At 56.3% G+C, this 57671-nt stretch carries 50 protein-coding genes and 1 pseudogene (2 of these 51 running past the window's edge); 21 read left to right on the top strand and 30 right to left on the bottom strand.

Translation table 11 applies throughout. The features are described from left to right. Together GOX73_RS14070 and GOX73_RS14075 are read left to right on the top strand one after the other, a co-directional pair. Nucleotides 1–235, top strand: the 3' portion of a protein-coding gene (locus GOX73_RS14070; RefSeq protein WP_171123367.1) for a RidA family protein. It extends 110 nt beyond the left edge of the window; 235 of the gene's 345 nt are visible here — the last part of the coding sequence; its start codon lies off the left edge, out of view; it ends in the stop codon at nt 233–235. 13 nt (nt 236–248) lie between these two features. After that, on the top strand, nt 249–992 hold the full coding sequence (locus tag GOX73_RS14075; protein WP_171123365.1) for an amino acid ABC transporter ATP-binding protein: 744 nt from the start codon (nt 249–251) through the stop codon (nt 990–992). Between the two features lie 516 nt (nt 993–1508). Here GOX73_RS14075 and GOX73_RS14080 read toward each other — a convergent pair. The 4 genes from GOX73_RS14080 to GOX73_RS14095 form a co-directional block, all read right to left on the bottom strand. Beyond that, the gene (locus GOX73_RS14080) at nt 1509–2522 is read right to left on the bottom strand and encodes a DUF2955 domain-containing protein (protein ID WP_171123363.1); all 1014 of its coding nucleotides are present in this window, start codon (nt 2520–2522) and stop codon (nt 1509–1511) included. Next, on the bottom strand, nt 2512–3576 hold the full coding sequence (locus GOX73_RS14085) for an HlyD family secretion protein (RefSeq protein ID WP_171123361.1): 1065 nt from the start codon (nt 3574–3576) through the stop codon (nt 2512–2514). Before GOX73_RS14085 ends, GOX73_RS14080 begins: the two co-directional genes overlap by 11 nt. Continuing rightward, on the bottom strand, nt 3573–4652 hold the full coding sequence (locus GOX73_RS14090; RefSeq protein WP_171123359.1) for an AI-2E family transporter: 1080 nt from the start codon (nt 4650–4652) through the stop codon (nt 3573–3575). Before GOX73_RS14090 ends, GOX73_RS14085 begins: the two co-directional genes overlap by 4 nt. Before the next feature lie 173 nt (nt 4653–4825). Beyond that, nucleotides 4826–5095, bottom strand: a complete 270-nt coding sequence (locus tag GOX73_RS14095) for a potassium channel family protein (protein WP_371808189.1) — start codon at nt 5093–5095, stop codon at nt 4826–4828. Nucleotides 5096–5612: 517 nt separating this feature from the next. Here GOX73_RS14095 and GOX73_RS14100 point away from each other — a divergent pair. From GOX73_RS14100 to GOX73_RS14110, 3 genes are read left to right on the top strand one after another with little or no spacing between them, the layout of a single operon-like run. Then, nucleotides 5613–8036 carry a DUF3141 domain-containing protein gene (locus tag GOX73_RS14100; RefSeq protein ID WP_171123354.1) on the top strand — a complete coding sequence of 808 codons (2424 nt, stop codon included), beginning with the start codon at nt 5613–5615 and terminating at the stop codon, nt 8034–8036. Next, on the top strand, nt 8033–9427 hold the full coding sequence (locus tag GOX73_RS14105) for a bifunctional enoyl-CoA hydratase/phosphate acetyltransferase (protein ID WP_171123352.1): 1395 nt from the start codon (nt 8033–8035) through the stop codon (nt 9425–9427). The genes GOX73_RS14100 and GOX73_RS14105 overlap by 4 nt, the downstream gene beginning before the upstream one ends. Beyond that, nucleotides 9420–10592 (top strand): acetate/propionate family kinase, encoded by a 1173-nt coding sequence (locus GOX73_RS14110; protein ID WP_171123350.1) that lies wholly within the window; start codon nt 9420–9422, stop codon nt 10590–10592. The genes GOX73_RS14105 and GOX73_RS14110 overlap by 8 nt, the downstream gene beginning before the upstream one ends. A 2-nt stretch (nt 10593–10594) precedes the next feature. On the opposite strand, the gene GOX73_RS14115 is transcribed toward GOX73_RS14110, so the two are convergent. From GOX73_RS14115 to GOX73_RS14165, 12 genes and pseudogenes are all read right to left on the bottom strand, one after another. After that, the gene (locus GOX73_RS14115) at nt 10595–11065 is read right to left on the bottom strand and encodes a hypothetical protein (protein ID WP_171123348.1); all 471 of its coding nucleotides are present in this window, start codon (nt 11063–11065) and stop codon (nt 10595–10597) included. A gap of 10 nt (nt 11066–11075) precedes the next feature. After that, nucleotides 11076–11321 carry a hypothetical protein gene (locus GOX73_RS14120; protein ID WP_171123346.1) on the bottom strand — a complete coding sequence of 82 codons (246 nt, stop codon included), beginning with the start codon at nt 11319–11321 and terminating at the stop codon, nt 11076–11078. A gap of 105 nt (nt 11322–11426) precedes the next feature. After that, the gene (locus GOX73_RS14125; protein WP_371808611.1) at nt 11427–12425 is read right to left on the bottom strand and encodes an endonuclease/exonuclease/phosphatase family protein; all 999 of its coding nucleotides are present in this window, start codon (nt 12423–12425) and stop codon (nt 11427–11429) included. Next, a complete protein-coding gene (ugpC, locus tag GOX73_RS14130) occupies nt 12422–13468 on the bottom strand; it encodes a sn-glycerol-3-phosphate ABC transporter ATP-binding protein UgpC (RefSeq protein ID WP_171123343.1) in 1047 nt (348 codons plus the stop codon). Before ugpC ends, GOX73_RS14125 begins: the two co-directional genes overlap by 4 nt. Before the next feature lie 11 nt (nt 13469–13479). Beyond that, nucleotides 13480–14373, bottom strand: a complete 894-nt coding sequence (gene ugpE, locus GOX73_RS14135) for a sn-glycerol-3-phosphate ABC transporter permease UgpE (RefSeq protein WP_171123341.1) — start codon at nt 14371–14373, stop codon at nt 13480–13482. Between the two features lie 11 nt (nt 14374–14384). Then, nucleotides 14385–15266: an ABC transporter permease subunit gene (locus tag GOX73_RS14140; protein WP_171134979.1), complete on the bottom strand. Its 882-nt coding sequence runs from the start codon at nt 15264–15266 to the stop codon at nt 14385–14387. A 73-nt stretch (nt 15267–15339) separates the two neighbouring features. After that, nucleotides 15340–16644, bottom strand: a complete 1305-nt coding sequence (locus GOX73_RS14145) for an extracellular solute-binding protein (protein ID WP_171123336.1) — start codon at nt 16642–16644, stop codon at nt 15340–15342. Between the two features lie 406 nt (nt 16645–17050). Next, nucleotides 17051–17716: a D-lyxose/D-mannose family sugar isomerase gene (locus GOX73_RS14150; RefSeq protein WP_171123334.1), complete on the bottom strand. Its 666-nt coding sequence runs from the start codon at nt 17714–17716 to the stop codon at nt 17051–17053. Nucleotides 17717–17733: 17 nt separating this feature from the next. Then, entirely contained in the window at nt 17734–18660 is a 927-nt protein-coding gene (locus tag GOX73_RS14155; RefSeq protein ID WP_171123595.1) for a carbohydrate kinase, read from the bottom strand. A 38-nt stretch (nt 18661–18698) separates the two neighbouring features. Further along, nucleotides 18699–19679, bottom strand: coding sequence for an ROK family protein (locus GOX73_RS20775; protein ID WP_254429212.1), 981 nt, complete (start codon nt 19677–19679; stop codon nt 18699–18701). A gap of 42 nt (nt 19680–19721) precedes the next feature. Continuing rightward, a pseudogene (locus GOX73_RS20780) lies at nt 19722–21023 on the bottom strand (GH1 family beta-glucosidase); the annotation flags it as partial. Between the two features lie 2 nt (nt 21024–21025). After that, nucleotides 21026–22057: a LacI family DNA-binding transcriptional regulator gene (locus GOX73_RS14165; RefSeq protein ID WP_171123330.1), complete on the bottom strand. Its 1032-nt coding sequence runs from the start codon at nt 22055–22057 to the stop codon at nt 21026–21028. A gap of 219 nt (nt 22058–22276) precedes the next feature. Here GOX73_RS14165 and GOX73_RS14170 point away from each other — a divergent pair, with 219 nt between their 5' ends. The 9 genes from GOX73_RS14170 to GOX73_RS14210 all read left to right on the top strand — a co-directional run bounded on the left by GOX73_RS14170 (nt 22277) and on the right by GOX73_RS14210 (nt 33386). Further along, a complete protein-coding gene (locus GOX73_RS14170) occupies nt 22277–23545 on the top strand; it encodes an ABC transporter substrate-binding protein (RefSeq protein WP_171123328.1) in 1269 nt (422 codons plus the stop codon). A 63-nt stretch (nt 23546–23608) separates the two neighbouring features. Beyond that, nucleotides 23609–24616, top strand: a complete 1008-nt coding sequence (locus GOX73_RS14175; RefSeq protein ID WP_171123326.1) for a carbohydrate ABC transporter permease — start codon at nt 23609–23611, stop codon at nt 24614–24616. A 4-nt stretch (nt 24617–24620) separates the two neighbouring features. Next, nucleotides 24621–25769, top strand: a complete 1149-nt coding sequence (locus tag GOX73_RS14180) for a carbohydrate ABC transporter permease (RefSeq protein ID WP_171123324.1) — start codon at nt 24621–24623, stop codon at nt 25767–25769. Between the two features lie 9 nt (nt 25770–25778). Next, complete coding sequence (locus tag GOX73_RS14185; RefSeq protein WP_171123322.1) at nt 25779–27434, top strand: alpha-glucosidase; 1656 nt, start codon at nt 25779–25781, stop codon at nt 27432–27434. A gap of 3 nt (nt 27435–27437) precedes the next feature. After that, entirely contained in the window at nt 27438–28526 is a 1089-nt protein-coding gene (locus GOX73_RS14190) for an ABC transporter ATP-binding protein (RefSeq protein WP_171123320.1), read from the top strand. Nucleotides 28527–28841: 315 nt separating this feature from the next. Next, on the top strand, nt 28842–29966 hold the full coding sequence (locus tag GOX73_RS14195) for an extracellular solute-binding protein (protein ID WP_171123318.1): 1125 nt from the start codon (nt 28842–28844) through the stop codon (nt 29964–29966). Between the two features lie 118 nt (nt 29967–30084). Further along, a complete protein-coding gene (locus GOX73_RS14200; RefSeq protein ID WP_171123316.1) occupies nt 30085–31197 on the top strand; it encodes an ABC transporter ATP-binding protein in 1113 nt (370 codons plus the stop codon). Between the two features lie 12 nt (nt 31198–31209). Then, nucleotides 31210–32130 (top strand): ABC transporter permease, encoded by a 921-nt coding sequence (locus tag GOX73_RS14205; RefSeq protein WP_171123313.1) that lies wholly within the window; start codon nt 31210–31212, stop codon nt 32128–32130. Then, complete coding sequence (locus GOX73_RS14210; protein ID WP_171123311.1) at nt 32127–33386, top strand: ABC transporter permease; 1260 nt, start codon at nt 32127–32129, stop codon at nt 33384–33386. The genes GOX73_RS14205 and GOX73_RS14210 overlap by 4 nt, the downstream gene beginning before the upstream one ends. A gap of 38 nt (nt 33387–33424) precedes the next feature. On the opposite strand, the gene GOX73_RS14215 is transcribed toward GOX73_RS14210, so the two are convergent. From GOX73_RS14215 to GOX73_RS14260, 10 genes are all read right to left on the bottom strand, one after another. Continuing rightward, a complete protein-coding gene (locus GOX73_RS14215) occupies nt 33425–35344 on the bottom strand; it encodes a beta-galactosidase (protein ID WP_171123309.1) in 1920 nt (639 codons plus the stop codon). Beyond that, entirely contained in the window at nt 35341–36201 is an 861-nt protein-coding gene (locus GOX73_RS14220; protein WP_171123307.1) for an SMP-30/gluconolactonase/LRE family protein, read from the bottom strand. The genes GOX73_RS14215 and GOX73_RS14220 overlap by 4 nt, the downstream gene beginning before the upstream one ends. Next, nucleotides 36198–36803: a 2-dehydro-3-deoxy-6-phosphogalactonate aldolase gene (locus GOX73_RS14225; RefSeq protein ID WP_171123305.1), complete on the bottom strand. Its 606-nt coding sequence runs from the start codon at nt 36801–36803 to the stop codon at nt 36198–36200. The genes GOX73_RS14220 and GOX73_RS14225 overlap by 4 nt, the downstream gene beginning before the upstream one ends. Further along, nucleotides 36800–37693, bottom strand: coding sequence for a 2-dehydro-3-deoxygalactonokinase (locus GOX73_RS14230; protein WP_171123303.1), 894 nt, complete (start codon nt 37691–37693; stop codon nt 36800–36802). The genes GOX73_RS14225 and GOX73_RS14230 overlap by 4 nt, the downstream gene beginning before the upstream one ends. A 4-nt stretch (nt 37694–37697) precedes the next feature. Beyond that, a complete protein-coding gene (locus GOX73_RS14235; RefSeq protein WP_171123301.1) occupies nt 37698–38465 on the bottom strand; it encodes an SDR family NAD(P)-dependent oxidoreductase in 768 nt (255 codons plus the stop codon). After that, nucleotides 38465–40174 carry an IlvD/Edd family dehydratase gene (locus GOX73_RS14240; protein WP_171123299.1) on the bottom strand — a complete coding sequence of 570 codons (1710 nt, stop codon included), beginning with the start codon at nt 40172–40174 and terminating at the stop codon, nt 38465–38467. Before GOX73_RS14240 ends, GOX73_RS14235 begins: the two co-directional genes overlap by 1 nt. 13 nt (nt 40175–40187) lie before the next feature. Next, nucleotides 40188–41528 carry an alpha-glucosidase/alpha-galactosidase gene (locus tag GOX73_RS14245; RefSeq protein WP_171123297.1) on the bottom strand — a complete coding sequence of 447 codons (1341 nt, stop codon included), beginning with the start codon at nt 41526–41528 and terminating at the stop codon, nt 40188–40190. A 22-nt stretch (nt 41529–41550) separates the two neighbouring features. Then, on the bottom strand, nt 41551–42399 hold the full coding sequence (locus GOX73_RS14250; protein ID WP_171123295.1) for a carbohydrate ABC transporter permease: 849 nt from the start codon (nt 42397–42399) through the stop codon (nt 41551–41553). Between the two features lies 1 nt (nt 42400). Beyond that, nucleotides 42401–43324 carry a carbohydrate ABC transporter permease gene (locus GOX73_RS14255; RefSeq protein WP_171123294.1) on the bottom strand — a complete coding sequence of 308 codons (924 nt, stop codon included), beginning with the start codon at nt 43322–43324 and terminating at the stop codon, nt 42401–42403. A 94-nt stretch (nt 43325–43418) separates the two neighbouring features. Next, complete coding sequence (locus GOX73_RS14260; RefSeq protein ID WP_171123292.1) at nt 43419–44678, bottom strand: ABC transporter substrate-binding protein; 1260 nt, start codon at nt 44676–44678, stop codon at nt 43419–43421. Between the two features lie 139 nt (nt 44679–44817). Here GOX73_RS14260 and GOX73_RS14265 point away from each other — a divergent pair, with 139 nt between their 5' ends. The 7 genes from GOX73_RS14265 to GOX73_RS14295 all read left to right on the top strand — a co-directional run bounded on the left by GOX73_RS14265 (nt 44818) and on the right by GOX73_RS14295 (nt 53415). Next, nucleotides 44818–45624 (top strand): IclR family transcriptional regulator, encoded by an 807-nt coding sequence (locus GOX73_RS14265; RefSeq protein WP_171123594.1) that lies wholly within the window; start codon nt 44818–44820, stop codon nt 45622–45624. Then, the gene (locus GOX73_RS14270) at nt 45621–46679 is read left to right on the top strand and encodes an ABC transporter ATP-binding protein (protein ID WP_171123290.1); all 1059 of its coding nucleotides are present in this window, start codon (nt 45621–45623) and stop codon (nt 46677–46679) included. Before GOX73_RS14265 ends, GOX73_RS14270 begins: the two co-directional genes overlap by 4 nt. A gap of 162 nt (nt 46680–46841) precedes the next feature. Then, a complete protein-coding gene (locus GOX73_RS14275) occupies nt 46842–47801 on the top strand; it encodes a dihydrodipicolinate synthase family protein (protein WP_171123592.1) in 960 nt (319 codons plus the stop codon). Then, entirely contained in the window at nt 47792–48724 is a 933-nt protein-coding gene (locus tag GOX73_RS14280; protein ID WP_171123288.1) for a proline racemase family protein, read from the top strand. The genes GOX73_RS14275 and GOX73_RS14280 overlap by 10 nt, the downstream gene beginning before the upstream one ends. Next, entirely contained in the window at nt 48721–49959 is a 1239-nt protein-coding gene (locus tag GOX73_RS14285) for an FAD-dependent oxidoreductase (protein ID WP_171134980.1), read from the top strand. Before GOX73_RS14280 ends, GOX73_RS14285 begins: the two co-directional genes overlap by 4 nt. 9 nt (nt 49960–49968) lie before the next feature. Next, entirely contained in the window at nt 49969–50994 is a 1026-nt protein-coding gene (locus tag GOX73_RS14290) for a proline racemase family protein (protein ID WP_171134981.1), read from the top strand. Between the two features lie 207 nt (nt 50995–51201). After that, on the top strand, nt 51202–53415 hold the full coding sequence (locus tag GOX73_RS14295; protein WP_171123282.1) for an NADP-dependent isocitrate dehydrogenase: 2214 nt from the start codon (nt 51202–51204) through the stop codon (nt 53413–53415). Between the two features lie 163 nt (nt 53416–53578). Here GOX73_RS14295 and GOX73_RS14300 read toward each other — a convergent pair whose 3' ends face one another. The 4 genes in view from GOX73_RS14300 to GOX73_RS14315 are tightly spaced (at most 44 nt apart) and all read right to left on the bottom strand, a layout consistent with a single transcriptional unit that may run on beyond the window. Continuing rightward, entirely contained in the window at nt 53579–54685 is a 1107-nt protein-coding gene (locus tag GOX73_RS14300; RefSeq protein WP_171123279.1) for a transporter substrate-binding domain-containing protein, read from the bottom strand. Nucleotides 54686–54729: 44 nt separating this feature from the next. Next, nucleotides 54730–55959: a transporter substrate-binding domain-containing protein gene (locus GOX73_RS14305; RefSeq protein WP_171134982.1), complete on the bottom strand. Its 1230-nt coding sequence runs from the start codon at nt 55957–55959 to the stop codon at nt 54730–54732. Between the two features lie 19 nt (nt 55960–55978). Further along, nucleotides 55979–56767, bottom strand: a complete 789-nt coding sequence (locus GOX73_RS14310) for a PP2C family serine/threonine-protein phosphatase (protein WP_171123275.1) — start codon at nt 56765–56767, stop codon at nt 55979–55981. A 3-nt stretch (nt 56768–56770) separates the two neighbouring features. Continuing rightward, a protein-coding gene (locus tag GOX73_RS14315; RefSeq protein WP_171123273.1) for an FHA domain-containing protein crosses the window boundary here: on the bottom strand, nt 56771–57671 show its 3' portion. The gene runs 95 nt beyond the window's last position; only the last 901 of its 996 coding nucleotides appear in the window; the start codon falls outside the window, past its right edge — the gene reads right to left on this strand; its stop codon occupies nt 56771–56773.

Consider the following 57671-nt stretch of genomic DNA (forward strand, 5'->3'; position numbering starts at 1 on the left):
GCAGGACTGTCTGTCGCGCGTTGATGCCCTGCTGGCCGAGGCGGGCTCGGACCGCGAACAAATCCTGCAGGCCACCGTTTGGCTGCGCGATATGGCGGATTTTGCTGAAATGAACGCCGTCTGGGATGCCTGGGTGCCCGAGGGCCATGCGCCCGCCCGCGCCTGTGGCGAGGCCCGTCTGGCGCGGGATGTACTGAAAGTCGAGATCATCGTTACAGCCGCAATAAAAACCTGAAGGGGAGATTGCCATGTCCGAAACACCAGCCGTCAGACTAAGCAAAGTGGAAAAATACTACGGGTCTTTCCACGCCCTCAAAAATGTAAACCTGACCGTAAGCAAGGGCGAAAAAATTGTAGTCTGCGGGCCGTCTGGATCGGGCAAATCAACCATGATCCGCACGATCAACCAGCTTGAAGAACATCAGTCCGGTCTGATCGAGATTAACGGCCACGCAATCAGCGCGGAAGATCCAAATATCGACAAGCTGCGGCAGGATGTCGGCATGGTGTTTCAGCACTTCAATCTGTTCCCGCATATGACGATACTTGAGAACTGTACCTTGGCTCCGATGCTTGCGCGCAAAATCTCGCAGTCCGAGGCTGAAGAGACCGCGATGATGTATCTGGAAAAGGTCCAGATCGCCAATCAGGCCCCGAAGTATCCCGGTCAGTTGTCCGGCGGCCAGCAACAGCGCGTGGCTATCGCGCGGGCGCTATGCATGAAGCCAGATATCCTGTTGTTTGACGAGCCTACTTCTGCCCTAGACCCTGAAATGATCGGTGAGGTTCTGGACGTCATGGTGACACTGGCTCAGGAAGGGATGACCATGATTTGCGTCACGCACGAAATGGGGTTCGCACGCAAAGTGGCAGATCGGGTGATCTTCATGGACGCGGGTGAGATTATCGAAGAAGACGATCCCGAGAGTTTTTTCAATAATCCGAAGAGCGAACGGACGAAGAACTTTTTGGAGCAGGTTCTGGTTCACTAAAATAGGCTGATCTAAGGTTTCGCTGAGCACACATGAGAATGCTAAATCCACCGATAGGAGGTCTACTGGCGGTGCGGAATCTTGCCAGCATGCGTAAGAAATTTGTCATAGCTTACTCAGTTCTGGATAAGCATGGATTTGGCGCGTTTCTTTTTACCAACTAATAGCGAAGTAGTTTGTCTCCGATTGTTTCCTAGGTCATAGGACGTCAAGCGACGGTCCAGTTGGGTATTGTCGAAACCCTAGAAATCAAATTTCACCTTTAAGATGAAACTTGTGGGAGACCCAATGTCCAAAGTGAGAAACACTAGCGAATTCAATACAGTTTGATTTCACCAAATAGTTTCGGGTATTACCAGATCGAATGTCGACTACGAGACAGGCGTGGGTGTCATGATTGATGGCGGCGGTTTCGTTACGGATATGACATCTAACTTGCTTGGTAATCTGGAGCCTGTTTAAACCGTCGTAACGCTAAGGCACGTTAAAATGCTGCCCCGATATCGTGCAGCCGTTCTAACCAAGCGCGTTGCGCTGTTTTCGTTCGGGCCAGAATTCATCCACCACCACATACGCTGTGATAACAAAGAATGCGGCACTTGCGACCTGCAGCACGCGCGTGATGCTTTTGACATCCGCTTCATCCGAAAATGGGGCGACTGATCCACCGTAGACGATCAAGGCAGTTGTGATCGCCGATCCTGCTGCCGCAGCCAGCGGAGTTTGCGATTTTCCAAGAGCCCCGAGAACAATGCAAAAGAAAAAGCACAGCAGTACAGGTGTCAGAATGACGGGCGCGATAACGTTGATCTCATAGCAAATGATGGAAACTGCCGCGCCCAGCAGGTTCGCGGTCAGCATCGCCTTGGCAACGGTTTTCCCGGCCGCAGGCATCGCTGCTAGCTGTTGGCTGAGAAGCGCGACAAAGAACAGAACAAGCAGCGCCGACGCTCCGTAAAGGAAGAAAGCAATCGCAAACGGCACTGTCACCAGAGACATTCTAAAAATGCGCCGGTTTGGATCAAAATTCTGATCAGCAACAGCTTTCTTTTGCGCCTCGGCGGGTGGGGCGGCTGGGATAAGTACGAACATCAGGGTGGATACGAATCCCGCAAAGAACAGGTTCATGGGAATCCAAAACACCAATACCAGCGCCAGATCCTGCGACTGAAGAACAAGATTTGGGATCATCAACGCTCCCATTAGCGCGATGACACCCGGCAATACCCCGGCCCCGGAAACAGACCACGTAAAGGACAGTATGATTCCGATCGCCATTAAGACCAAGAAAACAACCGGATAAGGCGCAAAGACTGACGACAGCAAAAACGAGATGAACATCAGTCCAATGGAAAACACGAAGAGCTTCCCAAACGCGGCCAATGGCAAAGCTGCGGGTGCTTGCAGGAACAGAGCTGTGAACACCGCGCCGACAACCGCCAGCGGCCATCCAAGAAACAAACCTAGGGCGAAAACGCCCGTTACCCCAAGCGCCAAACGGAGTACTGCGTGTTTGTCTTCAATACGCATAAGACAGGATCGAAACCAAGCGGATATAAGTACGACCCACCAAGTTCAGAGGCGCATTGTCGCTGAGGTACATGATCACATCCGCTTGCCCGTTGAGCTGGAACCGAAGGTCATCTTCGGCGTTTCCGGCCTCATAGCCCGGCAACACGATCCGAACCGGGAACCGTTCGGGTTCGCGCAGGAATCCCTTGGTACTGGGTGGGCTAGCAAGCTGGCCGGGTTCATCAGCGCCGCTTAGGGAAACAGCCGCGCTAAAGCTTTCGACCTTGCCTGACACGATCTGACCGGGATGCATGTCCAGAACAACCTCGACAGGAGAACCGACAACGGCGCGGCCAAGGTTGTTTTCGGTGAAATAGGCTTCGATCCAGACATCGGTTGCATCAAGGAACGTCAAAAGATCCTGACCCGAGCGGGCATATGTCCCGGGGGCAATAAGCAAGTTCGAAATCACGCCCGTTGCAGGTGCGCGCAATTCTGTCCATTCCAGATTCAGCTCTGCATCGGCCAAAGCAGCAAGTGCACGTTGAATTTTAGGGTTCTCCAGCCCCTCATCCCCAAGGCGTTGCTTTGCTTTTTCCAGATCAGCCTTGGCATTTTCCAGATTGGCTTCGGATTCGGCCAATTGCCCGCGCGCATCGTCGGCGCGCGAGACAGCAATCAGCCCTTTCTTTTCCAAGGCAAAGACGCGCTCGGTCTGAATGCGCATCGTATCAAGGTCGCTCTGGGCCCGCGCCAATTTTGCCTGTGCCGCGCTGACTTCAGCCGACGATGCGCCCACTTCCTGAGTGGCGGCTTCCAGATCGGCTTCGGCCTTGGCCCGTTCGATTTCATACGGCCTGCGATCAATGCGTACCAGAACGTCCCCGGCTGAAACCACCTGACCGTTTTCCACCAGAACCTCGGTCACCGTTCCGGTGACTTGAGGAACAATCTGGGTTGCAACGGCCTTGACCCTGGCATTGCCGGTAAACGGAGTTTGGCGATCAGCGACCAGATACCAGACCAGAAACAGAAGAATAACCGCAAGCGTTGTCCAAATCGTTTTTCTCATTCCGCCGCACCTTCGGTCGAATCCGAGGTTTCTGGCGACGCATCGATCCAGACCTTGAACAGTTCATAGAAAACCGCAAACAGGACGGGCCCCATGAAAATTCCGATCAAGCCATAAGCCATCATGCCACCCAGAACGCCGATCAAAATAACCAGCATCGGGGTTTCCAATCCCTTCGAGATAAAGACCGGGCGAAGGAAACTGTCCATGATACTGACCGGAATGGCGAGAATCGTGAAGATCAATGCTGCGCCGCCTGACATGGAACTCCAAGCGTAAATGATCACGGGCAGTAGAACCAGGCCCGGGCCGATCTGAATGATCGACAGGATAAGGCTCACGAAGGCCAGAGTTGCCGCCGAAGAAATCCCGAAGACAGCCAAAAGTACCCACACAACAATCGCCTGAATCGCGGCGACTCCGATAACTCCTTTGGTGACATTTCGGATCGTTGCACCCGCCAGGGTGACAAACTCACCACCACGTGGGGCAAAGACACGGTTGGCGAACCGTTGAAGCCCCTCAACCATTTGCGGCCCCGGCTTGAATAGCGCCCCCATGATGATGACTGAAAGTGCAAGTCCCAGAAGGCCAATGCCGATACCCAGAACCCTTCCAAACAGGGACTTTGTGACTTCAAGGATTTGAGCACCGTATTTGGCAAGTGCGCCATCCAGGTTTCGCTCAAACATGGTCCAGACTTCGCCAAGCTTGTTTCCGATCAAGGGCAATTCCTTGATGCCTTCGGGAGCAGGTGGAATTTTAAGTTCTCCGCGGTCTGCTTGTTCAGCGAAGTCGGAGCCAAGTTCGGCCGCCCCTGAAACGGCGGTGGCGACAGGCCCCAGGGTCAACAACAGACCCAACAGAACCAAGATTGTAGCCGCTAGCGACTTTCTTCCGCCTAATTTGCCTTGGAGCCAGTCAAAAACAGGATAGAGCGCAACGCACAGAATTGCCGCCCAGATCACAACGCTTGCAAGCGGGGCTACCATTATCAGCGCGCTATATAGAAACAGTCCTAAGAACAGCAGGCGTATTGCCAGATCGACGATCTTGGCGTCTTGAGTCTTTTCCATTCCATCCCTCCCAAATATTTTTTTATCTGAATATTAGCCTTAAAAAATTGGATATGTACACTTTTTTAGTTCTGGAGGTGCTGTATCGGCTTGATTGAAAAATCAAAAATTCGGGTCGCGAGTGGCGCCCGGGCTGAGATTGCGTTGAATTCAATGAAGAGGATTCCGGCTGTCTACCCGTCTTTTTCGTCGTCGTCCTGTGAAAGAATTGTGTCTGCCACTGTGGTCGCTGCGGTAACGAAGACACCCAAGCCGACGATGATATACGCCATCGTGAATATTTTTCCTGCGGCTGTTTCCGGCGAAAAATCCCCAAACCCAACGGTCGAGATGGTCACGACCGAAAAGTAGATGGAATCAAGCCAGCTCCAGCCTTCGACGAAGTGATAAAAAACCGAAGCCCAAAGGATCATGCCAACCGTGAAGGCCAAAATACCCTTCACTCTGCCATCTTTGAATGCGACGCCAATTCCCCGAGTTATTCTGGTAAGTGAGTTCATTGTGCCCTCGTTATGTGTTTTGTGCCGGCATAGTAATCAGATTTTTGAATATTTCAAAAAGTCCTTATTTGCTGCTGTTTCGCGGGTTTCTTCATTGCCTAGGCACATTCTCCTTTCCCGATCACCCAACAAGGGCGCGCGATTTCGTCAAAGTTTCATATCGCCGTGGAAAGTTTGTGGTAAACATCAAAACAGGCTATGCTGCACCGCAGAAAGATGCGAGAGAATCGACCGTGTTCCGTTTTGAAGGAGCGAAATCGCTGGTTGCCGGTATTGTTAACGATCAGCCAACAATCTGGGGCAGTTGGAAACACTCGTCCTATCGTTGCTCTTGCCCCAAAGAAAGGTTTGCACCAGCGAGATGTCGTTACATCCGTCGAGGGGTTTCACCCGGCTATGGATGTCTTGGTTCATGCTCTGCCCTCGGCAGATTCAGCACCGTCTGAAAGAGGATATTCACATGATTACGAATGCTCATTCGAAATCCCTGCAGTTTGGCTCTGATCTGGCCAGGGACGCGGTTGCCGTGAATGAACGGACTGCCGGGGCCGTAGCTAACGCGTTGGAACAGTCCGGAGTTCAGTGGAACTTGCTGTCAAAATCAATGGCGCTGCAGTCCGGCAGGATCGTGCAGGACCACACGGACCGGACCCGTCAGTTGGTTCAGAACATGGCAGAATGTTCCGAACGGATTGTGGCATCCCGATCAATTGTCAAAGACTGGGGGGAATACCTGAAAGACGCAGGCCAACGGGTTGCCCTGACCATGGATGCCTTGCGCGAACGCGGAGATGTCTTCCTCGAGCACGAAGCTACAGGCTGCCCGCCCGTTCTTATCTATGATTACGAGGTAATCACCGACGGTAGGCACCTGAATCGGCCCTGCAACTATCAGTTGTTGCGCATCCTTCCGCCCGAGGGTGTGACCGTTGAAGATAGCAAGCGCCCATATATCATCATCGACCCACGCGCGGGCCATGGCGGCGGCATCGGCGGCTTCAAGCATGACAGTCAGGTTGGTGTTGCTCTGGCCAAGGGCCACCAGGTCTATTTCGTCAGCTTTGGGCGCGATCCTGTTCCCGGTCAGACTCTGGCGGATGTCATGCATGCCGAGGCAGGGTTTGTTCGAACCGTGCGTGCACGCCATCCAAACAGCCCGCACCCTGTTGTCACCGGAAATTGTCAGGGCGGGTGGGCGACGTTGCTAATGGCTGCGTGCAATCCCGATTTAAACGGTCCGTTGGTTCTGAACGGCGCGCCTGTTGCGCCTTGGGCTGGGGCGGTTGGGGAAAACCCGATGCGCTATAATGCCGGGGTTCTGGGTGGGACGTGGCAGCCGATGTTCTGGTCGGACTTGGGGGCAGGTCAATTTGACGGCGCGAATCTGGTTATGAACTTTGAGCAGCTAAATCCCAGCCGAAACTACTTTGGCAAATACTTCGATCTCTACCGAGACCCTGACGGGGGTCGACAGCGCTTTATAGATTTCGAACGCTGGTGGGGCGGATATTTCATCCTGAATGAGGCCGAGATCCATTGGATCGTCGAACAGCTTTTCGTCGGTAACCGTTTGGTCAATAACACGGCTCAGCTCGAACCCGGTGTCCCGGTCGATATCAAGGCCATCAAAGGGCCGATCTTTGTGTTTGCTAGTCAGGGTGACAACATCACTCCACCGCAGCAAGCCCTGAACTGGATTTCTGGGACTTATTCCGACGAGGAGGAAATCCGCGTCCGTGGGCAGCGCATCGTCTATATGCTGCACGACGAGGTGGGTCATCTGGGCATCTTTGTTTCGTCAAAAGTGGCACGGAAAGAGCATCGAGAGCTTACCTCTACGCTGGAAACCGTCGAGTCAATGGCACCCGGCCTGTACGAAATGCAGATCGAAAAAATCGAGGGTGAAGGCACCGACAAGGAATTCGAAGTTCGTTTTCACGAGCGTACATTGGCAGATCTCGCCGTTCTGGATGATGGTCAGCAGGATGAAATGAGCTTTGCCGCCGTTGCCCATATGTCAGAAACTCAGGCCAATTTATACGAGACATTTGGCCGTCCGATCGTACGATCCTTGTCGACGCCCGCTTCGGCAAAGGCGCTTCGTGACTTACACCCCCTGCGCGTGCAACGCGCTGCATTGTCTTCGGCCCAACCTGCCACATTGGGAATAAAATTCTGGGCGGACATGGCGCGGGAACACCGCAAACCCGCCGCGCCGGAAAATCCATTTTTGGAACTCGAGAAGATTACGGCGGACTGGATAGAGCAGGTGATGGATTATGGCCGCGACGTTCGCGATGCGTGGTACGAGCTGACATTCTTTTCGCTTTGGAGCGGGCCTTTGGCAGCGTGGTTCGGTCGGAAGAACGCCGCGCACAGAACACTGGTGGATCCGGAAAGTCTGAAGTCATTGCCCGAGGTCGAAGCGGCACTGGCGCACATAAAACAGGGGTCACTGGCTGAAGCTGTCGTTCGGATGCTGATCCTTCTGGTCGACAGCAATCAAAGCTTTCGGGCTGAAATTCTGGACCGGTGGGCCCAAGTCTTCAAACATGATGAACCATTCAAAGGGCTTACGGTTGATCAACGTCATCGCCTGCTGCATGAACAGTCGCTTATAGTGACCTTTGATAAGCAAGAAGCGATAAACACATTGCCTGATTTGCTTCCCCTAAAGAAAGACCGTATGCAGTCGGTCGACCTCATCCGGCGGATCGCCGGAGAAGTGCAGCGGCCCACTCCTGAACTGTTCGAGATGGTTGATGAATTGTATGACATTCTTGACCTGCCAAAGCTTCAGGATGAAGTAGCACTGGCGCCTGCGAACAACTCTAAGACGCTGCCTGCGCCGTCCCCAGCCAATAGAAAAGCCCGCTCAAAATGAAAATCTACGAGAACCGAACATTTGCCCAATTGAATGTAGGTGACGAAGCCCAACTGACGCGTCTTTGCACAGTTGATGACCTCTATGCGTTTGCCTCCGCATCGGGGGACCACAATCCCCTGCACTTGGCGGCCTATGACGGTGACGGCGATGGGCAGCCCGAGGCGGTGGCACCGGCTTTGTGGCCCGCTGGTCTGGTTGCCGCTGTGCTGGGTAACGTGTTGCCGGGGGCGGGGACTCAAACCCGTCGGGCGGACCTGTCCTTCCACATTCCCGTTCTTGCCGGTGACGAATTAACGGCGTTTGTTTCGGTTGCCGAAAAGCGCGATGATGGCGATCTGATCTGCAGCGCCGAAGTGCGCCGCGTCGGAGATAACGCCTTGGTCCTGAGCGGTACAGTTCAGGTCACGCCCCCGGCCCAGCACATGGAGTTCGACTCGATCGAAGTTCCGGGCCTTGTCGTCCAGCGCCATCGTCATTTCGACGCGTTGCTTGAAAAGGCAAGACCTTTAGACCCTATGCCAACGGCAGTGGTTGCGCCCGAGGATGGCAATTCGCTGAGTGGTGCGCTGCTGGGTCATGCCAACAGCATCATCACGCCGATCCTTGTTGGGGATCCTGACAAGATCAAGGCCGCAGCAGCAGAGATAGGTGCGGATATCTCCGGTTTCGAGATCGTCGAGGCTCGGGGTCACGGGCTTGCCGCACATCGCGCGGTAGATTTGGTGGTTGAAGGGAAAGCACAGACCCTGATGAAGGGGTATCTGCATACGGATGAGCTGTTGCATGCCGTCTTGCGCCGGGAAAACGGATTGCGAACTGGTCGGCGTTTGTCTCATGTCTTTGTGATGGACGTCCCGGGGATGCCAAGACCTATCATGGTGACGGACGCGGCGGTGAATATCGCGCCGGACCTCGAAACCAAAGCCGACATCGTTCAGAACGCAATTCATCTGGCACAATCCATTGGGATCGAAACGCCGAAGGTCGGTGTTTTATCAGCCGTTGAAACCGTAAACCCGCATATGCCCTCATCTGTGGATGCGGCGCTGCTTTCTAAAATGGCTGAACGCGGACAGATTGCCGGCGGGTTGGTCGATGGCCCACTTGCGATGGACAACGCGGTTGATCTGAAGGCTGCCCGCACCAAGGGCATCACGTCCGAGGTCGCCGGATCAGCAGATATTCTGGTCGCCCCGAATATCGAGGCGGGCAATATGGTTGCGAAACAGCTAACCTTTATTTCTCATGCCGAGGCTGCGGGCATCGTGGTGGGGGCGGGCGCCCCGATCATCTTGACTTCGCGGTCTGATGATGATGCCTCGCGCTTGGCGTCCTGTGCGGTTGCGGCGCTGCATGCTTATGCAAACAAAGGTAAGCTCTATGGCTGATCATGTATTGGCGCTGAACGCCGGGTCTTCGTCACTGAAATTCGCGTTGTACGAAGTCATCGAGGAAAACCGCCCCAGCATGCGATGGCGAGGTCAGATCGAGCGTTTGGGGGATGCCCCTAGATTGCTGGCTCAGTCTGCCGGAGGTCGGTCGATCAACCGCCCGCTGTCGAATACCCAGAGCCACGATGAAGCTATCCACGCTTTTCTGGAAATGGCGCGGGAATATCTTCCGGATATCCATGTGAAATCAATCGGCCATCGTGTTGTCCACGGTGGCACCGTCTATTCTGAACCGGTTCTTATTGATGAAACGGTCATAGATACATTGACGGGGTTTGTTCCTTTCGCCCCTTTGCATCAACCTTATTCTCTGGCTGGGATCCGGGCCGCCAGCGCTGCATTCCCGGGTACCATTCAGGTGGCGTGTTTTGATACGGCCTTTCACCGAACGCACCCTTGGGTCAACGATACTTTTGCCTTACCGCAAAGTTACTATGAAAAAGGGGTCCGTCGGTACGGATTTCACGGGCTGAGCTACGACTACATCTCTGGGAAACTGAAAGAGATCGCACCGGGTCTGTACGATGGCCGCGTGGTGATTGCGCATCTGGGGAATGGTGCATCCATGTGTGCGGTCTCGGGTGGGCGCGCGGTTGCCTCGACGATGGGATTCTCGGCGTTGGACGGTCTGCCGATGGGGACGCGCAGCGGCCAACTCGATCCTGGTGTGGTGTTGTACATGATGCAGCAGGATGGAATGTCGGCAGATGAAATCGCCGAAGTTCTTTATCGCAAGTCCGGTCTTCTCGGCCTGTCTGGTGTTTCGTCTGATATGCGTACGCTTTTGGCTGCTGATACGCCGGATGCCCGCAAGGCCATCGACTATTACGTGTTCCGCATCCGCCGGGAACTGGGAGCGCTGTCCGCCGCGTTGGAAGGTATTGACGCCCTGATCTTTACGGGTGGCGTTGGCGAGAATTCGGCCCCGATCCGGCAGATGGTGTGCGACGGAATGCGCTGGATCGGAATCGAATTGGACCACGCGCGAAACGCGGATGGCGGCACAGTCTTGTCGACGGATTTTAGCCGCGTCCGCATCCTGTCGATACCAACCAACGAAGAAATGGTAATTGCGCGCGCCGCGGTCAAACTGATGCAATAAGGTTAATCGCCAGACTTTTTTCGAGATTTGGAGAGTTTGATCAAAGCGCCCAGCAGGGCGCTGACAATCTCGGGGGTCACGGCCCCAAGCGGGTCGCGCCGGAAACCTGTAACGGCGTCGCGTGCCTCGGCCAAGTTGTCCTTGATCTCGGTCTCAATGTCTTGCAGCGCCAGGTCCCGAAGCTCAACCACAGCAGAGATGTCGGTTTGTGATGACATGGAGTTGGCGAACAGTGCCAATAACAGAGCCACCACCAGATCGACGCCGGCCATGATCAGTGCCGCGACCGCGTTTGACACAGACTCAGACAGCCAGAAAAAGCCTGCGACGTTCAGCATTACGACCGCTAGGCCAATAGCCAGCCCCGCAGCGCCATAAAAACCGGTGCGTTTGGCCGCTACTGCGACTTGTCTTTGAGCAATCAGCCTTTCGGCACGCAGGATGATTGAAAGATTGCGGGATATGCGGCTCATGTGCGGGCTCCTACCGGGAACGGCCGACCAGATAGCCAAGCGCGAAAACGCCTAGCGCAAACAGGATCGGCTTTTTGTGCGGCAACTCCCCAAGTTCGGTCAGAACGTCGTCCATCTGGTCTGACCAGTTTTCGATCGTGTCGATCAGATTGTCGGAATGGTCTTCCTTTGGATCGGCCTTCTCGGCCTTGGTTTGTTGGGCAAGTTGGCGGCGAAGTTCGGCAACTTCGGCTTCCAGCTCTGCTTTTGTTACCATCGTTCAGGTTCCTCTACCGCGTTGTACCGCATGTTAGTCGGTTTTTTCGTTTTGGCAAAAGGGGCTTATCGGACGGTAAGACAGATCGCTGCAGGAAAAGCGGGATCAGCCAGCCCGGCACCAAACGCAGTCGTGGTCGGACAGGGGCGTTCCGTCGTCAGCAATCGAAGGCAGAATACCAGTGCCATGGCATTCGAGACCCCGGCCCGCCAACCAGTCCAGCTTCATAACCCGGTCGGGGTGGGGCGTGATCAGGCTGGGGCGGGTCGTATTGCCTTGCGCCGTGAAAGACCAAGAATAACCGTGGGCCTCGGCCAGTTCGAATAAGGTTTCTCGCCGCCAGTCAAAGTCCGGGGGCAGGTGATTGCCGGTGTTCAGGTCCCCGCCAACTATGACCGGTAGATTCGGCGCGAAATCGTCAATCACCTGTAGCAGCCGTTCGAATTGTTGATGTCGGTGAATGGCGTTTGCGTTGCTTTCCAGATGAGTGGAGACGACGCAGACCGGTCCGCTGGCCCCCGGTACAATAGCGGCTATGGCGTTGCGGCCCCCGATGCGTGGCTGGTCGGGATCGCTCGCCCCGGCATCTGCCGCAAACCAATGGCCGTGATCGTCCAGCCGGACCAGGACAGTGCGTTCAAACGGAACCGAAGACAGGATCGCATTCCCGTGCCAGCCCAAACAGTTGAAGTCATCCGTGCAGAACTTGCGCTCGGTCGGGCCGCCCAAATCAAGTTCGTGAAACTCAACGCCAAAAGCGTAAGCCATTCCAAGGGCGTCGGCCATCGCTTCGGTTGTGTGTCGCTGTGCAGTTCGGGCCATTCCGTGATCAACTTCGGACAGCAGAACGATATCTGGGGCGACTTTCCCGAGATGCGCAGCCGTCTCTTCAGGGAAAAGACATCGTTCTACATTCCAGGCGGCCACGGTGAATTCACTGGGCAGGTGAGCGGATTGAGCCTTTCCTCCGACCTGAACGGCATTCATCGCTTCTATATTGGCCAATATCCTGCGATGCGCGTCGGCAGTGCGTGGGGCCGACAGGATTGCGCTCCGCTGGGTTTCCGATACAGCCGGAAGGGTCACTAGCGTTTGAGTGATCACAGCCTCAGCCCCGTTTTCCTGTCGAACAGGCGCAGGGCCTCGGGCTTTAGGTTGATCTTGGTTTCACCAATCTGCGCCGCGTCATCCTTGCCTAGCATGACCGAGAAGGGCTGATTTGCGAGCCGCCCATGTAGCAGCCGATGCGCGCCCAATTCTTCAAGGATATCGACATGGAATACGACCTGACCCTGTTCATCCATTTCAACGTCTTCAGGGCGAATGCCCAGTGTCACAGGTCCGTCAAAGGACTGGGGTGCTTGTATCTGGTTGCCGAAGCCATTGATCCGAACACTTTGCTGGTCAACTTCAGCTTCGATCAGGTTCATTGGCGGTGCCCCCATGAACGAGGCCACAAAGGTCGAGGCCGGGTTGTGATAAATTTCCGACGGGGTGCCAATCTGCTCGATCCGACCTTGGATCAGGACGATGATACGATCGGCCATCGTCATCGCCTCGACCTGATCATGGGTCACGTAGACGGCGGTGGTTCTAAGGCGGCGTTGCAAAGCTTTGATTTCGATCCGCATCTGGTTGCGCAGCTTGGCATCCAAGTTCGACAGCGGCTCATCAAACAGAAACAGCGCCGGATCGCGCACCACAGCGCGGCCCATGGCAACGCGCTGGCGCTGACCACCCGAAAGCTGCGCTGGCTTGCGGTCCAGATACTCGGACAGGTTCAGCATCTTTGCCGCGTCTTCGACCTTGGCGTCGATTTCGGCCGTCGGGGCGCCCCGGTTCTTGAGGCCGTAGCCGATATTCTTGCGCACCGTCATATGCGGGTAGAGCGCATAGTTCTGGAACACCATCGCGATGTCCCGATCCGCTGGGTCCACGTCATTGACCACGCGGTCGCCGATTTTCAGCACCCCTTCGGTGATGTCCTCCAACCCCGCGATCATCCGCAGCAGTGTGGACTTGCCGCAACCCGACGGGCCGACCAGCACAACAAATTCGCCGTCCTGAATGGTGAAACTGGTGGTCTGAACGGCCTGGAAGCCATTGGGATAGACTTTGCGGATGCCCTCTAATGTAACCTGAGCCATGCGCGTATTCCTTATTTATCGGATTCTGTGAGGCCCTTGACGAACCAGTTCTGGAAAAAGACCACCACCAACACCGGAGGGATCATCGCCACGATGGCCAGCGCCAATGCCTGCCCGTGTTCGGGGATTTGACTGTCGGTGTACGACAACACGATCTGCTTGATGCCGCGGACTAGCGTGAAAAAGCTTTCGTCTGTGGTGATCAGCGTCGGCCACAGGTACTGGTTCCAACCAAAGACAAACATGATGATGAAGATCGCCGCGATCATCGTTTTGCTCAGTGGGATGAGGATATCGACGAAGAATTTCCACGGACCTGCGCCGTCGATCCGGGCGGCTTCGGCCAATTCCTCGGGCACGGACATGAAGAACTGCCGGAAAAAGAACGTGCCTGTGGCCGAGGCGATCAGCGGCACGATCAGACCGGTATAGGTGTTGGTCAGGCCCAGTTTCTGGATTGCTTCGTAAGAGGGCAGGATGCGCACCTCAAGCGGCAGCAGCAGGGTGGTGAAGATTACCCAGAAGGCCAGCGTGGCAAAGCGCAGGCGGAAATAGACGATGGCGTACGCCGCCATCATCGAAATCACGATCTTACCCACGGCAAAGCCGATGCCAAGGATGAACGAGTTCATCAGCATCAGCATCCCGTCGACCGTTTGGGTAAAGCCGCCCCTTTCGAACATGGCGGCGCGAAAGTTCTTACCCAGATCGTCGCCCAGTGTCAGTTGCAGCCCTTCGCGGTGGATTGTCACTGCGTCATGGCTGGCCGTAGTCAACGCAAGCAGCGGCGGCAGCATCATCAGCAGCGCGCCCAGGATCAGAATGATGTGGTCTCCAATCGCTTCCCATTTGATGCGACGGGGGCGATGGGTCTCAGCGGGGGTGTCGAGTGTTGTTTCAGCCATGTCCAAAGCCCTCAAGTGTAGTGAATACGGCGTTCCACCAGCCGGAACTGAAACACGGTCAGCAACAGGACCAGCGCCATAAGGATGACTGATTGCGCCGATGATCCGCCTAAGTCGTTGCCTCGAAAGCCGTCCAGGTAGACCTTGTAGACCAACGTCATCGGATTGTTGCCTGGCTCGCCCTTCATCAGTGCGTCAATGATGCCGAACGTGTCAAACAGCGCATAGGTGATGTTGATGATCAGCAGGAAAAACGCGGTTGGGGCCAGCAGCGGGAAGGTGACCTGCCAGAACCGTCCGGTGGCGGATCGGTTGTCGATCATCGCTGCCTCGCGCACGGACCTTGGGATGGATTGCAGGCCGGACAGGAAAAAGATGGAATTGACGGGGACCTGCTTCCACACGGCCACGATAACCATGGCTGTTGCGGTCGCGTTGTAATCCACACCCAGTTTGAAATCCCAGCCGAACACCTGGAAGAACTTGGTCAGCGGTCCGGTGCTTTGGTCAAAGAACAGAATGCCCAGAAACCCGGCCACGGGCGGCGCGATGGCATAGACCCACATCAACAGCGTGCGATAGGTCTTGGCCCCCTTGATCACCTTGTCGGCCTTGACCGCCAGCAGCAGCGCGATAGCCAGCGAGAAAAAAGTCACCAGCACCGAGTAAAGGATCGTGAACCCGGCAACGCGTTTGTACTGATCATTGCCCAGCAGCGACGTATAGTTCTCAGCCATCACGAAGGTCGAACCGAACCCAAACGGGTCTTGCAAAAAGAATGAGGATTGCAGCGCCCAGCCCGCAGGCCAGTAGAAAAAGATGGCGATGATCATCAACTGCGGCAACAGCAGCGCCACAGGAAGCCAGATCGTGTCAAAGCCCGCGCGTTTCATAGAAGGATTCCGTCTTGAACTGGGGATGGCCGCGCCTTGACAGCGCGGCCATCCTTGGGGGTGATCCAGGGCGTTAACCTTGGGTCTTGGCGAAGCGGGCCAGCAGCGCGTTGGCTTCGGCTTCGATAGTCTTGAACGCGGCTTCGACGTCGGTTTCACCGGTCAGGACGCGGCCATATTCGCGGTTCATGATGTCGCGGATCTGGACGTAAAAGCCCATGCGGTAGCCCTTGGTGTTGTCGCCCGCTTTGGCCTGCAACTGGTTCACACCAACTTCGGCAGCCGGAAAACGGTCATAGTGGCCGTCTTTCTTGGCGACGTCATAAGCGGCTTCGGTGATTGGCACATAGCCGGTTTCCTGATGCCAGAAATACTGGGTCTCGGGCGCGGTCAGAAAGCGGAAGAATTCAGCCGTGGCCTTGTTTTCCGCGTCGGATTTACCCGACATGGCGAACAGGGCGGCACCACCGATAAAGGTTTGGGTGGGCTCAGTGGTGACGGCTTCCCAATAGGGCAGCTCGGTTGCGCTGAATTCGAACGGCAGGTCTTTTTGCAGCAGGCCGCCGAACGAGCCGGACGAACCCAGCCACATGGCAACTTTGCCTTCTTCGAACGGTTTGGCATTGTCGCCCCAGCCGGTACCGTACCATTCGAACAGTCCGTCGTCTTTCCATTCGGTCACGGCGGTGAAATGCGCTTTGATCGCGTCGTTGTTCACCAGAATCTGCGTGTCAGTGCCGTCATAGCCGTTGTTGTTGGTGGCAAACGGCAGGTTGTGGCGCGACATGAAGTTTTCGGTGAAGATCCAGGGCAGGTGCGACTGACTGAGCGCGATATAGCCTGCGTCTTTCAGTGCGGGTGCGGTGGTCGACTGGAACTCTTCCCAGGTTTTTGGCGGGGTGACGCCTGCGGCCTCCAACGCGTCCATGTTGTAATACAGGATCGGCGTGGACGAGTTGAAGGGCATCCCGATCATTTTGCCGTCGCTGTCGGCATAGAAGTACCGCACTCCGGCGATGTAATCGTTAATGTCGAATTCAACGCCATTGTCTGCCAGTAGATCCTGAACCGGAATGGTCGCGCCCTTGGCCCCGATCACGGTGGCGGCGCCTGCGTCGAACACCTGCATGACGTTGGGTTGTTCGCCCGCGCGGAAGGCGGCAATACCTGCGGTCAGGGTTTCTTCGTAGCTGCCTTTATAGACCGGAGTGATCTTGTAGCTGTCTTGCGAGGCATTGAAATCTTCGGCGATCTTGTTGACTGTTTCACCAAGCTGACCACCCATGGCGTGCCACCAGGTGATCTCGGTTTCTGCAAAAGCCGCAGTCGCGCTAAAGGCTATGGCAGCGGCGGTTGCGCAGAGCTTCAGATTGGTCATGTATTAACTCCGGTTCAGCAGCGGCCTTTGACAAAAAGGCTCGCCAAATTCAGAGGCATTTGCCCCTTGGGGTAATAGAATAGCAGCGCTATCAGGGAAGGCCCCGAACGCTGTACACGGTATGCGTACTCAGCGTTAGGTACGTGGGTCGTGTGACAGTCAGGTGAATGTTTTTTAAAGCAATTTTGACATATTTCCCCAAAGGGAATGCCGACTTCAAAGTGTCAGTTGCACGCGCATCGCGGCCGAAAACCAACGCTAAGCCGTTGTTTCAACGAAGGTCGGGACGTCGGCGCCAATCAATAAGCGAACGCGACTTGTCTGCATGGCAATCCAGCAGATCGTTGGGAACGCACGGCACTATTTCATTTGCTTGATGCGTCCAGATTGCGAGCGGATTATTGGTTCAATAATCCGCAACCAAAAGGAATTCCTGTGCCGCGTCTTCTTCGATTGTGGCGAAACGCGGAATTGGGTCCTCGAATACGTTGTCGGTACGATCATCGTTTACAGTTGACACTTCACCAATCAGGCAATCGCCCTTTTCGGCCCAGAAAGCGTGCCAGATGCCCGGCATTAAGGTTACGCTTTGACCCGGTCCGAGCCGCAAAAGCTCGCCGGGTTGGATCGACACCGGGCACCCGTCGCTGGGCACTGTCACAGCGTTTTCCCGGTCGATCCCGCCCACGGAATCCGAAGCGTAGATTTCCATCACCAGATCGCCACCACCTCGGTTGATAATGTCTTCGGCCTTTATGATATGACGATGCATTGGCGAAAGCTGTTTGTCCCGCGAGACAAGCAGTTTCTCTGCGTACAGCATGCCGCGCCCTTGGTTCAGATCGGCGACATCGCCATTGCGCAACGTGAACAGGAACAGCCCTAGTTCATCGAACCGTCCCTGTCCGTAGTCGGTGATATCCCACCCCAATCCACGTTCGCGAATAACTGTTGCCTGATCGCTTCTCATCTGATCTGGCGTCCAGTTGGCAAAAGGGGGCAAAACCACTCCGAAAGACCGAATGAAAGCTTCGGCTTCGGTTTTGATTGCGTTGATATCTGATCGTTTCATCGGTGTCCCTTTCGGGGTCAGAGTTCGTTTGCCCAAGGTGGGTTTGCCCCTGCGCGAGAAACCGTCACGGCAGCGACTTGTGCACCCTTGGCAAGAGCATCTTTCAGTTGGTCTGGGTTGAGGGAACGAAGCCCTTGTTTGTTCAGGTGGCCTGCACGTTCCAACTCGGCCAATACGCCAGCGTTGAACGTGTCTCCGGCGCCGACGGTGTCCACAACTACGACCCTTTTGACAGGCACCGAGGTTGACCTGCCATCCGGCAAATATCCGGATGCCCCCTCGCTGCCTTTGGTGACGATGACAATGGCGGGGCCTTCTTTCAGCAACAGCGAAACTTTGTCAGTCAGGCTTTCTGGCCCGGGAATGATCCAATCCAGATCTTCATCGGAAACCTTTACGATATCGGCCTGAGCGATCATAGCGTTGAGCCGGGTGCGATAACGGGTTTGATCATTGATAAAACCGGGACGGATGTTTGGATCCAGCATAACGGCCTTTTCCGAGCCGTGTTGATCCAACAAGGATGCATAGGCGTCGGCACAGGGTTCGCAGGCAAGGCTGATACCGCCGAAATACAAAGCCGATACCGCTGGCAACTGGTTGGGCATGTCCTCGGGCGTCAACATGCGACCTGCTGAGTTTTCGTCCAGAAAACTATAGGTAGCGTGCCCGTCCTTTAGCTGCACAAACGCCAAAGTTGTCGGGCGGTCGGTTTCAATGACATGACTGGTGTCCACATGGCTGGCCTGTAAAGACCTGCCGAGTTGCTGCCCAAACATGTCTGAGGAAAGGCCCGTCAGCATTCCGGATGGAACGCCAAGTCGACCAAGCGCAATCGCCGTGTTGAAAATCGCGCCTCCGGAATGGGGCACAAATCCCTGTTCGCCCGTAACGGTGGGCGAGGCGATCATGTCGATCAGGGCTTCACCGCAGCACAGGATCATGCCGGGTCCTTTCTGTATCATTGGGTCAGGCGGTCAGTTTATCGCGCAAGCGCACTTTTACAGAAGTTGTTAGCGCCAACAATGCCAAATTCGTCCTGTTCTGAAACGTACAGGTTCATTGACCGCCGCAATTCTCTGAAACGCCCACCAGCGTTGAAGGCATCCTTGAAAGCGTCGGCGAAAAGCCAGCGGTTCTTTTCTGCCACCCCGCCGACGAGGAAAACACCGCCCGTAGGCATCATGACCACGGCCAAGTCGCCCATTACGGCACCTAGATGCGAGGTGAACATCTGCGCTGCCCTGACCGCGAGCGGGTCCGAGGCATCGCGGGCGTCATCCAGAATGTCCTTGGCGCTGCGCGTTTCGGCAGTCGCCTTTCCTGTCGCCAATTGAATTGCCTGATACAGGATCGGCAGTCCCGTGCCGCTTAGGAACATTTCGGCTTCAAGCGTCAGGGTGTCGTCAAAAAAACAGTCCGGAGCAACTTGGCGCGCGGCGCGGAAAATTTCGACCTCGTCCTCGTGACGGGGCGACAATCCAACGTGGCCACCTTCACCAGACGCGGTGTGAAACCGACCGTCGGAATAGAGCAGAGAGCCGACGCCCAGCCCGGTTCCCGGTCCGACAACCAACCGTGTTCCCATCGGTGGCGTTTCAGCGCCTTGCAGAACTTCGACGTTATCGCCGGTGATTTCGGCAACCGACCATGCGGCGGCGGTGAAGTCGTTGATGACAAATGTGTGCTGCGCGCCCGTCGCGCGCGCGATGTCAGCCTCGGACAGATCTAGCTGCGCGTTTGTAAGCCGGATCATACCGTTCTGCACTGGTCCCGCACCGGCCGCGACGACGGCGCGCGGATCGGTTCCGATTTCATCCCGCAAACTGTGAAACGCATCGAGCAATTGCGAAAGTGACCCCGTGGGGTATTTGCGCAAGTCGGTGAGTTTGCCGTTTGAGACCACTCCCAATCGCGTGTTGGTGCCGCCGATATCGGCAACCAAGTTCCAATGGTCGCGCATACATCCCGCAGGTTGCGCCAAAGGCAGCGAAACTGTGCTGCCGGACAGTGCAGTTTTCACTGCATTGTAAGACGCTTTGGGCCGACGCTCCATCGTCTCGAAATCGACGTCCACAAGACCAAAGCGTTTTTCATACCCCAAGGCCCATTCGTAATTATCCAGCAAGGACCAGATAAAATACCCTTTGACCGGCACGCCTTGGTCCACCGCGTCATGCACGGCCGCAAGGTGCTGGTTCAAATAGTCGATCCGGTCATCATCCTGCTGTCGTTCCGGGCTGGCCATGCCGTTTTCCGTTACATAGATAGGAAGATCACCGGTATGGTCGCGCATTGTACGGGTCAGGAAACGTGTCAGGGCGCTGGGTTCGATTTCCCAACTCATCTGGGTTTTTGGTAAGGGGCCGGGGACTTCTTTTAGGCTGGGCCAAGCAATATCTGCGGGCGCGATCAGCTTGCGGGTGTAGTAATTTAAGCCACACCAGTCGACCGGGGTGCCAATCGTGCCGAAGTCGTTTTGCCAACCGCTTGGCAGATGAGGTTCCAGTCCGTCCAGAACGACCTGGGGGTATGTTTTGTTGAATACGCCACTCAGGAAGAAGCGGTTGTAGATACCGTCGTAAAGGTCAGCGGCGCGGCGTGCCTCGGGGCTGTCATCCGCAGGTTCTGCCCACTCCAGATTGAACACTGCACCCAAGTTGGACATGCCCAGACCGCGCATCGCCTCGATAGCCCGTCCATGTGCAAGTAGGACGTGATGCATCGCGCGCGCCGTGGCACGGATGTCGCGCAGACCGGGGGCGTGGTGGCCGTCAAAGTGGCTGAGCCAGCTTACGCACCAAGGTTCGTTGATCGGCGCGACACTGAACATGCGGTCACCGATGCGGCCCATGATAATCTCGGTAAAATCGGCAAACCAGTTGGCTATGTCCCGATTGCGCCAGCCACCCAGATCGGCCAACGGCGAGGGAAGCTCCCAGTGATAAAGCGTCGCGCAGGGGCGTATTCCACGCTCCAATAACGCATCGGCAAGGCGGTCGTAGTAGTCCAGCCCTTCCTGGTTAATAGGTCCGCGCCCTTCGGGTAGAACGCGCGCCCAGCTTGTTGAGAACCGATAGCAGTCAAATCCCGCGTCGCGCACAAGCTCAAAGTCTTCGTTAAAGCGGTTCAAATGATCACAGGCGCGGTCACCGTTTTCATTGCGCACCACGTTACCGGGTGTCGCGGCGAACGTGTCCCAATGTGTTTGACCAGCGCCGCCATGTCCGTGACCTTCGATCTGATAGGCAGAGGTTGCAACGCCAAAGAGGAAATCTTTGGGGAAATCAGTGCGGGCATATTTCATGTTCAGAACCTGTCAGGAGCGGGGCCAGTCGAGCCGCCAACTACCAGTTCGGCCTCCAGCAATCTAGTTTGAACCGGGCCCTCAGGCGACTTTATCCGCTCGATCAACATTTCGGCTGCTATTTCGCCAGCTTGCCGGACAGATGAGCGAGTTGCGGTAAAGATCGGCACGTCCTGCCCGTTTTTCAGGTAAGACAGATCGTCGTCATGGGCGATGACGGATACATCGCGTCCCATCTTCAGCCCAGCCTCGTTCAGCGCGCGCCTTACGCCAATCGCCGAAATCATGGATGAGATCAGAATGGCTGTGGGCGGATTATCCATCTGTATCATGGCGCGCGCTTCGTGGTGGCCGTAGACCTCGGTCATCTCGGCGCTGCGCATCAAGGACGGGTCAGGCGTTATCCCAGCCTCATGCAAAGCCTCCAGATATCCGGCGCGGCGACGCTGGGCAAAGTCCATATCTTCCAACCCGTTGATCAGTGCGATGCGCCGGTGCCCTAGGTCGATCAGAAATTTGGTGGCCCTTTGGAATGAACTTTTGTTGTTCACGTCGATCCAATCGTAGGTCCCTTCAACTCCGGTCGCACGACCATGAACGATGAAAGGAACCCCCATGCGGGAAAGTACGCCGATCCGAGGTTCGTTAACCTTCGGACCCTGCAGGACAACTCCATCAACGGCGCCGCGTTGAAACAGGTCGCGATACGCCCGTTCGATCGACGTATCGTCTGCATTCGTGAACATCATGTCATAGCCATGTTCCGCATATTTTCGCGCAGCACCTGCAACGAAGTCGCCGAAAATAGGGTTAACCATTTCATGCTGCGAGGAACTGGGAATCACGTGCCCAATAACCATGGACCGACCTGTGGCCAACCCTTTTGCGCGGCTGTTTGGCCGGTAACCATGTTTCGTGGCGGCGGCCTGCACACGTAGGCGCGTATCCTCGTTCACCTCGGGATAGCCGTTCAGCGCACGGCTGACAGTTGTTTGGGACAAGCCAAGAATTTCTGAGAGCTGCTTTAGGTTCATATTCGATTCAAAGCGCCTTCAAATTGGGACTGCTATCTGTATTGTGGGGAATTAACCTTTGCGTCAATAAGATTCAAACATATGCCTGTAAATATTAATAACTTGGGTAAACGGCAAACCAAACATTGACAGAGCTTGAATGTTAGCGGATAAGGTTCTTCATCCAAAGCGCTTTGGAAATACGATTCCAAGGCGAGAGATGATACGGGAGGAGATTTCATGAAACACTCGCTTTACGCAGGTGCGGCCACGTTCGCCCTGATGTCAGGCGCTGCACAGGCGGACAAGGTTACCGTGTTCGGTCCGTGGTTGGGGCCGGATCAGGAAAATGTCGAAAAGGTTCTGGACGGCTTTGCTGCAGCAACCGGGCATGAATACGCCTATGTCGGGTCAGACAGTTTCGAACAACAAATCCGAATTGATGCCGAGGCGGGTTCAGCACCGAATGTCGCCGTATTCCCGCAGCCGGGCCTGGCGGCAGATATGGCTAAGTCCGGCTTTCTGACGCCGCTTGCCGATGGCACGGGAGATTGGATTCGCGACAACTATGCCGCGGGGCCGTCTTGGGTTGACTTGGGCACATATGGCGGACCGGACGGCGCGGACAATCTTTACGGCTTTTTTTACAAGGTCGATGTAAAGTCCCTGGTTTGGTACGTGCCTGAAAATTTCGAAGATGCGGGTTACGAAGTGCCGACCACGATGGAAGAACTCAAGGCGCTGACGGATCAGATCGTGGCTGATGGTGAAACACCGTGGTGTATCGGTCTGGGTTCTGGTGGAGCAACCGGGTGGCCCGCGACCGACTGGGTCGAGGACATGATGCTGCGCACACAATCGCCGGCTGATTATGACGCCTGGGTCGCCAATGAGATGAAGTTCAATGATCCCAAGGTCATCGCTGCGATCGAGGAGTTCGGCGCGTTTGCCCGCAATGACGACTATGTTGCCGGCGGCTCAGGGGCAGTGGCTACGACGGACTTCCGCGATAGTCCCAAGGGAATGTTCAGCTCACCTCCGCAATGCTACATGCACCGTCAGGCCTCGTTCATTCCAGCGTTTTTTCCGGAAGGAACTGTTGTAGGTGAAGACGCAGATTTCTTCTATTTCCCGGCTTATGAAGGCAAGGACCTCGGCAGCCCGGTTCTGGGCGCGGGTACTCTGTGGGCGATCACCAATGACAGCCCCGGCGCGCATGCGTTGATCGAGTATCTGCAAACCCCCGAGGCTCATGAGACCTGGATGCAACTGACCGGGTTCCTGACACCGCATAAGGGCGTTGATACCTCGCTGTTCTCGGACCCGACGCTGAAGAAGATGAACGACATTCTTCTTGGTGCGACTACCTTCCGGTTTGACGGCTCTGACCTGATGCCGGGCGGTGTTGGCGCAGGGACGTTCTGGACCGGCATGGTCGACTATGCTGGTGGGGCCTCGGCGGAAGAGGTTGCCAACGAAATCCAATCCTCCTGGGACGCGCTGGACTAAGCGTTCCTGATCGGGCAACCCGCCAGTTCGGGTTGCCTGCCACCGTCGCAAGGGAGACGCGGCATGCATCCGGCATTACAGGGCCTGCTGACCATCGCCATCGGCGTGTCAGGGTGTGTGGGCTATTTCTACCTTTCGAACCAGTTTCTGGACAAAGTGCTGTTCCCGGCGCGCGGTCCGAATGCAGGGCGCAATATCAACCGCGCGAACATGATCCGGCCTTGGCTGTTCTTGTTTCCGGCGTTGGCGGCGTTGGGCCTGTATCTGGCCTATCCGGTGGTGGAAACCCTGCGTCTTTCGCTGACCGATCGTGTCCCCGGCGGCGGGTATGAATGGGTTGGGTTGGAAAACTACATCCAGATGGCCAACGAACCCAAATTCTGGGAAGCCATGCGCAACAACATGTTCTGGCTGATCATCGTGCCCGCCATGTCGACCGCGTTTGGACTGCTGGTGGCGCAACTGACGGACCGCATCCGTTGGGGTAACGTCGCCAAATCTCTGATTTTCATGCCGATGGCGATCTCGTTCGTCGGGGCCTCGGTGATCTGGAAATTGGTCTACGACACCCGTCCGGCCGAGCAGGATCAGATCGGGATGCTGAATGCGCTTTACATCTTCTTTGGTGGGACCGAGCCGCAGACCTGGCTGACTATTCCGCTCTGGAACAGTTTCTTTCTGATGGTGGTGCTGATCTGGATTCAGACCGGCTTTGCCATGGTGATCCTGTCCGCTGCCCTTCGAGGCATTCCTGAAGAAACGATCGAGGCCGCCATTCTGGACGGAGCCAACCCGTTCCAGATTTTTTTCAAGATCAAGGTGCCGCAGATCAAAACCACCATTCTGGTGGTCTGGACGACGATCACTATCACGGTGCTAAAGGTCTTTGACATCGTCTTTGCCATGACCAACGGCCAGTGGGAGACACAGGTTCTGGCCAACTACATGTATGACAAACTGTTCCGCGCCAACGACTGGGGCGTAGGGTCAGCCTCGGCGATGGTGATTATGCTGCTGGTAACACCGATCCTGATCTGGAACGTGCGCAACGCGCGCAAAGAGATGGAGTGAGGCGATGAGCGATATTGCAGGAACCAAACCGGCGCTACGCTGGGTCGTGCATGCCTCGGTCCTGTTTCTGGTGGTGCTATGGGTGGTCCCGACACTGGGACTGTTGATTTCATCCTTTCGAACGGCAGACCAGATTGCGACCAGCGGCTGGTGGAAATCCCTTTTCCCGTCCGAACAGAACCTGACTCTGCGGTCCGCCGCGCCGGACACACAGGTTCTGGAAAACGGGATTTACGTGATCGAAGGCAACCTGTTCGACGCGGGGACGTCGGCTACGATCTCTCAATGGGGGGTCAGCTCCCGGGCCGTGGATGCGTTTGTTCCGGGCGATACGGCGGAACTACGTCGGGGCGGTACGATCACTGTGGATGCGCAAGGTAACTACAGGATGGAGAATTCGGAAGAATTCACAGGCAGCCGGGGTGCCCGTGTGTTCGTGACCGCAGAATTACCGCCCGAGTTCACGCTGGCCAATTACCACAAGGTTTTGTTGGCTGAAGATTCCTCTGACAGCATGGGGCGGGCCTTTTTCAACACATTGACTGTGACCATCCCGGCGACGATCATTCCCATTTTGGTGGCGGCCTTTGCGGCCTATGCGCTGGCGTGGATGGACTTCCCGGGCCGCGCCCTGCTGATCGCAGCGGTCGTTGGTTTGTTGGTTGTTCCGCTGCAACTGGCACTGATCCCGCTGCTGAAGTTCCATCTGAATATTGGCATCGGCAAAGGATATCTGGGTGTCTGGATGGCCCATACCGGGTTCGGGATGCCCTTGGCGATTTATCTGCTACGGAACTACATGGCCGGTCTTCCACGTGATCTGATCGAGAACGCGCGGGTCGATGGCGCGACCGAGTTCCAGATCTTCACCAAACTGATCTTGCCGCTCAGTTTCCCGGCGCTGGCCTCTTTCGCGATCTTCCAATTCCTGTGGACATGGAACGATCTTCTGGTCGCCAAGGTCTTTTTGATCGACGCGTCGGGTCAGACCACCGTCATGACCAACCAGATCGTCGAGTTGTTGGGCACGCGGGGTGGCAACTGGGAAATCCTGGCAACAGCGGCCTTCGTGTCGATCGCCGTGCCGCTAATCGTTTTCTTCGCAATGCAAAAATACCTGGTCCGGGGCCTGCTGGCCGGATCCGTCAAATAGAGGCGTCTGATGAACGTGCAGAACACTGTAGATACAACAAAAGCAACCCAAACACCGGCCGATTGGTGGCGCGGCGGCGTGATCTACCAAATCTATCCCCGCAGCTTTCAGGACAGCAATGGCGACGGTATTGGCGACCTCAAGGGGATCACGCAACGGCTGGGGTACATCGCCTCGCTTGGCGTCGACGCAATCTGGATTTCACCGTTCTTCAAATCTCCAATGAAGGACTTCGGGTACGATGTCAGTGATTACCGCGATGTCGATCCAATGTTCGGCACGACGGAGGATTTCAAAGACCTTTTGGATCACGCGCATGGTCAAGGTTTGAAAGTGATGATCGACCTTGTGTTGTCACATACCTCGGATCAGCATCCATGGTTTAGCGAAAGCCGCGCAAGCCGCGAGAACGCTAAGTCCGACTGGTATGTTTGGGCTGACCCGAAGCCGGACGGAACGCCCCCAAATAACTGGCTGTCGATCTTTGGTGGTTCGGCTTGGCAATGGGATTCGCGGCGGTTGCAGTACTACCTGCATAACTTCCTGACCTCACAGCCGGATTTGAACTTCCATTGCCCGGACGTACAGGACGCCTTGCTGGACGTGGCCCGGTTCTGGCTGGATTTGGGGGTCGATGGGTTCCGTCTGGATACGATCAACTTTTACTTCCACGACAAGCAGCTGCGCGACAACCCCGGCCTGCCGATGGATCAGCGAAACGCTTCGATCGCGCCGATGGTTAATCCGTATAACCATCAGGATCACCTTTTCTCCAAGAGCCAGCCCGAGAATATCGCTTTCCTCGAACGGCTGCGCGCGCTGACTGATGAATATGAAGGCCGCGCCTGTCTGGGCGAGGTTGGTGACGCGCAGCGCGGGCTTGAGATCATGGGCGAATACACCACCGGCGATAAGCGGATGCACATGTGCTATGCCTTCGAGTTTCTGGAAAAGCGCGCCCTGACCGCGTCATACGCCAAACAGGTCTTTGACCAGTTACAGGACAAGGCCGGCGATGCATGGCCCTGTTGGGCCTTTTCGAATCACGACGTGCAGCGGCACGCCTCGCGCTGGGGCCTAAGCGACGCGGCCATCCGGCAACACGCGGTTCTCATGATGTGCCTGCGGGGCTCGGCCTGCCTGTATCAGGGTGAGGAACTGGGCCTGCCCGAGGCGGATGTGGCATTTGATGATCTGCAAGATCCCTATGGCATCGAATTCTGGCCCGAATTCAAAGGCCGCGACGGGTGCCGCACGCCGATGGTCTGGGCTGCGCAGGACGAACACTCTGGGTTCAGCAAAGGGCGCCCCTGGCTTCCGGTCAGCTCGTCGCAAGCCGAGCGCGCCGTGGACCGGTTGGAGCAGGACCCCAAGTCCATGTTGCACCACTACCGTATGGCGATTGCGCTGCGCCACGCGCATTCGGCTTTGATGTCGGGGGCGCAAGTTCACATGGTCCAGTCCGGCTCGGTTCTTACTTTCGTGCGTGAAGACCAAGCGGAACAGGTGTTCTGTGCCTTCAATCTGGGCGCAGACTCCGCAGAGGTCGTCACGCCCGAAGGCCAATGGCGCGTTATCGGGGAGGAGTTGGGCGGCGTCGGCGGGTCGGGAAATCTGACTCTCGGCGCTGCTCAATTCTGTCTGATGGCTCGGGAAAAGGGGTAGGTCATGTCAGAACTCAATCTCACGGATGTCGCAAAGACCTATGGCACTGTTGATGTCCTGAAGGATATCAATCTCGACATCGAGCGCGGCGAGTTGATTGTTTTCGTAGGACCGTCTGGATGCGGCAAGTCCACCTTGTTGCGCATGATTGCGGGGCTGGAGAAAATCTCGGGCGGAACGCTCGAGATCGAAGGTCAGGTTATGAACGATGTGCCACCCGCACAACGTGGTATTGCGATGGTGTTCCAAAGCTATGCCCTCTATCCCCATATGACCGTGCGCGAGAATATGGCCTTTGCCCTCAAGATCGCGAAACTGCCAGCCGACGAAGTCAATGCCGCCGTCGAGCGCGCCGCGCGAATTCTTCAGCTTGAACCGTTTTTGGATCGTTTGCCCAAGGCGCTGTCGGGTGGGCAGCGTCAGCGGGTCGCCATCGGCCGGGCCATTGTGCGTGACCCCAAGGTTTATTTGTTTGACGAACCGCTTTCCAACCTTGATGCGGCCTTACGCGTGGCGACGAGGATCGAAATTGCGCGTCTGAAAGAGGCGATGCCCGACAGTACGATGATCTATGTGACGCATGATCAGGTCGAAGCGATGACGCTTGCCAGCCGGATCGTGGTTCTGGCCAACAAGGGTATTGCTCAGGTCGGCACTCCGTTGGAACTGTATGAGACCCCGGACAACGAATTTGTCGCCCAGTTTATTGGTTCGCCCTCGATGAACCTGCTGCCGGGGGTTATTGCACAAACGGGCGAAACAACTGTTGTCGAGTTGGAGGCTGGGGGAACCATCACCAGCAGTATTGCGACCGAAGCCGGGGATCAGGGCAAACATGTGAATGTTGGTATCCGGCCCGAGGATTTTGTTCCAAGCGACACGGATGCCGCCTTTCAGGGGGTGGTGGATTTCACCGAAGCCTTGGGAGAGGTCACTTTGCTGTATTTCGAAAACCGTAAAGGGGCCGAGTCCGTAATTGCAAAATTGCAAGGCATTCAGCGCAACATGCGGGGGCAGATCGTCGCCCTTTCAGCCGACCCTGAAAAGGTGCATCTGTTCCACAATGGTTCAACCATGCGAAAAAAGCCCTGATATCTGTGCCGGTTATAAAATGCACCTGCGATCAGAGCGCAATTCAAACCCGTTCAAGCAGTCACCAGAACAGTCGTCGCCAAAATAAGTGGCAAACACGCGGTGCGCCCATTTTGGGGGCGCATCACGCTATTTTAGTTAATCCGCATCAGCCCCTTTGTTTCATTGCGATACACCGCATGTGAGGGGCACATCGTTTTCAAACTGGACTTATGAAAACTGGGAACTGTCACTTTTGGACTGACAGCCGGATCGCAAAGGTCTAGCCTGTATCCACAAAAACAAAAAAACGGATCTACAACGGGAGATATGACGATGACTAAACACCAAAACCTGTCCCGCCGGACGGTACTGAAAGGTGCGGGCGCGGCGGCGCTGGCGGCACCTCTTTACAGCAAAAGCGCGCTTGCCTCATCGGGTGAGATCAACATTCTGATGTGGTCTGACTACCTGCCGCCCAGTTTCCTGGAAGAGTTTGAAACTCTGACCGGGATCAAGGTGAACTATACCGGTATCGGGTCGAACGAAGAAATCATCAACAAGATGAAGGCGACCAAAGGTCAGGGCTTTGACATTGTCTCGCCCACCAACAACCGGTCCCTGCAGTGGGAGCCACTGGAACTGCTGCAGCCCTTTGACATGAACAAGGTGCCGATTGATCTGGTAAACCCGGCGATGGCTGCGATCGGCACGGATGCCTGGAACTTTGCGGACAGCGGGGTTCATTGGTTGCCGCATATCTGGGGCACCGAAGGGATCGCATATCGCACCGATCTGTGGCTGCCCGAAGGGGACGCGCCGTCTTACGGGGATGTCTGGTCTGAAGAAAACGCCGGCAAGACCATGGGCCGCGCACACTCCATGATGTTGGGTGCGGGTCTGTATATGGAGCGCGCGGGCGAGATGGAGCCGGGCTCTGTCTGGGCGGCCTATGGTGACGAAGACACCATGCGTAAAGTGTGGGGTCAGATCACCGACTGGTGTGTTGAGCGTAAGAACCGGATCAAATTGATCTGGAATGACGCGGATACCCAGAAAAATGGTCTGCTGAACGAAGGCGTTGTGGTTGGTCAAACTTGGGATGGTCCACCGCTGGCGCTGAAATCGGCGGGTGAGCCGGTGCACTATCAGGCTCCGGTCGAAGGTGCGATGGCTTGGGTTGACGGGATGGCAATGCCGACCGGTGCGACCAATATCGAACAGGTTTACGCCTTTATCGACTTTGCGTACCAGGCAAAACCGGCCGGTGTCGCGATTGACAGCCATGGCTATAACTCGCCTGTTCTGGGTGCCGATCAGTATTCCGGCGACACCTACAAGAAGAACTTCGCTGAAGCATATCCGGGCGACTCTTTGGCCAATCTGAACCCATGGCCGGCCGAGGCCCCATGGTACGCGGAAACCCGGACCGAGTTCGTCAACAAGTTCAAAAGCGCCTGATCGCGATGAACCCATACCCTTCGCCACCTGGCGAAGGGTAATCAAACCGCGCACCGTCAAGGTGCAGCGGACGCTAATTGGGTGCGCATAGCAAACGCACCAGACGGAGATACCAAAAATGAGTGCTGGGGTCGGTGTAGATCTTGAGAACCTTTGGATCCGCTTCGGTGACTTCGTCGCCGTTAGGGATGCCAATGTGAATATCAACGGTGGCGATTTCTTTTCGTTCCTCGGGCCGTCTGGTTGTGGCAAAACGACGATTTTGCGCGCCGTGTCGGGCTTTCTGGACCCAAGCGAAGGCAAGGTCCTGATCGGTGGCAACGACATGCAAGGCATCGGGCCGAACAAACGCCCAACCGCACTGATCTTTCAGAACCTTGCGCTGTTTCCCTTGATGAAGGTCTGGGAGAACATAACATTTTCGATGGAGATAAAAGGCGCTAGCGCTGCTCAACGCCGCAAGCGTGCGGACGAGTTGCTAGACATGATTGCTCTGCCCGGTCAGGGCGATAAGCTACCCAGCGAATTGTCAGGTGGACAACGTCAGCGTGTGGCGATTGCGCGCGCGTTGTGCGCCGAACCTGATGTTTTGTTGTTGGACGAACCCCTTTCGGCGCTTGATCTAAAACTGCGTCAACACATGCGGACGGAACTGCGAGAGATTCAGCAACGGGTCGGTATCACGTTTATCTATATTACTCACGATCAGGGCGAAGCTCTGACCATGTCGGACAAAATTGCTGTCATGCGGGCTGGAGTGATTGACCAGATCGCTGACGGTAAGACGATTTACAACGACCCTAACACGGCATTTGCAGCTTCGTTTGTCGGTGAAAACAATGTGTTCCGAGGAAAGATCAAACAGATCATGGGGGCCGAGGCCCTGATCGCCACCAACCGTTCTGGCGATCTGGTGGCGCGGATATCCTCCGCCAATCAAGGCAAGATGAAAGAAGGCGATGAGGCGATGATGTTCATTCGCCCCGAGGCTTTTGCCATTGCGGCCGAAGGTGCATCTGGCAACCATTTCGTGACGGCGCGGGTCAATCACGAAGAGTTCGAGGGCAACGTGTTCAACATCTTCACTGAAGGTGAAGGCGGCAAAGAGATCAAAGTGTCGATCCCGAACCACGGACAGTCCTTCCAAGACCACACCGGACAGAACATCACGCTGGAATACGAGACCCATAACGCGGTTCTGGTCCCGGCGGGTGAACTGGCTGCGGAATAGAGGGTCGGACACATGCCCAAGTTCCTCAAAGAGTTTTTCAATCGCAACGGCACCGGGATGGGGCTGGCGATATTGGGGCTGGTCCTGTTCTGGACCATCGGCCTGATTATCCTGCCTCAATTGTCGATGCTCGACTTTTCGTTCCGCCCGAACCTGCCACCGCCGGAAATTGGCGGACCAAAGGACGTCTACACGCTCGAGAACTACAAATACCTGATTTATGGCCCGGAAGGGGGATCTCAGGACTACAATTCGGTCGACCTCAGGGTGTTCTTCAGAACGCTGCTCGCGGCGGTTTGCGTGACTATATTCAACCTGATTATCTGCTATCCGATCGCCTACTATCTGGGGCAATCCAAAGGCAGCCACATCCGCATTTTCGCGATTTTGCTGATCATCCCTTACTGGATCAACGAAATCCTGCGCGCTTTCGCATTGCGGATCATCTTTGGTGAGACCGGAGTTCTGAACACCTTGTTCATGGGGCTGGGGATCTGGGATACTCCGTTTGATTTTATCCGCAATGACATCGCGCTCTATTCGGGTCTCGGATATGCCTACATCCTGTTGATGATCTTCCCGATCTACAACGTGATCGAAAGCCTTGATCACAACCAGATCGAGGCGGCGCGCGATCTGGGCGCGCCTTGGTGGAGGATTCACTGGCGCGTGGTTATTCCCTACGCCAAGCCGGGTATCAGTTCGGGCTGCACGATGGTCTTCATGCTATCCGCCGGTGCCCTTGCAGCGCCGCAGATTCTGGGCGGCCCGTCCAGCCTGTGGTTCACGCAACTGATCTATCAGCAGTTCAATGACAACAATGACTGGCCGCAAGGTGCCGCCTACGCGATCGTTCTGCTTGTGACCTGTATCTTGTTCGTTCTGGCGGTCATGCGTCTGTTCAAGGTGAACATGGGGGATATCGGGAAATGAACCTCTCTTTCCTTCGTGTAAGCATCTGGGTCTACTTGGCCCTTTTCTTCCTCTACCTGCTTGGTCCGCTTGTGATCATGTCGGTTACGGCGTTCAATTCCTCGGCTTTCCCGCGGATGACGCCGTGGGAGTGTCTGACCTTTCAGTGGTTCGGGGATCTGTTTCAGGACCAGCGTATCCTGAACGGGATCAAGAACTCGCTGATCATCGGTGCAGGAACGGTCGTTCTGTCGGTGGCGATGGGGCTGGCGGGTGCGCTGATGCTGACCCAGATATGGCCCAAGCTGCGCGCGACCTACTACACGATCATCATTGCCCCGATCCTGATACCGGGCGTGGTTCTGGGTATCTCGACGCTTGTATTCTGGGACCGGATCAATCGGATGCTGGGGCTGGGCGCAGATAGCGTTTTGTCAAACGGGGTTTTCCTGACAGTGATCGGTCAGTCCACCTTTATCGCAAGCTACTGCATGCTGGTTCTGGTGGCGCGGTTACAACGCTATGACATGGCGTTAACCGAGGCCGCTCTGGACCTTGGTGCGACCCACGCACAGGCGTTTCGCAAGATCCTGCTTCCGTTCATGCGGCCTGCGATCGCATCGGCGGCTGTGCTGGCATTCCTTGCATCGTTCGAGAACTACAACACAACCACCTTTACCTTTGGCGAATACCCGACACTGACGATCGAACTGGCGCAGAAGGTACGCTATGGCATCACGCCGTCGATCTCGGCCCTGGCCTTCATCATCGTGGCGCTGACCGTGTTCTTTGCCCTGCTGAACGAGGCCAAGCTGAAACGGCAGGAACTGGTTGCAGCCGCGCGCAAGAATGCCACGGTCGAGGAGTTGGCGGGGAAAATCAAACTGCCCAGCTTCTTTGCAGGCAACATGGCCGCCGTGCTTCTGGTCGTGTTCGCCGTCGCCACGATTACCGTGGTCGGTACCGCTACCGCGTACAACCCGGCCCAGTGCATTGCCAATGTCAAAGAGGAAAAACGTCTGGAAGCCGAACAGCGTATCCAAGAGCTGCGCAAGCAGCGCGAGGAACAGCGCAAGAAGCGCGAAGCAGAAGAGGCCGAACAAGGCGATGCAGGGCAATCTGCTCCGAAACCTTCAAACAACAGCGGCTTTGGCAATGTGTTCGCACCGAACACGTTGGGCAGCGGCGAAGAAGAAAGCCAGGATACAGAAACGCCACCGGCAAACAACGGTGGTTTCGGGGGCGTATTCGACCCAAACAGCCTGAAATCTGAATAACTGAAAAGCCTGACAAAGGCCGACTGCGCCCGAAGAGATTACCCCTCTTCGGGCGCGTTTTTTGTCAGTATGGCAACGTCGCACGCGTTGACCTTGATTCCCTTCCATTCCACGGGTGTTGCGTTGTAGTTGATCAGGAATGTATGGCCCTTGGTGTCTCGTCGACGAAGGCTGCCGGGCATTGGGTGCAGCGCCAATCCCACCTGTTGCGAGGCCATTTTGATCACGCGATCCCACAGCGCTTCATCGGGGAAGCCCGCCAGATACCAAAACCCGTTTTCGCCTTTCAGGGCAGAAGTGCCGTCCTCAAAGGTCAGCAGATCGGGCGCTGATCCAGACAAGCGGTCAACCCAGTGCTGGGCGGCACCAACACCCTCGACTTTGCGTGTTACTGATGGGGGCAGGGTCTCAACCAGATCAACCTCACAGGCCAAACCCGACAAGCCAGGGCGCCCCGTACTGGGGATTTGGAAATCCGGCGTGATTGCCCCCGTGCGCGGGCCGAGGACAGCCAGAGCACATCCCTTGCTCAGGCGCATCTCAAGGTCGTTGTCCACACTGGCCAGGCCCGGCGCAAGGATCGCTTTGTAAGTGTTCTCGGGGATGTTGTCCGCGGATAGGAAATCGACGGAAAGACCGGCCCGCCGCAGGGCGCGGTAGGCCGAAAACACCAGGCGGAAGTAATCGAATCCAGCGCCTTGTGGTTGGGTTGCCCACGCCCAGTCAGACGCATAGTCGAAAAGGATAGCAACATCGGCCTTGCTGTGTTGGACGTCGCCTAGTTGGGACAACACACCCCAAGTTTGCCGCGCTTCGGACAAGCCCGGTGCAGGTTTGTTGTTCGACGTCAACAACCCTGCGTGCATCTGTTCTTGGGCAAACGGAGCCTGCCGCCACCGAAAATAACTGACCACTTCGGCGCCATGAGCCACCGCTTCAAGCGACCAAAGCCGCACCATCCCCGGCAGGGGTGCCGGATTGTACGGAGCCCAGTTCACCGGCCCCGGTTGCTGTTCCATAACCCACCAGCGCTCGCGCCCGACCGCGCGATAAAGGTCGTGATGAAACGCCTGCATGTCGGGATCACCCTGCTGCAGAAAGGCGGTTTTGTGCGCCTCATTAGCCTCAAGCCTGTCTGACAGGAACCCGATTGGATAGCTGTCCCATGTGGCGATATCTAGATCTGCCCCGACTTTGAAGTGATCAAACTCCAGCGTGCGCCCCATGTAGTTGTGCAATAGGGGCGCTTTTGTCAGAGGGCGCAGAGCATCGACCTGCGCCTTGTTAAATTCTACCACCTGATCAGAACTGAACCGACGAAAGGCCAGAACATGCGCTGGGTTTGGTTCTGTCACGGTCTGATTTGGCAGGTCGATCTGATCGAACCCATCGTATTCCATCGACCAGAACACATTACCCCAGGCAGAGTTCAACGCATCAATGGTGCCGTATTGGTCCTCAAGCCAGCTTTGAAAGGCGCGCAGGGCAGGGTCGCTGTAACTGAGTGTCGTGTCGTGGCAGCCGTATTCATTGTCGATCTGCCAAGCGGCGACATGGGGATTAGCCCCGTAACGCTCGCCCATGATCTGGGCAATACGTGCGCACTCCGCGACATAGCCTTTGTGACTAAAACAATAATGTCGGCGCGATCCGAATTTTCTCGGCTGCCCTTGCGCGTCAATCGCCAGCATGTTGGGGTGTTTTTCCTGCATCCATCTTGGTGGCGTCGCAGTTGGTGTTCCCATCACGATCTTAAGCCCGGCCGACCCGAGTGTTTCAACAGCCCGGTCCAACCAGTCAAATTGCAGGTCACCTGCGGTCGGTTCCAGTCGGCTCCAGGCAAACTCACCGATCCGAACCCAGCTCAGCCCGGTTTCGATCATCTGTCGGGCGTCGTCTGCCCACATTTCCTCGGGCCAATGCTCGGGATAGTAACAAACGCCAAGTTCTGGCTTCATAGGATGACTCTGTGTTCTGGTTGCCCTTTACCGGCATCAATCGCGGCAAAGGTCATTCCGTTCGAGGGGTGTTGTGAGAGGGTGGTTTGATCCAAACCCTCCCGCGCGGTTGTGCAATAGAGTGTAGTCCGCTCTGCGCCGCCAAATGCCGGGCATGAGATATGCGCAGCAGGAAAGGTCACCGCTTTGAGGAGCTGCCCATCAGCGTCATACGCCGCCACCCGGTGTGCGCCCCATTGCGCGATCCAGATATTCCCTTCCGTATCCACAACTGCGCCATCGGGGTTCAAACCGTCCACCCGCAGATCGAGGAAAACCGTGCTTTTGCCCTCGGGCCATCCGGTTTCGGTGTTTAGTGCCCAACGCATAACTTGTTTGGTCACTGTGTCGGTGTAGTACGCGCAGGACCGGTCCGGTGCGAAACAAATGGCATTCGAGATCGTGATATTGGGAACAAGCTGTCGCAATTCACCTTGCCAATAGCGATAGATCGCGCCTGCACCGTGCTCGGCGCTTTTACCCATCGTGCCAATCCAGAACCCGCCCCAAGGGTCGGCGCGGCCATCGTTTGATCGCGTGACAGGGTTGTCAGCCTCCAACGGCATGACAAGGTCTTTCGTGTTACTTGACAGATCGAAACGCCACAGCCCGGTTTCGGACGCAATCAGTAAGGTGTTCTCATCTACCCATCCCGCGGCCGAAACATGTTCTGGAAATTCCCAGCTAAGTTGTTCGCCGTCTACTTGCGACATCATGCGTTTGTTGATGATGTCGAACCAGAAAAGCTGATGCCTTTCGGGGTGCCATAACGGTCCTTCGCCCAATTCGCAGGGGCGATTGTCAAAGACCGGGCTCATCCGGCGGCCGTGTCATAAGCTGATACGATCCGCTGCGCTCGGTCGGAGACCTCTTGCACCGACAGACCCGGTTTGAACAGCGCAGAGCCTATGCCGAAACCGTCTGCACCGGCCTTGGTCCATTCGGCAAAATTTTCAGGGCCGGCACCGCCCACAGCAAAGATCAACGATCCCGCAGGCAAGACCGGGCGCAATGCCGCCAGGCCAGAGGGCCCCGCCATTACACCGGGAAACAGTTTCAATCCCGTCGCGCCCGCCTTGAGCGCGGTGAAGGCTTCGGTTGGAGTATAAACTCCGGGCCAGCTCTGCATGCCCAGTTCAACCGTGCGATGGATGACTTCGGGGTCGCAGTTTGGCGATACGACAAGCTTTCCGCCAACGCGGGCCACATCGTTTACTTGCTGGGGTGTCAGAACGGTTCCCGCTCCGATCAATGCCTGATCGCCAAACTTCTCAACCAGAATTGACATACTGTCTAACGGGTCGGGTGAATTCAGCGGAACTTCGATCCGGTCAATGCCTGCTTCGATCAGGGCATGTCCGATTTCGGCTGCTTCGGTGGGTTGCAGTCCACGAAGGATGGCAATGATAGGGCGGCTCATACAGTTTGCCTCGTCAGCATGCGGGCTTGAAACAGACCCGCCAATGTGGATTGGGTTGCGTTAACAGTCTCAACAAGAGCGCCTTGTTGCTTGAGGGCGCTTGCATAGACATTTGCGATACCTTCGGCGCCAATGATTGCGATTTGCTGACCCAACCAGTAAGGGCGTGTCGCCGCAAGTTCCGCGCCAATCAGAAACCCGGAAAGATGTGCCCGCGCGACACCAGGATCTTCACCGCGCAATAAATCAGCGGCCCGCAAACCAAACAACCGTGCTGCAAGCTGTTCCGGTTTCGACAAGGTGTCCGCGACCGCTTCGGCAAAGGCGACGTCGTCCCAGCCTTCGCTGACCGAATGTCTTAGAACCGATTGTCCGCGCAAAAGCTCAAACAATTCACCGGTCATGAACGTCCGGAAACTGACGACCTCATCGGCACTGATCTGCACCCACTTGGTATGCGTCCCTGGCAGGCATAGGACGCCGTCCCAGTTTTGGCGGCCAGCTAAAAATCCGGCGATCTGGGTTTCTTCGCCGCGCATGACATCTGGCGGAGCGTTTTGTTTCAACCCTGGCACAACAAACGTCCGAATGCGTGGATCCGTGTTGGGCACGCGGATTGGGGCCGACGGAAGAGGGGCAACAGGAACAGTGGAATAGGGGGCCTCGACCCAGCCTTGCCTTGCCCCGACCATACCGCACGCGACAACGTCGGTTGTCGTGCCGCCCAGCCAGTCTTCGATCAGGTCCAACAGTGCCGACTGAAATTCGGTTTTACTCAGACGACCCATGCCTTTGTCGGATTCGGCTTGATCCAGAATCTTTTCACCCTGCATTGCCCAAACTCGTAGATGAGAGGTTCCCCAGTCTGCCGCGATCCATTCAACGCTCATTGCATTACCCCGTCACCACCACGCCACCGTCGACAACCATGCATTGTCCCGTCATCGCCCGGCTGGCCCGCGAGGCCAGAAACAAGGTTGGTTCGATCATGTCTTCTGGCGTCAGGTGCTCCTTGAGGCATTGCCGGTCCAAATGCGCGGCCAGATCCTCGGGCGTTGCCCACATATCCAACTGCTTTTGCGTCAGCACCCAGCCGGGCGCCAGGGCGTTTACCCGGATATTCTGCGGCCCAAGCTCACGCGCCAGCGACCGGGTCATCCCGGTAATCCCGGCGTTTGAGGTTGTGTAAATTGGATAACCGGCGTTGCCCATCATGTAGCTGATCGAACTGAAATTGATGATCGACCCGCCGGTGCCCTGCATCTGCCGAGCGGCTTCCTGACAGGCAAAGTAATATGCTTTCAGGTTCACCTCGATCATCCAGTCCCAGAATTCGGGTGTGGTTTCTTCAAGAGAGTGGCGCTTGTCGTTCGCGGCGTTGTTCACCAACACGTTGATTGGGCCGTATTCCTCGGCCGCCTTGTTCATCGTCGCGTGCAGCAACTCGGTATCCGTCATGTCGCCCTGCATGAACAAGGGGGCACGACCATGTTTTTCGCGCATCTGTTCGACAAATTCGCTGGCGTCAGACCGGCCGATAAAGGCAACGTTTGCGCCCTGCGCCATAAACCCGTCGGTCAGCGACGCGCCAACACCCGATCCGCCGCCGGTGATGTAGACTGTGGCCCCGTTCAGGTCGTGAAATGTGGCTGGTTGATCCATCAATGGCTCTCTCTGGTAACTAGGCGGGTGTCTTTGCCGACTAGGAAATCAAGGTCCGCGCCCTGATCGGCCTGCAAGACGTGGTCAATGTAAAGTTTCGCGTAACCACGGGTGTAATGCGGGTCGTCCGGTTGCCATGCTGCGCGGCGTGCGTCTAGCTCGGTTTGGTCAACCAAAAGTTCCAACTCGCCCTTGCTGGCGGATACACGGATGCGGTCGCCAGTTTTGACCAGCGCCAGCGTGCCACCCGCCTGTGCTTCGGGGCTTACATGCAGAATGACGGTGCCGAAAGCCGTTCCGGACATGCGCGCGTCCGAGATACGGATCATGTCGCGCACGCCGTCTTTCACCAGTTTGGCCGGGATCGGCATGTTGCCCACCTCGGGCATCCCCGGATACCCCTTGGGCCCGCACCCCTTAAGGACCAGAATTGTGTCGGGTGTGACCGGCAAGTCTTCGCGGTCAATATTGGCCTTCAGGTCTTCGATGCTTTCGAAAACATAGGCTTCAGCCTCGGTCTCAAGCAATTCATCTGTTGCGGCCGAGGGTTTCACGATCGCCCCGTTGGGCGCCAGATTGCCACGCAGTACGCGCAGACCAGCCGCGGGTTTCACGGGATCATCAAAGCCGCGGATCACATCGCGGTTAAAACACTCAGCCCCTTCGTAATGGGCCGAGATATCCTTGTTCAGCACTGTTTTCGCGGGTCGTAGGAAGGGTTTCAATTCGTTCAAAACCACCGGAACACCGCCTGCGTAGCAGAAGTCTTCCATCAAGTATTGGCCCGAGGGCATGCAGTTCACCAACAGGGGAATGTCTGACCCGATCTCAAAATCCTTCAGCGTCAGGTCCACTCCGACCCGACCGGCCAGGGCCAGAAGGTGCACGACCGCATTGGTCGATCCGCCAACCGCCGCGTTGGTCAGGATGGCATTTTCAAATGCTTCCTTTGTCAGGATGTCAGATGGTTTCAGGTCTTCGTCCACCATCTCGACAATCCGTTTGCCGGTCAGATGCGCCAGCGCCATGCGCCGAGCGTCAACTGCGGGCAGGGCGGCGTTGGTAGGCAGGCTCATACCCATCGCCTCGACCAATGAAGCCATGGTTGACGCCGTGCCCATCGTCATGCAGACACCCGCGCTGCGCGACATGCCGGATTCAGCGTTCATGAAATCCTGCAGGGTCATCTCTCCGGCGCGCACGGCTTCTGAGAATTTCCAGACATCCGTGCCCGAACCGATATCCTGCCCCCGATACTTGCCGTTCAGCATCGGGCCAGAGCTGACCACGATGGACGGCAGATCGACCGAGGCCGCACCCATCAACTGCCCCGGCGTTGTCTTGTCGCAGCCGCCCAGCAGGACGACACCGTCGATACCATAGGCCCGAATGGATTCCTCGACATCCATGGCTAGAAGGTTGCGAAACAGCATCGCGGTCGGCTTCATCTGTGTCTCGCCCAGCGACATGACCGGGAATTCGACGGGAAAGCCTCCGGCCTCCCACACGCCACGTTTGACGCCCTCGGCCAGATCACGCAGGCCCGAGTTGCATGGGGTCAATTCGGACCATGTGTTACAAATGCCAATGACCGGGCGGCCATCAAATGCGTGATCAGGGAAACCTTGGTTCTTCATCCACGAGCGGTGAATGAAGCCGTCCTTGTCCAGCTTTCCGTACCAATGTTCCGAGCGGCGTTTCTTGGTCATGAACTTTGCCCTTTCAAGCGGCTTTGGCGGGTTGGCACCAATCGGGCAGCCAATCGGTATGTGCTGTCAGAAGATCGCTGACCAGATTGCGGATCTGGCGCAAATCCAATTCGGCGGCTGTATGCGGGTCCATCATTGCAGCGTGGTAAATGAACTCTGGATTTTGTTCGACCAAAGCCCGTACGGTCAGTTCCTGCACGTTTATCTGAGTGCGCATCAGGGCAATCAGTTGCGGCGGTATATCCGTCACAACGGAAGGCTGAACACCATTGCTGTCTACAAGACAGGGTGTTTCAACGGCCGCGCCAAACGGCAATTGCGGAATCTGTCCAGTGTTGGGCAGGTTGCCATAAGCCACATAGGGTGTGTCCGTGACAATCGCGTTCATCAGATCGGCGGCAAACTCATGGCTACGCTTTGCTTCGATGTTGCGGCCATCGGTAAGCGTTTTGGCCTGTTCCTTCCAATTGGCGACTTGTTCCTCGCAACGTGTCGGATACTCGTCCAATGGAATCCCGAACTGGTCAATCAGGTCATGCCGCCCCTCTTTAATGAACCAAGGGACATACTCAGCCAGATGCTCCGAGCTTTCGGTGCAGAAATAGCCCAAGTGATCCATCACTTCGTATCGCACCTTGTTCGGACACCGAGGCATCAACAACGGAGCTTTGGGAATCTGCCCGCCGGCATAGCCCTGACGAAGCGCCGGGTAGAGGTCGCGCCCTTCGTGTTCAAGCCGCAGGAAGAACGCGACGTGATTTACACCCGCGACCTTGTACCGGATTTCCTGTTTGGGCAGGTCCAGATCATGCGCCAGTTCCTCGATTGTGTTCTGGACCGAATGGCACAGACCCACGTGCTTTAATGCTGGGAATTGCTCGGCCAGCGCCCAGGTGTTGATGGCCATGGGGTTGACGTATTGCAGCAACGTTGCGTTGGGGCAAAGCTGCATCATGTCTTGCGCGACGCCCCAGAGAACAGGAACGGTCCGCAGACCACGCATTATGCCGCCAACGCCCAGTGTGTCGGCGATGGTTTGGCGCAGGCCGTATTGTTTTGGGATTTCGAAATCAGTAACCGTACAGGGGTTGTAACCGCCCACCTGAAACGCGGTGATCACAAAATCTGCGCCGTCAAGCGCCGCCCGTCGGTCTGTGTGCGTGGTGACCGTTGCGCCTGTCCCGACCGACCGGATCATGGCTTTGGCTACGGCTTCGCTTTCAGCTAACCTTTCTGGGTCGATGTCCATCAGCGCAAAGTGGCTGCCCGACAGGGACGGGGTAAGCAGCGCATCACCCACGATGTTCTGCATGAAAATCGTGGAGCCTGCTCCAACGAAAGCAATCTTGGTCATTTTGCAAACCTTTGGTTTGGCGTTATTTTACGGCACCGAGGGTTAGCCCCGCGATGAAATGCTTCTGCATGAGAAAGAACATGGCGACCGGCGGAAGCGCTGCCACGATCGAGCCCGCACTCATGAGCTGATAGGCGGCCCGGAATTGTGCGTTGAAACTGGTGATACCTGCAGTGACCGGCTGGCTTTCAGCGCCTTGGGTCAGGACGACGGCCCAGAAGTAATCGTTCCAGATGAAGGTAAAGATCAGCACGCTGAGTGCGGCAATCGCCGGTTTCATCAGCGGCAGGACGACGTACCAGAAGATGCGCCATTCGCTGATACCCTCGACCCGGGCCGCTTCGATCAACTCGAACGGAAGAGCGCGGATAAAGTTACGCATGAACAGTGTGCAAAAGCCTGTTTGGAACGCGATGTGAAACAGGACGAGCCCGGTTTTGGTGTTGTACAGACCCAGTTGCAGTGTCAGGTCGCGCACCGGAACCATCAGAATTTGGAACGGAACGAAATTACCCGCCACGAACATGAAGAAAATCCATAGGTTCGATCTGAACTTGTAGATCCCCAGCGCAAACCCGGTCATGCAACTAAGAGCGACAGCCCCGATCACCGTTGGGATTGTGATCAGGAACGAGTTCAGCAGATACCGCGGCATGTCCGAGTTGAAGAAGACTTGCCCATAGTTGAAGGCGCCCTCGAAGCTGGACGGCAGGCCCCAGTAGTTCGCATTGGTAAAGTCCGCAGCCGGTTTGACCGAGAACAAAGCAACAGCGAGCAACGGCCCCAGCCACAACAGAAGGGCAAGCGGCAACATGGCCTGATACGAAATCTGTGCCGCGCGAGATTGCTTTTCGATAGGTTTGGGAAACATCTCAGTGCCCTCTCTCTTCGCGGTACATCGACCATAGGAAATAGGCGATGAAGCAGAGCATGATCAGGAACAGGATCACCGCGATGGCCGCGCCGTATCCCATGCGGAAACCATATTCGGACAACGCAACCTCGAACATGTAATAGGCCAACACGCGGGATGATCCGAACGGCCCCCCTTGGGTCATGATCGAGATCAGGTCGAAGGACCGCAGCGCGCCGATGATTGTCACGACAAAGGCAATGAATGTGGCAGGGCGCAGTTGCGGCAGGATGATGTGCCATAACATGCGCACACCTTTGGCGCCGTCCAGACGTCCGGCCTCGATCTGTTCGGGGTCCACTGCGTTCAGGCCCGTCAGATAAAGGATCATGCAATACGCCGTCTGCGGCCAGAGGCCGGCGAAGATGATACCGTAAGTGACGAAGCGCTCATCGCCCAGAACATTCAGGGGTTCGATGCCGAAGACGCCTAGAAATTCATTCAGCAGACCGAATGTCGGGTCATAGAACCATGTGAAAACCAGCCCGACAACGACCTGAGAAATCACGAAGGGAAAGAAAAACAGAGACTTGTACAGTCGGATGCCCCAAACCGTCTGGTTCAGGAAAAGAGCGATGAACAAACCCGCCGGGATAGCTGCCAGATAAAGGATCAGCCAGATAAGGTTGTTCTTTAGTGATACAAAGAAGGCATCCCGGTCGACCCATTCCCAATACAAGTCTTCGTAGTTGCGAAACCCGACATATTCGGCCGAGCCAAGCCCGTCCCATTCGTAAAGTGACAAATTAAAGGACTGAAAGACCGGAATGATCACGTAGACCATGAAAAACAACAGGCCGGGGGCCAGAAACAGCCAGGGCGCAATGCGTTGTTGATTTCGGTGGAACCAGCTTTCTTGTTCCGGGGAGTCGACAGCGGACATGAGGTATCTCGGGTCTGGTGGGGTGAAGGCGGGCTGAAGCCCGCCCTACAATTGAGGGTGACGCAGGCCGGGCTTTCGCCCGGCCTATGCCGGATCAGTTGTCGTAGATACGCTCACGTGCGCGCTCGAGCTTGGCGAGTATCTTGTCCGCGTTGTCAGGTTTGACCATAAATTCCTGGAAACCTTCCATCGACACCTTGGCCATTTCCGCCGGAGCGTCGCGGTCCCAGAACTGGGCGACACCGCCGGGGCTGTTCGACGAAAGCATCTCGAAGCCTTGGTTCAGGAATTTGTCGTTATCGACCGAAGACTTGGCATTGACCGGAAGTTGACCAAGGTTCGAGCCGTTGTTGATTTCCGTCTGCTCATCAGCCGAAACAACGAACCGCAGGAACTCGCGCGCGGCTTCTTTGTTCGATGCGTTCGACGGGATGTGGAACGTATCGGTTGGTGCGTCTTCTGCCAGTTCAACATCGGGGTTGATGGCAACGAACTGGTAGAAGTCGAGTTGATCGTCGCTGAGGCCCGCCTCGCGCAGCGGCGCGACGGCAAAGTTACCCATCAAGTAGGCGGCCGCTTCACCATTGACCATGAAAGGCAGTGCTTCCTGCCAGCTATAGGTCTGGTGGTTGTCGATGAAGGCGCCCATATCAATCAGTTGCTTCCAGTTCGCGAAGGTCTGTTTGACGCGGTCGTCTTCCCAGCTCACCTCGCCATTGGCCAGTTGCTGGTGGAAGTCGAAGCCGTTGGTGCGCATGTTCAGATAGTCAAACCAGCCACCCGCGGTCCAAAGGAACTTGGTGCCGATCGTATAGCAGGCCCGGCCCGAATCGACGATTTTCTGGCAGTTTGCCAGTTCTTCTTCCCAAGTGGTCGGTTCGGACAGGCCCAGCTCATCAAAGATGTCTTTGCGGTAGTAAACACCCCACTGATAGTAGGTATAGGGCACGCCCCACTGCTTGCCGTCGATGGTCATTGCACCCTTGGTCGATGCGAGGTTTTCAGCGATCTCAGGCTCGGCCCACAGGTCGGACACATCTTCGAACAGGCCGGCTTCGACATAGGGTTTCATACGGTTGGCAGCGTACCACGTCGCGACATCTGGCGTGTCGGCGGTCAGAAAGTTCCGAATTTGGGTCTTGTATGCCTCGCGGTCGATAACCGTGGTCTCGATTTCCAGACCGGGATGTTGTTCCGCGAAACGGTCGATCATCGCTTCCATCGTCGCGCGCGGCGCAGGGTTGGACGTATCAAGAAAGATTCGCAGCTCACCAGTCAGTTCGGCATAGGCTGGAATAGCGAGTGCAACGCTCATGGCCAGCGCAGCCGTCGTGCGCTTGTAAATGGAATGCATAGTTTCCTCCCTTAGCTTCCATTTGGTTCCATATATTGAAACCGAGTTTTATATATTGAAAACTACACATCGAATCGGTTAGCCTTGTCAAGGCCCTCGTGCGGATGCCGATGGATCAATGGGAGGAGAAAGAACGCTCGTGGCAGGTGACGGAACAATAGGCAAAGCATGTGACGTGCTGGATCAGGTCGCTGCGTTTCAGCGCCCTGTTAGATTTGCAGAGCTGCTGGATAGAAGTGAATTTCCCAAGGCAACCTTATATCGGTTCCTGCAATCCCTGACCAATCAGGGTATGTTGTCATACGACCCGGACCGGCAAACCTATATGCCGGGATTGCGTCTGGTCCGGTTGGCCCATTCGGCATGGACACAAAGCTCGCTTGCGCCAATCGCGCGACCCTTTTTGGATGCTCTAAGCCGCGAGACGGGTGAAACTGTGCATCTGGCCCAGATGGATGCCGGTCAGGTGCTGTATGTTGATAAACGAAATGCAACGCAGCCGATCGAGATGTATTCACAAGCTGGAAAGGTCGGCCCCGCTTATTGCACAGGTGTCGGCAAGGCGATGATGGCGTATCTTGCAAGCGATGCATTGGATGATGCGGTCTCACAGCAGAGCTATCATAGGTTCACGGAAAAAACCTTGGCATCCGAAGATGCATTGCGGGCCGACCTCGATCTAATACGCGAGCGCGGGTATGCGATTGACGACGAAGAACACGAGCCCGGAATCATTTGCGTCGCTTGCCCAATTCTGACGGCAAGCGGACGGATGTTGGGGGCAATCTCGGTGACGGGAAGCACCGAGCGCATGAATTTCAACCAACTGGAAACATGGGTACCCCGAGTTCGCCGCGTGGCCGAACAAATAGGTGCCGAAGTACAAGCGTGGCGGTTCCCAGAAGCCGGCCCAAACACCGATAGCGACAGGAAGCAAGCGACATGACGGGTGTAACTCTGAACCAGGCGATTAAACGCTACGGCGAAACGCAGGTTATTCACGGTATTGATCTGCAAATCGAAGATGGTGAGTTTTGTGTATTTGTCGGGCCTTCGGGATGCGGCAAGTCCACGCTGCTTCGGATGATTGCGGGGCTTGAGGAAACGTCCGAAGGGCAAATTCACATTGGTTCGCGGGACGTGACGCATATGGACCCGGCCAAGCGGGGCGTTGCAATGGTCTTTCAGACCTATGCCTTGTACCCCCACATGACAGTTGCCGAGAATATGGGGTTCGGGCTGCGCATGAATGGTGTGGCAAAATCCGAAATCGACCAAAAAGTGCAAGAGGCCTCGGGCATCCTGAAACTGGATCAGTATCTCAAGCGTAAGCCCAAGGCCCTTTCGGGCGGTCAGCGTCAGCGGGTCGCCATTGGCCGAGCGATTGTCCGTGGGCCCGAGGTCTTTTTGTTTGATGAACCTTTGTCCAATCTGGACGCAGAACTGCGCGTTGAGATGCGTGTTGAAATTGCGCGCCTTCACAACGAGATTGGCGCGACGATGATCTACGTGACCCATGACCAGGTCGAGGCCATGACCATGGCTGACAAGATTGTGGTCCTGCGCGACGGACGGATCGAGCAGGTCGGCGCGCCAATGGACTTGTACCGCGATCCGGATAACCGCTTTGTCGCCGGATTCATCGGCTCTCCGGCCATGAACTTTCTGGAATGTGATTTCAAGGACGGCAAGATTCTGCATCCCGCGTTGGCTGAGCCACTAGAGATGAGTGTGGCCGTGCCTCAAGGTATGACCAAGGTCACTTTGGGCATTCGGCCCGAGCATATCGAAGTTGATCGGTCGGGTGATACCTGCACGGTCGACCTGACAGAAGCATTGGGCGGTGTGAGCTATTCGTATCTGTTGACCCCGAATGGCGACAAACTGATCGTCGAAGAACGCGAAGATCAGCGCAGCAAACAGGGCGAACGGATCGGCATAAAAGTTCGCCCGGAACGTGCCATGTTGTTTGAACCCGAAGCGGGGGGAAGACTCCGGTAATATACATATTGTCGGGTCCAACGAAGAAACGCGCCGGGGCACCAGAATGGCGCGTTTTTTCATATGTAATAGAGCTGGATTTTGTATCCAATATCCGATAGAGCGAGTTGAATGGGCCTGAAATCAGCGCCCGAATACCGTTTGATTGGAAGGATGACACGGATGTCGACCAATGTGTTCACGGGAACAATGCCTGCACTGATGACCCCCTGTAACGCTGACCGCACACCTGATTTCGACGCGTTGGTTCGCAAAGGGCAGCAGATGATCAGCGCTGGTATGTCGGCAGTCGTCTATTGTGGGTCGATGGGTGATTGGCCCTTGTTGACGGACGAACAGCGGATGGAAGGTGTTGAGCGCCTCATCGCGGCAGGCTTGCCAGTTGTCGTCGGCACGGGGGCCATAAACACGAAGTCAGCCGTTGCGCACGCGGCCCATGCGCAAAAAGTTGGGGCCGTGGGCCTTATGGTCATACCGCGCGTTCTATCGCGCGGCAGCTCTCCAACTGCGCAGAAGAACCACTTCAAGGCGATCCTGAACGCAGCGCCGGACGTCCCGGCGATAATTTACAACAGCCCATATTATGGGTTCGCGACCCGGGCCGACCTGTTTTTTGCCCTGCGCGCAGAGCATCCAAACTTGATCGGCTTCAAGGAATTCGGGGGTAAGGACGACCTGCGCTATGCCGCTGAAAACATCACCAGCCAGGATGATCAGGTGACGTTAATGGTCGGAGTCGACACCGAAGTGTACCACGGATTTGTAAATTGTGGTGCTATTGGGTCGATCACCGGCATCGGAACGGCCCTGCCACGCGAAGCCTTGCTTTTGGCGGCGCTGTCCAAGAAAGCGGCGCAAGGGGATGCCGAGGCGCGGGTGCGCGCGCAGGAATTGACCGAGGCGATTCACGTCCTGTCCAGCTTTGACGAAGGGCCTGATCTGGTGCTTTATTACAAGCACTTACTGGTGCTGAACGGCGAACAGGAGTACCGTTTGCATTTTAACGAAACGGATGAGTTGACGGATGCGCAGCGTAATTACTGCGAGCAGCAATATGCTCTTTTTCAGGCGTGGTTTGCCAACTGGTCAAAGCAGGGCGGAGTGATCGCTGAATGCACGTGATCGACAGCCACACCGGAGGAGAGCCAACACGGGTTATCCTAGAAGGTGCGCCTGATCTGGGCACGGGCGCCTTGTCAGAGCGCGCCCGAAGGTTGGCAGAAGATCACGAGGGGTTTTATCGGTCGGTTATGCTTGAACCACGCGGCCAACCGGCCATGGTCGGGGCGCTATTGGTCGAGCCAGTGGATCAGACCTGTGTTGCCGGTGTGATTTTCTTTGATGTCGATGCTGTTCTTGGCATGTGCGGACATGGAACAATTGGCCTTACCGTGACCCTTGGGCATCTGGGGCGCATAGGTATTGGATCTCATCGGATCGAAACGCCTGCCGGTATCGTCACGGTCGAACTGCACGATGCGCATACGGTCACCGTTACGAATATCGAAAGTCGGCGGGTCCACGGCGATATCTCCATCGAAGTGCCCGAATATGGAACCGTAACCGGCGATGTCGCCTATGGCGGCAATTGGTTTTTCATTGTTGACCCAAGCCCGATTCCGGTCGAGCCCGGCAACATCCGCAGGCTGACAGATCTTACGATCGCGATCCGTGACGCCTCAGTTTCACAAAGTATCGGAGGGGAGCAGGGCGAGCCCATAGATCACGTGATCTTTCAAGACGCCTCACCCGATAAAAGAGTTCACAGTCGCAATTTTGTTCTTTGCCCTGACAATAATTATGATCGTTCGCCCTGCGGAACTGGCAGCTCAGCGCGGCTGGCGTGTCTTGCCGCAGATGGCGTTCTGGCTCCGGGAGAGGAAATCGTTCAGCAGAGTGTGATTGGAAGTAAGTATCGGCTGTCTTACCAACCCGGCCTGAATGGTGGTGTGATCCCTTCGATTACTGGGCAGGCTTTCATCATGGCCGAAGCGACGTTGATCTTTGACAAGGCTGATCCATTCAAGACTGGGATCGCGTTGTGACCGAACAGGTCGTTGTCATCGGGGCTGGTGTCATCGGTATCACAACCGCGCTGGAATTGCAGCGCTGTGGGCATTCGGTGCTGGTGTTGGACAAGGGTGGTGTTGCGGCTGAAACCTCGGCCGGAAATGCTGGTGCTTTTGCGTTCCCCGAGGTCGAGCCGTTGGCGACACCCGGCATCATGCTAAAAGCTCCGAAATGGTTACTGGACCCTCTTGGTCCGTTGTCCATTCCCCCGGCCTATGCGCTCAAAATCGCACCTTGGATGTACCGGTTCTGGCGCGCGAGCCAACCGGGACAATACGCCAGATTGTTAGAGGCGCAGGCCAACCTGATGCGATTGTCGGCGGCGGCGTTGGAGCGGCTGCTCCCTTCCGTCAATGGCGAACCGTTGATGCAGCGCGACGGGCAGATGCAGCTTTATGAATCCGAAGCCGAATTCCGCGCCAGCCTGCAAGCATGGGAAGTTCGCTGCGCCCATGGCATCAAGTTCGAGCTTTTGGAAAGTCCGGCAGCGATCGCGGAAAAGCAGCCCGGTCTCAGTTCACGTTTCACGCATGCCGGGTTTACGCCGGATTGGTTGAACACAATTGACCCAAAGAAGTGGGTCGAGCATCTGGCGCAAGCCTTTCGTGGCCGACAAGGCAGGATCGAACAGCAGGACATTCGGGCGCTGACACCGTTGGAAAACGGTGTGCGTATCACTACGCAAGGGGGTACGATTGACACCGCAAAACTCGTGCTGGCAGCAGGTGCATGGTCGCATCACCTTGCACGGACGCTTGGGGATCACATACCGCTTGAGACCGAGCGGGGTTACAACACCACCTTGCCAGAAGGGGCCTTTGATCTTCGGATGCACTTGACCTTTTCTCGTCACGGTTTTGTGGCCAGCCGGATCAACGGCGGCGTCCGCGTGGGCGGGGCGGTCGAGTTGGCGGGACTGAGCTTGCCACCAAATTTCAAACGGGCGGACACATTGCTGAAGAAGGCGACGCAGTTTCTTCCCGGTTTGAACACCGAGGGTGGCACTCAGTGGATGGGGTTTCGTCCGTCTTTGCCCGACAGCATGCCCGTGATTGGGCGGTCTCCAAACGCGGCTGACGTTATTTATGCCTTTGGCCACGGGCATCTAGGACTGACGCAATCGGCGGGCACCGCTGAACTTGTCGCGGCACTCATTGATGACCGGGACGTGCCGATTTCGTTGGCTCCGTACTCTCCGGCACGGTTCTGAGGAAGAGACATGCGAAGTGTAAAAACGATCCACGTCATATCCGCCCATGCAGAAGGTGAGGTCGGCGACGTTATCGTCGGTGGGGTTCAGCCGCCTCCTGGCGATACGCTGTGGGATCAGCGGTCGTTTATTGCGCAAGACCAGACATTGCGGAACTTTGTTCTCAACGAACCGCGCGGCGGTGTCTTTCGCCATGTGAACCTGCTTGTTCCGCCGAAACACCCGAACGCAGACGCCGCCTTTATCATTATGGAGCCCGAAGACACGCCGCCGATGTCAGGGTCGAACTCAATCTGTGTGGCCACGGTGCTGCTGGGTAGCGGGATTATTCCGATGCAGGAACCCGTCACTCATCTGGTTCTCGAAGCCCCCGGAGGATTGGTGCAGGTTCGCGCCGATTGCAGGAACGGCAAAGCCGAGCGGATTTTCGTGCGCAACCTTCCCAGCTATGCCGACAAGATTGCAGCGCCTCTTGAGGTGGCAGGAGTCGGTACTTTGACGGTGGATACCGCATTTGGGGGGGACAGTTTCGTTGTGGTTGATGCGGCTGCGCTTGGGATAGATATCCAGGAAGATGCAGCCCGCGACATTGCGCGTTTGGGTGTGGCAATAACGAATGCGGCGAACGATCAGATTGGTTTCAGCCATCCCACGAACAAAGACTGGAACCACATCTCATTTTGCGCATTCTGCGGCCCGCTTGAAACCACCGAAACCGGATTGCGCAGTAAATCTGCTGTGGCCATTCAACCGGGAAAGTTGGACCGCTCTCCGACCGGAACCGCGGTGTCGGCGCGGATGGCTTTGATGGCGGCCAAAGGGGAATTGGTCGTAGGACAGACATTCGAGGCGATCTCAATCATCGGGTCACGGTTTTCGGGCAAGATTGTCGATGAAACACTGGTTGGCGACCGCGCCGCCATCATTCCTGAAATTGGCGGTCGTGGTTGGATTACCGGGGTTCATCAACACATGCTGGACCCTGACGATCCATGGCCCGGCGGGTACAGGCTTAGCGATACCTGGGGTGTATGACATACGTCTGCTGCACGATTTTCGGCGAAACGTGTCAAAATGCGCAGCTTGTTGCGATTGATCCCAAGCCATTCGTGATTTAAGGGAGGCCCTGTCAAATCAGAGTCACCGTTGGGGCGGTAGGATAAACGCGCCCCACCCACGCCACGCGAACGTGGCAAACTCTTGGATCGCACGCCCCGAAAGGCTTAAAAAAGGTAAAAGAATATGGCAGATAAATCGAACTTCGACATATTGTATACCATTGTAGACGAAGCGCCCGAGCTGGCCAGCGCCTCGTTCCTGCCCATCATTCGCAAGTTCGCCTCGGCCGCGGGCGTCAGCGTTGGCACCAAGGATATTTCATTGGCTGGCCGCATCCTTGCGACCTTCCCGGAAAACCTGACCGACGAACAGCGTATTACCGATGATCTGGCCGCTCTGGGTGAATTGGTGAAGACGCCGGAAGCCAACGTGATCAAGCTGCCGAATATCTCAGCCTCGGTCCCGCAGTTGGTTGCGGCCGTCGAAGAACTGCAGGCGCAGGGTTATGATATTCCGAACTACCCCGAGGAACCCTCGACCGACGAAGAAAAAGCGATCCGCGCCCGTTATGATGCGATCAAAGGCTCGGCCGTGAACCCGGTTCTGCGCGAAGGCAACAGCGACCGCCGCGCCGCACGTGCTGTGAAGAACTATGCTCAGAAGAACCCGCATTCGATGGGTGAGTGGGCCTCGGACAGCAAAACAAAAGTCTCGTCCATGTCGGGCAATGACTTCTATGCCAACGAGAAGTCGGCCACCATCACCGCGGCTCAGGCCGGGGATGCCAAGATCGAATTCGTCGGCAAAGACGGCAGCGTTACCGTTCTCAAAGACGGATGGCCGCTGGCTGAGGGAACCGTGGCCGATGCGACGTTCATGTCGGTCAAGGCACTGTCTTCCTTCCTGGCGGATGCCATTGAAGACACCAAGAACGACGGCACCATGTTCTCTCTGCACATGAAAGCCACGATGATGAAGGTCAGCGACCCGATCATCTTTGGCTATGCCGTCAAGGCGTGGCTGGCCCCCGTGTTCGAGAAATTCGGCGCTGAACTGGACGCGCTGGGTGTGAACCCGAACTCTGGTCTGGGCGACCTGCTGGACCGCGTGAAGGGCAACGCCGAAATCATGGCTGCAATCGACGCCATCAAGGCGGACCGTCCGTCCATGTACATGGTCGACAGCGACAAGGGCATCACCAACCTGCACGTTCCGTCGGACGTGATCATCGACGCCTCGATGCCCGCCGTGATCCGCGCAGGCGGCAAGGGCTGGGATGAAGCCGGGGCCAAGGGCGACACAAACTGCGTGATCCCCGATCGCTGCTATGCGCCGGTCTATGACGAGACGATCAACTTCTTCAAAGCCAACGGTGCATTGAACCCAGCGACTGCCGGTGCGGTCGCAAACGTCGGTCTGATGGCGCAGAAGGCAGAAGAATATGGTTCGCACCCGACGACGTTCCAGGCACCTGCTGATGGCACCATTCGCATCGTGCTGGCCAATGGTGACGTGCTGCATTCGCACGATGTCGAAAAGGGTGACATCTGGCGCTCGTGCACCGTCAAGAAAGCGCCGATCGAGAACTGGATTCAACTGGCCATGGACCGTCAGCGCCTGACCGGGTCCGAGGCGATCTTCTGGCTGGACGAAAACCGCGCCCATGACGCCGAACTGATCAAATACGTCAAACCGGCGCTTGAAGCCGCAGGTGTAGCCGACAAGTTCCTGATCATGGCACCGCGCGAAGCCACCCGCCAGTCGCTAGAAACGATCACGGCGGGCAATGACTCGATTGCGATCACCGGCAACGTGCTGCGGGACTATCTGACTGACCTGTTCCCTATCCTTGAGCTGGGCACCTCGGCCAAGATGCTGTCCATCGTCAAGCTCATGAATGGTGGCGGTCTGTTTGAAACAGGTGCGGGCGGCTCGGCCCCGAAGCATGTGCAGCAACTGGTCGAGGAAAGCCACCTGCGCTGGGACTCGATGGGTGAATTCTGCGCATTGGGTGAATCGCTGAACTTCCTGGCCGACAGCAAAGGTAACGCCAAAGCAGGCGTTCTGGGCGCCGCAGCCGAAGCCGCAACGCAGGGTATTCTGGACAACAACCGTTCACCTAGCCGCAAGGTTGGTCAGCCGGACAACCGCGACAGCCACTATTGGTTTGCCCGCTATTGGGCCGAAGCCTTGGCGGCGCAATCTGATGATGCAGAGCTCGCGGCCGAGTTCGCGCCTTTGGCCAAAGCTCTGGCGGATGGAGAAGAGAAGATCCTGTCCGAACTGGCGTCTGCTCAGGGCAGGGCCGCGGATCTGGGCGGTTACTATCACACCGATCCCGCCAAAGCAGCCAAGGTCATGCGCCCAAGCGCGACACTGAACGCTTTGATCGACTGATATCTGAAATCCCTCATTCAAGTGCGTGAGGGGAAAACAACAAAAAAGGGACCGGCCTTGAAAGTCGGTCCCTTTTTTTGTGGCCGGGGCGGGCATAGCCTCTCCGGCAAGCGAATGGGTTTGTGAAACGGGGCTGACGACAAGCCAGCCCCGTTACAGTTTCTTAATTCGATGCTGCGTTCAGCTTTTCATTCTGTTCGCGCAGAGTATCCGAGATGATAGCATACCACTCGCCGCTTTCACGCATTTCGTTCAAGCCCTTGTTCATCATAGCGATGTATTCACGAGCAAAGGGATTGGTGCGATGCGCAAGGAAGCTCATCGACGACAGCGTGGACACGTAAGGGTTCTCGACAATATCTGCCGACGTCAGGCCCATGTCCTTCATGGTTGCTGCGAACAATTCAACTTCGAACGCGGCAACATCGGCAGTCCCGGTCAGGACCGCATCCAGACATTCACGTGCAGTGTTAGGCTGAACGACAGTGGTATTGGTCCGGTTCAGGCCGATTTCTTCAAGTACGACCATGCTCCATCCGGCCATACGGCAAACTGTGGCACCTTTCAGATCGCTGAAGGTCGTTGCGTTTGTGTATTCGTTTTCCGGCAGAGTGTAGAAACCGCCAACAACATCATACACCGGAACCGAGGCGACAAACTGTGTGCATCGCGCCTCAGTTTCAGCGGACCACTCATACGTGCGGTTGGTGCAGTCAGGGATGGTCCAGGCGATTGAAATGTCAAAAGCACCAAGCGGCAGGAGGGTGTCCAGATGCGAACCCCAGTCGTCGACAAAGCTCACCGAATAGTCTCGGCTGTTGCCAGCGCGTTGCAGGCTGGTTGTCGCCAGGCGTGTCATAATTCCACCCCCGCTCAGGCCTTCGCTGGTGAAGGGTTCCCAGCCATTGCCCGCGACCAGTTTGATCGGCGGTGCGTAAACATTCGAACGCTTGATGCTTGCCGCACGTTGTTCTTCGGCTGCGATAATTTCCTGCGCACTCTGACCGTTGGGCAGGCTGCCGTCTTCACAAGGCAGCGCCAGAACCAAACCCGGCTCAAGCGCGTTCGGATTCGTGATCGCGTTACGGTTCGCGTTAAAGATCGGCTGATAGTTCGACGTGCCGTAGGCGGCGATGGCGATTGTTGCCATCGTGTCGCCATCCTCGACGGTGTAATTTGTACAGGCTTCCTGCGCGGCGGCGGCCCCGGCGCTCAGGGCGGTGACGGCCGTTGCCGACAGCGCGACTTTCTTCAGGTTGAAACTAAACATGTCCACTTCCTCCAGACTAATGTGTTGTCAGGCCGATTGGGGCCTTAGCCATTTTCCATTTGATGACGCAGAGCGGTTGAGACGATGTCACGCCACTCTCCTGATTGCTGCATGATCGCCAGACCCTGGTTGAGCGTCTCAAGGATCGCTTCCCCATCCGGATTATCTTTGTGGGTCATAACGTTAAGCGACTTGATCGCCGCCAGGTTGGGGTTTTCGATAATGCGGTGTTCGTACCCCAGACGGCCAATCGCTTCGACGGCCAGATGAGCTTCGATCGCCACGATGTCGGTGGTGCCGTCCATCAAGGCGTGAAAGCAGTCGTCCGGGGATACCGGGCGCATCAGGGAAATCGCTGGCTCATAAAGACCGACTGAGTCCATGTGCGACAGTGACCAGCCTTCAGGGCGGCAAATCGTGGTTCCAGCGAAGTCGGCATAAGTCAGAGTTTGCTCATAACCCGACCCCTCACGTGCGAAGAATGTATCGACGACCTCGTAGAAAGGGTTCGAGAAATTGTAGGTTTCGCAGCGGTTGCGGTCTTTTTCCGACAAGGCAGCGGGTTCTTCGCAAACGGGGCGCGACCAAGGGAAGGTTGCGTCAAAGGCCAGTGTCGGCATCAGCAGGTCCAGATGCGAAGACCAGTCATTCACGAACTGAATTTTATAGGCCTGCTCGGGCGCTGCGCGCAGCATCGCCGTTTCGACCAGGTTTGTATAAAGGCCGCGATGAGGCAGGGCCTCGTCCGTGAAAGGGGCATAGTTGCCACCGGTGATCAGCAACAATTGACGGTCACGAATTTCCGGCTGCTCGGCAGCATCCGCGTTACGGATCAAAGCAGCTGCTTCGCTGCGCGCGGCTTCGATTTCCTTTTTCGCTTCGGCGCGGGCTGCAATGACGGCGTCATCGCTGGCCTTTTTCGCTTCGGCGATGGCTTTGGCTGCACGGTCTTCGGCGGCCTTGACCAATTCAGATGCCATTTCCGCAGCCATCGCCTCGGCCTCAGTCTGAGGTTTGGTTGGCGCACGGCCAATGTCTTCGAGACAAGGCAGGGTCAGGACATCGCCCACACGAATGATGTTCGGATTGTTTCCGATCACATCGCGGTTGGCGTCAAAAATTATGCGAAAGTCCTCGGTGGAATAGACCTCGATGGTCAGCTCGCGAAGACTGTCGCCGCGTTGAATTTCATAGGTGGAGCACGCCTCTTGCGCCGAGGCAGCACCAGCGGCGGCAGCAAGTGCCAGGCTGGATATGATAAGATTAGGTCTCATTTTTCCTGTCGCTTTGCCTTCATTCGTTTTTTGTGAGTTTCACGACGCCGATCGATACATTGTCCTGATCAGGGTCGTTCTTGGCCTTAACCGCCTGTAACAAGGCGTCGGCAATGTCCTGCGCCAGCGCATTAGAGTTGGCCTGAAGAACTGCCAGAATTTCCGCATCTGTGATGTATTGAAGACCGTCGCTGCCTGCGATCAGAACGTCAGTGCCTTCAAGGGCCACGGGGTCTTCAGGGCAGTCTACCTTTGGGATGGCCCGGCCCATGATCACCGATGTCAGTTGATTGCGGTCAGGATGGGTTCGGGCCTCATCCTCGGTCAGCGTGCCATCCGCGACCTGAGCATCAAGGAGTGGCGCCATGGAATGATCTTCGTTGATCTGGCTCAGGGTTCCATCCCGGTACAGGTAAAGAGGGCTGTCACCGATTGAGATCCAGAATACCCGCCGACCCAGGATCAAAATGCCCAGAAGTGTCGAACCCATCTGGAGACCCTGGCCTTGTTCCTCGCAGTGATTGGAGACCGCGGCGTTGGCGAGCATTGCCGCAAGCGGCAAAGCGTCTATCAGATTGGATTCTGACGGGGATTTTGTTTCAAGTTCGGGGTCCAGTGCTTCGCGCCAGGCATTGATTACGAACTCTGCCGCTACTTCCCCGGCGTCGTGCCCGCCCATACCGTCTGCAACGACAACATAGGCAGCATCCGACGCGTCGAACATACGCGATGCGACAGCGTCTTCCTGATTCTCGCGCTGACCCTGATCCAGGATCAGCGCAACGTCATGTGCCGGGTTCGCCAGCATAAATCAGGCATCCCGCCAATCAAAGCCGTCGTCGCAGAAGGCGGTAAAACGGACCGTGGTTTCGCTGATGCGAATAAGATCTCCGCTGTTCAGGGCGACGGTGCTGAGAACCGGTTTACCGTTCAGGCGGACAAGGTTGGCCTTGCCGCCATGTCCCAGATAGCATTTGCGATCTTCCGGGTCGTAGGCGATCACAGCGTGATTGCTGCGAGAGATGCCGGTGTCACCAAAATCAAGCTGGATGGCCTGATCATCGTTTCGACCGATCTGCATCAGACCTTCGGACAACGTGACGCTTGTTCCGCGGCCCGGACCGCTTGTCACCACAAGCCATCCAACGGGAAATGTCTGCTCAGCAGCTTCGGTTTTGGCAACCGGTTCTGCGGTTTCAATCAGGTCCTGAACATGCGTATCGGCACGTTCGAACCCAAGGAAAGTTGTCTTGACGCGGCCGCGACGATCCGAGGCAGGCTCGGGCGCAGGCGTTGGAGCGACGGTTTTGATTTCGTCCACCTTAGGTTCTTCAATTGCTGCCTCGGGCTCTTCCACAACGACTTCGACAACCGTGTCTTCCGGAGTTGCATCGACGACGACGATTTCTTCCGCGACCACGGTTTCCTCGGTCGCGACATGAAGTGTCACAACCTGCTCTGGTTCGGGTTCTTCCGATACCATCTCGTTTTCAGGCGTTTCCTGAATCTCGGCGATGACCTCGGTCATCACGATTTCATCCATGTCCTCGGCCGTATCGTCGGCGGCGTCGGCGTCTGCCTCTTCCGTAAACTCTGGCATCTCGTCTTCGGGCAGCAACTCGTCACTGTCTTCGTAGGTTTCAGACGACGACATGTTGCCCCCGGCCAGCGCCTCGCGCAGAGCGTTGAAATCTGCAATCGGCTCGGGCTTT

It is taken from the genome of Ruegeria sp. HKCCD7221, assembly GCF_013031225.1.
Lineage (GTDB): Bacteria > Pseudomonadota > Alphaproteobacteria > Rhodobacterales > Rhodobacteraceae > Ruegeria.

Excerpts from the sequence above, each read along its gene's own strand:
- GOX73_RS14075 (WP_171123365.1), top strand. The coding sequence starts at position 249 with ATGTCCGAAACACCAGCCGTCAGACTAAGCAAAGTGGAAAAATACTAC.
- GOX73_RS14080 (WP_171123363.1), bottom strand. The coding sequence starts at position 2,522 with ATGCGTATTGAAGACAAACACGCAGTACTCCGTTTGGCGCTTGGGGTA.
- GOX73_RS14085 (WP_171123361.1), bottom strand. The coding sequence starts at position 3,576 with ATGAGAAAAACGATTTGGACAACGCTTGCGGTTATTCTTCTGTTTCTG.
- GOX73_RS14090 (WP_171123359.1), bottom strand. The coding sequence starts at position 4,652 with ATGGAAAAGACTCAAGACGCCAAGATCGTCGATCTGGCAATACGCCTG.
- GOX73_RS14100 (WP_171123354.1), top strand. The coding sequence starts at position 5,613 with ATGATTACGAATGCTCATTCGAAATCCCTGCAGTTTGGCTCTGATCTG.
- GOX73_RS14105 (WP_171123352.1), top strand. The coding sequence starts at position 8,033 with ATGAAAATCTACGAGAACCGAACATTTGCCCAATTGAATGTAGGTGAC.
- GOX73_RS14110 (WP_171123350.1), top strand. The coding sequence starts at position 9,420 with ATGGCTGATCATGTATTGGCGCTGAACGCCGGGTCTTCGTCACTGAAA.
- GOX73_RS14115 (WP_171123348.1), bottom strand. The coding sequence starts at position 11,065 with ATGAGCCGCATATCCCGCAATCTTTCAATCATCCTGCGTGCCGAAAGG.
- GOX73_RS14120 (WP_171123346.1), bottom strand. The coding sequence starts at position 11,321 with ATGGTAACAAAAGCAGAGCTGGAAGCCGAAGTTGCCGAACTTCGCCGC.
- ugpC (WP_171123343.1), bottom strand. The coding sequence starts at position 13,468 with ATGGCTCAGGTTACATTAGAGGGCATCCGCAAAGTCTATCCCAATGGC.
- ugpE (WP_171123341.1), bottom strand. The coding sequence starts at position 14,373 with ATGGCTGAAACAACACTCGACACCCCCGCTGAGACCCATCGCCCCCGT.
- GOX73_RS14140 (WP_171134979.1), bottom strand. The coding sequence starts at position 15,266 with ATGAAACGCGCGGGCTTTGACACGATCTGGCTTCCTGTGGCGCTGCTG.
- GOX73_RS14145 (WP_171123336.1), bottom strand. The coding sequence starts at position 16,644 with ATGACCAATCTGAAGCTCTGCGCAACCGCCGCTGCCATAGCCTTTAGC.
- GOX73_RS14150 (WP_171123334.1), bottom strand. The coding sequence starts at position 17,716 with ATGAAACGATCAGATATCAACGCAATCAAAACCGAAGCCGAAGCTTTC.
- GOX73_RS14155 (WP_171123595.1), bottom strand. The coding sequence starts at position 18,660 with ATGATCCTGTGCTGCGGTGAAGCCCTGATCGACATGATCGCCTCGCCC.
- GOX73_RS20775 (WP_254429212.1), bottom strand. The coding sequence starts at position 19,679 with ATGCGCGACCATTGGAACTTGGTTGCCGATATCGGCGGCACCAACACG.
- GOX73_RS14165 (WP_171123330.1), bottom strand. The coding sequence starts at position 22,057 with ATGAACCTAAAGCAGCTCTCAGAAATTCTTGGCTTGTCCCAAACAACT.
- GOX73_RS14170 (WP_171123328.1), top strand. The coding sequence starts at position 22,277 with ATGAAACACTCGCTTTACGCAGGTGCGGCCACGTTCGCCCTGATGTCA.
- GOX73_RS14175 (WP_171123326.1), top strand. The coding sequence starts at position 23,609 with ATGCATCCGGCATTACAGGGCCTGCTGACCATCGCCATCGGCGTGTCA.
- GOX73_RS14180 (WP_171123324.1), top strand. The coding sequence starts at position 24,621 with ATGAGCGATATTGCAGGAACCAAACCGGCGCTACGCTGGGTCGTGCAT.
- GOX73_RS14185 (WP_171123322.1), top strand. The coding sequence starts at position 25,779 with ATGAACGTGCAGAACACTGTAGATACAACAAAAGCAACCCAAACACCG.
- GOX73_RS14190 (WP_171123320.1), top strand. The coding sequence starts at position 27,438 with ATGTCAGAACTCAATCTCACGGATGTCGCAAAGACCTATGGCACTGTT.
- GOX73_RS14195 (WP_171123318.1), top strand. The coding sequence starts at position 28,842 with ATGACTAAACACCAAAACCTGTCCCGCCGGACGGTACTGAAAGGTGCG.
- GOX73_RS14200 (WP_171123316.1), top strand. The coding sequence starts at position 30,085 with ATGAGTGCTGGGGTCGGTGTAGATCTTGAGAACCTTTGGATCCGCTTC.
- GOX73_RS14205 (WP_171123313.1), top strand. The coding sequence starts at position 31,210 with ATGCCCAAGTTCCTCAAAGAGTTTTTCAATCGCAACGGCACCGGGATG.
- GOX73_RS14210 (WP_171123311.1), top strand. The coding sequence starts at position 32,127 with ATGAACCTCTCTTTCCTTCGTGTAAGCATCTGGGTCTACTTGGCCCTT.
- GOX73_RS14215 (WP_171123309.1), bottom strand. The coding sequence starts at position 35,344 with ATGAAGCCAGAACTTGGCGTTTGTTACTATCCCGAGCATTGGCCCGAG.
- GOX73_RS14220 (WP_171123307.1), bottom strand. The coding sequence starts at position 36,201 with ATGAGCCCGGTCTTTGACAATCGCCCCTGCGAATTGGGCGAAGGACCG.
- GOX73_RS14225 (WP_171123305.1), bottom strand. The coding sequence starts at position 36,803 with ATGAGCCGCCCTATCATTGCCATCCTTCGTGGACTGCAACCCACCGAA.
- GOX73_RS14230 (WP_171123303.1), bottom strand. The coding sequence starts at position 37,693 with ATGAGCGTTGAATGGATCGCGGCAGACTGGGGAACCTCTCATCTACGA.
- GOX73_RS14235 (WP_171123301.1), bottom strand. The coding sequence starts at position 38,465 with ATGGATCAACCAGCCACATTTCACGACCTGAACGGGGCCACAGTCTAC.
- GOX73_RS14240 (WP_171123299.1), bottom strand. The coding sequence starts at position 40,174 with ATGACCAAGAAACGCCGCTCGGAACATTGGTACGGAAAGCTGGACAAG.
- GOX73_RS14245 (WP_171123297.1), bottom strand. The coding sequence starts at position 41,528 with ATGACCAAGATTGCTTTCGTTGGAGCAGGCTCCACGATTTTCATGCAG.
- GOX73_RS14250 (WP_171123295.1), bottom strand. The coding sequence starts at position 42,399 with ATGTTTCCCAAACCTATCGAAAAGCAATCTCGCGCGGCACAGATTTCG.
- GOX73_RS14255 (WP_171123294.1), bottom strand. The coding sequence starts at position 43,324 with ATGTCCGCTGTCGACTCCCCGGAACAAGAAAGCTGGTTCCACCGAAAT.
- GOX73_RS14260 (WP_171123292.1), bottom strand. The coding sequence starts at position 44,678 with ATGCATTCCATTTACAAGCGCACGACGGCTGCGCTGGCCATGAGCGTT.
- GOX73_RS14270 (WP_171123290.1), top strand. The coding sequence starts at position 45,621 with ATGACGGGTGTAACTCTGAACCAGGCGATTAAACGCTACGGCGAAACG.
- GOX73_RS14275 (WP_171123592.1), top strand. The coding sequence starts at position 46,842 with ATGTCGACCAATGTGTTCACGGGAACAATGCCTGCACTGATGACCCCC.
- GOX73_RS14280 (WP_171123288.1), top strand. The coding sequence starts at position 47,792 with ATGCACGTGATCGACAGCCACACCGGAGGAGAGCCAACACGGGTTATC.
- GOX73_RS14290 (WP_171134981.1), top strand. The coding sequence starts at position 49,969 with ATGCGAAGTGTAAAAACGATCCACGTCATATCCGCCCATGCAGAAGGT.
- GOX73_RS14295 (WP_171123282.1), top strand. The coding sequence starts at position 51,202 with ATGGCAGATAAATCGAACTTCGACATATTGTATACCATTGTAGACGAA.
- GOX73_RS14300 (WP_171123279.1), bottom strand. The coding sequence starts at position 54,685 with ATGTTTAGTTTCAACCTGAAGAAAGTCGCGCTGTCGGCAACGGCCGTC.
- GOX73_RS14305 (WP_171134982.1), bottom strand. The coding sequence starts at position 55,959 with ATGAGACCTAATCTTATCATATCCAGCCTGGCACTTGCTGCCGCCGCT.
- GOX73_RS14310 (WP_171123275.1), bottom strand. The coding sequence starts at position 56,767 with ATGCTGGCGAACCCGGCACATGACGTTGCGCTGATCCTGGATCAGGGT.